This window comes from Cytobacillus sp. ABV4_503 (assembly GCF_056158445.1).
The window spans coordinates 57,672-115,342 of the sequence record NZ_JBSWTH010000001.1; the positions used below are offsets into that span (position 1 = coordinate 57,672).

Annotated in this window: 51 protein-coding genes, 2 rRNA genes and 1 riboswitch (1 of these 54 only partly in view); of the genes, 42 read left to right on the forward strand and 11 right to left on the reverse strand. The window is 43.7% G+C overall.

Features of this window, described 5'->3' with window-relative positions; genetic code table 11:
• The 16 genes from ACXAD1_RS00265 to purD all read left to right on the forward strand — a co-directional run.
• Positions 1-1,304, forward strand: a 23S ribosomal RNA gene (locus ACXAD1_RS00265) (it extends 1,632 nt beyond the left edge of the window).
• Between the two features lie 202 nt (positions 1,305-1,506).
• Positions 1,507-1,623 (forward strand): 5S ribosomal RNA (gene rrf, locus ACXAD1_RS00270).
• Between the two features lie 600 nt (positions 1,624-2,223).
• Positions 2,224-2,766, forward strand: a complete 543-nt coding sequence (locus tag ACXAD1_RS00275; protein WP_053433027.1) for a DUF2179 domain-containing protein — start codon at positions 2,224-2,226, stop codon at positions 2,764-2,766.
• Positions 2,763-2,969 carry an NETI motif-containing protein gene (locus ACXAD1_RS00280; protein ID WP_206846142.1) on the forward strand — a complete coding sequence of 69 codons (207 nt, stop codon included), beginning with the start codon at positions 2,763-2,765 and terminating at the stop codon, positions 2,967-2,969. The genes ACXAD1_RS00275 and ACXAD1_RS00280 overlap by 4 nt, the downstream gene beginning before the upstream one ends.
• 88 nt (positions 2,970-3,057) lie before the next feature.
• Positions 3,058-3,159, forward strand: a riboswitch (purine riboswitch).
• Positions 3,160-3,298: 139 nt separating this feature from the next.
• Positions 3,299-3,787, forward strand: coding sequence for a 5-(carboxyamino)imidazole ribonucleotide mutase (gene purE, locus ACXAD1_RS00285; protein ID WP_206846136.1), 489 nt, complete (start codon positions 3,299-3,301; stop codon positions 3,785-3,787).
• On the forward strand, positions 3,774-4,928 hold the full coding sequence (gene purK / locus ACXAD1_RS00290) for a 5-(carboxyamino)imidazole ribonucleotide synthase (RefSeq protein ID WP_206846146.1): 1,155 nt from the start codon (positions 3,774-3,776) through the stop codon (positions 4,926-4,928). The genes purE and purK overlap by 14 nt, the downstream gene beginning before the upstream one ends.
• 3 nt (positions 4,929-4,931) lie before the next feature.
• Positions 4,932-6,224, forward strand: coding sequence for an adenylosuccinate lyase (purB, locus tag ACXAD1_RS00295; protein ID WP_248349436.1), 1,293 nt, complete (start codon positions 4,932-4,934; stop codon positions 6,222-6,224).
• A 115-nt stretch (positions 6,225-6,339) separates the two neighbouring features.
• Positions 6,340-7,065, forward strand: a complete 726-nt coding sequence (gene purC, locus ACXAD1_RS00300) for a phosphoribosylaminoimidazolesuccinocarboxamide synthase (protein WP_206846130.1) — start codon at positions 6,340-6,342, stop codon at positions 7,063-7,065.
• Entirely contained in the window at positions 7,053-7,307 is a 255-nt protein-coding gene (gene purS / locus ACXAD1_RS00305; protein WP_009336741.1) for a phosphoribosylformylglycinamidine synthase subunit PurS, read from the forward strand. Before purC ends, purS begins: the two co-directional genes overlap by 13 nt.
• Positions 7,304-7,990 (forward strand): phosphoribosylformylglycinamidine synthase subunit PurQ, encoded by a 687-nt coding sequence (purQ, locus tag ACXAD1_RS00310; protein ID WP_206846128.1) that lies wholly within the window; start codon positions 7,304-7,306, stop codon positions 7,988-7,990. Before purS ends, purQ begins: the two co-directional genes overlap by 4 nt.
• Positions 7,974-10,190, forward strand: coding sequence for a phosphoribosylformylglycinamidine synthase subunit PurL (gene purL, locus ACXAD1_RS00315; RefSeq protein ID WP_370224006.1), 2,217 nt, complete (start codon positions 7,974-7,976; stop codon positions 10,188-10,190). The genes purQ and purL overlap by 17 nt, the downstream gene beginning before the upstream one ends.
• The gene (gene purF / locus ACXAD1_RS00320; protein ID WP_206846124.1) at positions 10,175-11,572 is read left to right on the forward strand and encodes an amidophosphoribosyltransferase; all 1,398 of its coding nucleotides are present in this window, start codon (positions 10,175-10,177) and stop codon (positions 11,570-11,572) included. Before purL ends, purF begins: the two co-directional genes overlap by 16 nt.
• 237 nt (positions 11,573-11,809) lie before the next feature.
• The gene (gene purM, locus ACXAD1_RS00325) at positions 11,810-12,835 is read left to right on the forward strand and encodes a phosphoribosylformylglycinamidine cyclo-ligase (protein WP_206846123.1); all 1,026 of its coding nucleotides are present in this window, start codon (positions 11,810-11,812) and stop codon (positions 12,833-12,835) included.
• A 13-nt stretch (positions 12,836-12,848) separates the two neighbouring features.
• The gene (gene purN, locus ACXAD1_RS00330; RefSeq protein ID WP_370224004.1) at positions 12,849-13,430 is read left to right on the forward strand and encodes a phosphoribosylglycinamide formyltransferase; all 582 of its coding nucleotides are present in this window, start codon (positions 12,849-12,851) and stop codon (positions 13,428-13,430) included.
• A gap of 34 nt (positions 13,431-13,464) precedes the next feature.
• Positions 13,465-15,000, forward strand: a complete 1,536-nt coding sequence (gene purH, locus ACXAD1_RS00335; RefSeq protein WP_474909156.1) for a bifunctional phosphoribosylaminoimidazolecarboxamide formyltransferase/IMP cyclohydrolase — start codon at positions 13,465-13,467, stop codon at positions 14,998-15,000.
• A 194-nt stretch (positions 15,001-15,194) separates the two neighbouring features.
• The gene (gene purD / locus ACXAD1_RS00340; protein WP_474909157.1) at positions 15,195-16,463 is read left to right on the forward strand and encodes a phosphoribosylamine--glycine ligase; all 1,269 of its coding nucleotides are present in this window, start codon (positions 15,195-15,197) and stop codon (positions 16,461-16,463) included.
• On the opposite strand, the gene ACXAD1_RS00345 is transcribed toward purD, so the two are convergent.
• Positions 16,441-16,587 (reverse strand): EYxxD motif small membrane protein, encoded by a 147-nt coding sequence (locus ACXAD1_RS00345; protein WP_342025880.1) that lies wholly within the window; start codon positions 16,585-16,587, stop codon positions 16,441-16,443. The two genes, purD and ACXAD1_RS00345, sit on opposite strands and share 23 nt — an antisense overlap.
• A 27-nt stretch (positions 16,588-16,614) precedes the next feature.
• Positions 16,615-16,905, reverse strand: coding sequence for a YgaP family membrane protein (locus tag ACXAD1_RS00350; RefSeq protein WP_206846118.1), 291 nt, complete (start codon positions 16,903-16,905; stop codon positions 16,615-16,617).
• 194 nt (positions 16,906-17,099) lie between these two features.
• Between ACXAD1_RS00350 and ACXAD1_RS00355 the strand changes: the two genes are divergently transcribed.
• The 9 genes from ACXAD1_RS00355 (at position 17,100) to ACXAD1_RS00395 (ending at position 29,656) form a co-directional block, all read left to right on the forward strand.
• Complete coding sequence (locus tag ACXAD1_RS00355; RefSeq protein WP_474911265.1) at positions 17,100-18,842, forward strand: adenine deaminase C-terminal domain-containing protein; 1,743 nt, start codon at positions 17,100-17,102, stop codon at positions 18,840-18,842.
• Between the two features lie 92 nt (positions 18,843-18,934).
• Positions 18,935-19,993 (forward strand): DUF3048 domain-containing protein, encoded by a 1,059-nt coding sequence (locus tag ACXAD1_RS00360; RefSeq protein ID WP_206846117.1) that lies wholly within the window; start codon positions 18,935-18,937, stop codon positions 19,991-19,993.
• Positions 19,994-20,081: 88 nt separating this feature from the next.
• A complete protein-coding gene (locus tag ACXAD1_RS00365) occupies positions 20,082-20,390 on the forward strand; it encodes a YerC/YecD family TrpR-related protein (protein ID WP_206846115.1) in 309 nt (102 codons plus the stop codon).
• Between the two features lie 162 nt (positions 20,391-20,552).
• Entirely contained in the window at positions 20,553-21,239 is a 687-nt protein-coding gene (gene pcrB / locus ACXAD1_RS00370) for a heptaprenylglyceryl phosphate synthase (RefSeq protein WP_474909158.1), read from the forward strand.
• Positions 21,240-21,316: 77 nt separating this feature from the next.
• On the forward strand, positions 21,317-23,548 hold the full coding sequence (gene pcrA, locus ACXAD1_RS00375) for a DNA helicase PcrA (RefSeq protein ID WP_370224000.1): 2,232 nt from the start codon (positions 21,317-21,319) through the stop codon (positions 23,546-23,548).
• Between the two features lie 55 nt (positions 23,549-23,603).
• On the forward strand, positions 23,604-25,610 hold the full coding sequence (gene ligA / locus ACXAD1_RS00380; protein WP_474909159.1) for an NAD-dependent DNA ligase LigA: 2,007 nt from the start codon (positions 23,604-23,606) through the stop codon (positions 25,608-25,610).
• A gap of 15 nt (positions 25,611-25,625) precedes the next feature.
• A complete protein-coding gene (locus ACXAD1_RS00385) occupies positions 25,626-26,795 on the forward strand; it encodes a CamS family sex pheromone protein (protein ID WP_206846106.1) in 1,170 nt (389 codons plus the stop codon).
• 648 nt (positions 26,796-27,443) lie between these two features.
• Entirely contained in the window at positions 27,444-28,991 is a 1,548-nt protein-coding gene (gene pruA / locus ACXAD1_RS00390; RefSeq protein ID WP_474909160.1) for an L-glutamate gamma-semialdehyde dehydrogenase, read from the forward strand.
• Positions 28,992-29,104: 113 nt separating this feature from the next.
• A complete protein-coding gene (locus tag ACXAD1_RS00395) occupies positions 29,105-29,656 on the forward strand; it encodes a cysteine hydrolase family protein (protein WP_206845418.1) in 552 nt (183 codons plus the stop codon).
• Between the two features lie 86 nt (positions 29,657-29,742).
• Here the strand turns inward: ACXAD1_RS00395 and putP are convergent, their stop codons facing one another.
• Positions 29,743-31,212: a sodium/proline symporter PutP gene (gene putP / locus ACXAD1_RS00400; protein ID WP_211202710.1), complete on the reverse strand. Its 1,470-nt coding sequence runs from the start codon at positions 31,210-31,212 to the stop codon at positions 29,743-29,745.
• Between the two features lie 635 nt (positions 31,213-31,847).
• On the opposite strand from putP, the gene aceA reads away from it, so the two are divergent.
• Together aceA and ACXAD1_RS00410 are read left to right on the forward strand one after the other, a co-directional pair.
• Positions 31,848-33,137 carry an isocitrate lyase gene (aceA, locus tag ACXAD1_RS00405; RefSeq protein WP_474909161.1) on the forward strand — a complete coding sequence of 430 codons (1,290 nt, stop codon included), beginning with the start codon at positions 31,848-31,850 and terminating at the stop codon, positions 33,135-33,137.
• 208 nt (positions 33,138-33,345) lie between these two features.
• Entirely contained in the window at positions 33,346-33,780 is a 435-nt protein-coding gene (locus ACXAD1_RS00410; protein WP_474909162.1) for a YueI family protein, read from the forward strand.
• 177 nt (positions 33,781-33,957) lie between these two features.
• Here the strand turns inward: ACXAD1_RS00410 and ACXAD1_RS00415 are convergent, their stop codons facing one another.
• On the reverse strand, positions 33,958-34,314 hold the full coding sequence (locus tag ACXAD1_RS00415) for a cupin (protein ID WP_474909163.1): 357 nt from the start codon (positions 34,312-34,314) through the stop codon (positions 33,958-33,960).
• 220 nt (positions 34,315-34,534) lie between these two features.
• Here ACXAD1_RS00415 and gatC point away from each other — a divergent pair, with 220 nt between their 5' ends.
• From gatC to ACXAD1_RS00440, 5 genes are all read left to right on the forward strand, one after another.
• Complete coding sequence (gene gatC / locus ACXAD1_RS00420) at positions 34,535-34,825, forward strand: Asp-tRNA(Asn)/Glu-tRNA(Gln) amidotransferase subunit GatC (protein WP_009335962.1); 291 nt, start codon at positions 34,535-34,537, stop codon at positions 34,823-34,825.
• Between the two features lie 13 nt (positions 34,826-34,838).
• Positions 34,839-36,296 (forward strand): Asp-tRNA(Asn)/Glu-tRNA(Gln) amidotransferase subunit GatA, encoded by a 1,458-nt coding sequence (gene gatA / locus ACXAD1_RS00425; protein ID WP_206845425.1) that lies wholly within the window; start codon positions 34,839-34,841, stop codon positions 36,294-36,296.
• Between the two features lie 12 nt (positions 36,297-36,308).
• The gene (gene gatB, locus ACXAD1_RS00430) at positions 36,309-37,736 is read left to right on the forward strand and encodes an Asp-tRNA(Asn)/Glu-tRNA(Gln) amidotransferase subunit GatB (protein WP_474909164.1); all 1,428 of its coding nucleotides are present in this window, start codon (positions 36,309-36,311) and stop codon (positions 37,734-37,736) included.
• Positions 37,737-37,900: 164 nt separating this feature from the next.
• Entirely contained in the window at positions 37,901-38,452 is a 552-nt protein-coding gene (locus ACXAD1_RS00435) for a thioredoxin family protein (RefSeq protein ID WP_474909165.1), read from the forward strand.
• A gap of 28 nt (positions 38,453-38,480) precedes the next feature.
• Positions 38,481-39,548, forward strand: coding sequence for an NAD(P)H-dependent flavin oxidoreductase (locus tag ACXAD1_RS00440; RefSeq protein ID WP_206845406.1), 1,068 nt, complete (start codon positions 38,481-38,483; stop codon positions 39,546-39,548).
• A gap of 32 nt (positions 39,549-39,580) precedes the next feature.
• On the opposite strand, the gene ACXAD1_RS00445 is transcribed toward ACXAD1_RS00440, so the two are convergent.
• Positions 39,581-40,513, reverse strand: coding sequence for a manganese-dependent inorganic pyrophosphatase (locus tag ACXAD1_RS00445; RefSeq protein WP_474909166.1), 933 nt, complete (start codon positions 40,511-40,513; stop codon positions 39,581-39,583).
• 168 nt (positions 40,514-40,681) lie between these two features.
• Here ACXAD1_RS00445 and ACXAD1_RS00450 point away from each other — a divergent pair, with 168 nt between their 5' ends.
• Positions 40,682-41,434, forward strand: a complete 753-nt coding sequence (locus tag ACXAD1_RS00450) for a metallophosphoesterase family protein (protein ID WP_474909167.1) — start codon at positions 40,682-40,684, stop codon at positions 41,432-41,434.
• Between the two features lie 204 nt (positions 41,435-41,638).
• Here the strand turns inward: ACXAD1_RS00450 and ACXAD1_RS00455 are convergent, their stop codons facing one another.
• The 3 genes from ACXAD1_RS00455 to plsY all read right to left on the reverse strand — a co-directional run bounded on the left by ACXAD1_RS00455 (position 41,639) and on the right by plsY (position 44,162).
• Positions 41,639-42,664, reverse strand: a complete 1,026-nt coding sequence (locus ACXAD1_RS00455; protein ID WP_206845403.1) for an STAS domain-containing protein — start codon at positions 42,662-42,664, stop codon at positions 41,639-41,641.
• A gap of 108 nt (positions 42,665-42,772) precedes the next feature.
• Positions 42,773-43,432 carry a DUF421 domain-containing protein gene (locus ACXAD1_RS00460; RefSeq protein WP_206845402.1) on the reverse strand — a complete coding sequence of 220 codons (660 nt, stop codon included), beginning with the start codon at positions 43,430-43,432 and terminating at the stop codon, positions 42,773-42,775.
• A gap of 103 nt (positions 43,433-43,535) precedes the next feature.
• Complete coding sequence (gene plsY / locus ACXAD1_RS00465; protein WP_206845400.1) at positions 43,536-44,162, reverse strand: glycerol-3-phosphate 1-O-acyltransferase PlsY; 627 nt, start codon at positions 44,160-44,162, stop codon at positions 43,536-43,538.
• Between the two features lie 401 nt (positions 44,163-44,563).
• Between plsY and ACXAD1_RS00470 the strand changes: the two genes are divergently transcribed.
• From ACXAD1_RS00470 to ACXAD1_RS00495, 6 genes are all read left to right on the forward strand, one after another.
• Positions 44,564-44,923, forward strand: coding sequence for an anti-sigma factor (locus ACXAD1_RS00470; protein ID WP_206845423.1), 360 nt, complete (start codon positions 44,564-44,566; stop codon positions 44,921-44,923).
• Positions 44,924-45,049: 126 nt separating this feature from the next.
• Positions 45,050-45,307 carry a hypothetical protein gene (locus ACXAD1_RS00475; RefSeq protein ID WP_206845398.1) on the forward strand — a complete coding sequence of 86 codons (258 nt, stop codon included), beginning with the start codon at positions 45,050-45,052 and terminating at the stop codon, positions 45,305-45,307.
• 66 nt (positions 45,308-45,373) lie between these two features.
• Positions 45,374-45,991, forward strand: a complete 618-nt coding sequence (locus ACXAD1_RS00480; protein WP_206845395.1) for a TetR/AcrR family transcriptional regulator — start codon at positions 45,374-45,376, stop codon at positions 45,989-45,991.
• Between the two features lie 257 nt (positions 45,992-46,248).
• Complete coding sequence (locus ACXAD1_RS00485) at positions 46,249-47,184, forward strand: diacylglycerol kinase (protein ID WP_206845392.1); 936 nt, start codon at positions 46,249-46,251, stop codon at positions 47,182-47,184.
• A 298-nt stretch (positions 47,185-47,482) separates the two neighbouring features.
• The gene (gene rlmD / locus ACXAD1_RS00490; RefSeq protein WP_370221565.1) at positions 47,483-48,862 is read left to right on the forward strand and encodes a 23S rRNA (uracil(1939)-C(5))-methyltransferase RlmD; all 1,380 of its coding nucleotides are present in this window, start codon (positions 47,483-47,485) and stop codon (positions 48,860-48,862) included.
• 105 nt (positions 48,863-48,967) lie between these two features.
• A complete protein-coding gene (locus tag ACXAD1_RS00495) occupies positions 48,968-50,431 on the forward strand; it encodes a PAS domain-containing sensor histidine kinase (protein WP_370221566.1) in 1,464 nt (487 codons plus the stop codon).
• An 84-nt stretch (positions 50,432-50,515) separates the two neighbouring features.
• On the opposite strand, the gene ACXAD1_RS00500 is transcribed toward ACXAD1_RS00495, so the two are convergent.
• Positions 50,516-52,432, reverse strand: coding sequence for an alkaline phosphatase family protein (locus ACXAD1_RS00500; protein ID WP_370221567.1), 1,917 nt, complete (start codon positions 52,430-52,432; stop codon positions 50,516-50,518).
• A gap of 287 nt (positions 52,433-52,719) precedes the next feature.
• On the opposite strand from ACXAD1_RS00500, the gene ACXAD1_RS00505 reads away from it, so the two are divergent.
• The 3 genes from ACXAD1_RS00505 to ACXAD1_RS00515 all read left to right on the forward strand — a co-directional run bounded on the left by ACXAD1_RS00505 (position 52,720) and on the right by ACXAD1_RS00515 (position 55,901).
• Positions 52,720-53,823: an SH3 domain-containing protein gene (locus ACXAD1_RS00505; protein WP_206845383.1), complete on the forward strand. Its 1,104-nt coding sequence runs from the start codon at positions 52,720-52,722 to the stop codon at positions 53,821-53,823.
• A 258-nt stretch (positions 53,824-54,081) separates the two neighbouring features.
• The gene (locus ACXAD1_RS00510) at positions 54,082-54,738 is read left to right on the forward strand and encodes a 5-bromo-4-chloroindolyl phosphate hydrolysis family protein (protein ID WP_206845382.1); all 657 of its coding nucleotides are present in this window, start codon (positions 54,082-54,084) and stop codon (positions 54,736-54,738) included.
• Positions 54,735-55,901: a toxic anion resistance protein gene (locus ACXAD1_RS00515; protein WP_206845381.1), complete on the forward strand. Its 1,167-nt coding sequence runs from the start codon at positions 54,735-54,737 to the stop codon at positions 55,899-55,901. The genes ACXAD1_RS00510 and ACXAD1_RS00515 overlap by 4 nt, the downstream gene beginning before the upstream one ends.
• A 58-nt stretch (positions 55,902-55,959) precedes the next feature.
• Here ACXAD1_RS00515 and ACXAD1_RS00520 read toward each other — a convergent pair whose 3' ends face one another.
• Both ACXAD1_RS00520 and ACXAD1_RS00525 read right to left on the reverse strand, forming a co-directional pair.
• On the reverse strand, positions 55,960-56,481 hold the full coding sequence (locus ACXAD1_RS00520) for an ATP-binding protein (RefSeq protein WP_474909168.1): 522 nt from the start codon (positions 56,479-56,481) through the stop codon (positions 55,960-55,962).
• Positions 56,402-57,619, reverse strand: a complete 1,218-nt coding sequence (locus ACXAD1_RS00525) for a PAS domain S-box protein (RefSeq protein WP_474909169.1) — start codon at positions 57,617-57,619, stop codon at positions 56,402-56,404. Before ACXAD1_RS00525 ends, ACXAD1_RS00520 begins: the two co-directional genes overlap by 80 nt.
• Positions 57,620-57,671: the final 52 nt, after the last annotated feature.

The following is a 57,671-nucleotide window of genomic DNA, read 5'->3' on the forward strand; positions in this document are numbered from 1 at the left end:
TAGCGAGGGAAAAGGTGCCCGTACCGCAAACCGACACAGGTAGGCGAGGAGAGAATCCTAAGGTGAGCGAGAGAACTCTCGTTAAGGAACTCGGCAAAATGACCCCGTAACTTCGGGAGAAGGGGTGCTCATTAGGGTGCATAGCCCTGATGAGCCGCAGTGAATAGGCCCAGGCGACTGTTTAGCAAAAACACAGGTCTCTGCGAAGCCGCAAGGCGAAGTATAGGGGCTGACGCCTGCCCGGTGCTGGAAGGTTAAGAGGAGAGGTTAGCGCAAGCGAAGCTTTGAATCGAAGCCCCAGTAAACGGCGGCCGTAACTATAACGGTCCTAAGGTAGCGAAATTCCTTGTCGGGTAAGTTCCGACCCGCACGAAAGGCGTAACGATCTGGGCACTGTCTCAACGAGAGACTCGGTGAAATTATAGTACCTGTGAAGATGCAGGTTACCCGCGACAGGACGGAAAGACCCCGTGGAGCTTTACTGTAGCCTGATATTGAATTTTGGTACAGCTTGTACAGGATAGGTAGGAGCCTGAGAAGCCGGAGCGCCAGCTTCGGTGGAGGCGTCGGTGGGATACTACCCTGGCTGTATTGAAATTCTAACCCGCGCCCCTGATCGGGGCGGGAGACAGTGTCAGGTGGGCAGTTTGACTGGGGCGGTCGCCTCCTAAAAAGTAACGGAGGCGCCCAAAGGTTCCCTCAGAATGGTTGGAAATCATTCGCAGAGTGTAAAGGCACAAGGGAGCTTGACTGCGAGACCTACAAGTCGAGCAGGGACGAAAGTCGGGCTTAGTGATCCGGTGGTTCCGCATGGAAGGGCCATCGCTCAACGGATAAAAGCTACCCCGGGGATAACAGGCTTATCTCCCCCAAGAGTCCACATCGACGGGGAGGTTTGGCACCTCGATGTCGGCTCATCGCATCCTGGGGCTGTAGTCGGTCCCAAGGGTTGGGCTGTTCGCCCATTAAAGCGGTACGCGAGCTGGGTTCAGAACGTCGTGAGACAGTTCGGTCCCTATCCGTCGTGGGCGCAGGAAATTTGAGAGGAGCTGTCCTTAGTACGAGAGGACCGGGATGGACGCACCGCTGGTGTACCAGTTGTCTTGCCAAAGGCATCGCTGGGTAGCTATGTGCGGAAGGGATAAGTGCTGAAAGCATCTAAGCATGAAGCCCCCCTCGAGATGAGATTTCCCATAGCGTCAAGCTAGTAAGATCCCTGAAAGATGATCAGGTTGATAGGTCAGAGGTGGAAGCGTGGCGACATGTGGAGCTGACTGATACTAATCGATCGAGGACTTAACCAAAACGAAAAGCGGAGGCGACTGTTCAACTTCGAAAGACGTTGGAGAGCCGGCCATTCAAATCCTGGTTTTGGGATTTGGAGGGACGGATCGAAACGGCCGAGAAGTTAGGAGCCGAAGCTAGACAAGTCATTGGTGAATACTCGGCAATACTTCTTCATGCATTATCTAGTTTTGAGGGAACGAAGTTTCTTCAATCAAATAGTCCGGTGGCGATAGCGAGAAGGTCACACCCGTTCCCATACCGAACACGGAAGTTAAGCTTCTCAGCGCCGATGGTAGTTGGGGGCTGTCCCCCTGTGAGAGTAGGACGCTGCCGGGCATATGAAAGAGCACCTGATGGGTGCTCTTTTTTGTGTGCTTGGATGAGTTACGGTACCCAATATCTTATTTGGATTCTTCTTTTTAATGGGAAAATAGATATATGCTCACATCGGTCAACAAATGCGCCACTTTTTCATGTTATGCTTCACTTTGGCACATATATGCGTCACTTTCACACGTATATAAGCCTAAATCGAATTATTTGTGCCACTCCCTTATATCACCGTCTGTTTTAATAGTCAAATCTATTCTCTCCAAATATAAATTGCGCCAAATGTAAATAAACTCCGAAACATGCTAGATAAAAGTGAAAACCTGATAGATAAACTTCTAGACATGTTAGATAAAACCCAATACATACTAGATAAACTTCAAAACCTGCTTGATATATATTTTTAGAACCTCACTCCTTCATTTAGCTTCAACGAATTCAGGCATAATTCAGCCGTTTCATCCCACTCAAAAAAGGATAACCTATTCATAAAGAATCCAATTTTCGAAAAAAGGTTATCAAAAGCCCATTTCTTTTGTACAATAGGGACTTAATGGGGAGAGGACACCCATGGGCCTTTTAATTCCCCGTAAAGGAGGACTTGCATTGCTGGAGAACAGTTTTATAATGGTCGCCATTATTTTGATCATTAATATTGTATATGTATCATTTTTCACCATCAGGATGATTCTGACGCTTAAGGGACAAAGGTACCTTGCAGCTTTTATAAGTACAATTGAAGTTGTCATTTATGTAATTGGACTGGGGCTGGTTCTGGATAACCTAAATGAAATACAAAATCTGATTGCTTATGCAGTCGGTTATGGAATTGGCGTTATTGTCGGCATGAAAATTGAAGAGAAGCTTGCTCTTGGCTATATTACGGTAAATGTAATTACAAAGGAATATGACAGGGATCTTCCAAAGGCTTTAAGAGATAAAGGCTATGGTGTCACAAACTGGGCAGCTAACGGACTTGAAGGCGATCGGATGGCACTGCAGATCCTGACACCGAGAAAATATGAATTAAAGCTTTATCAGACGATTAAAGAACTGGATCCTAAGGCCTTCATCATCGCTTATGAGCCAAAAACAATTCATGGAGGCTTCTGGGTGAAATCTGTTAAGAGAGGAAAGTTATCTCAATGAGCAAAGCCAAGAACAAAATGGTGTTTGAGGTCCAGGAAAACGAAACGATTGACCAGTGCCTGGACAGGATACAAAAGGCAGGATATATACCTGTTAGAAGGACTGAGAAGCCTATATTTAAAGAAGTTAAGACAGGCGGTAAAGTCGAATATGAACCGGCTGGAAGGCAGATAGTTTTTGAAGCAAAACTAATCGATAATTAAAACACGAACATTAATTGTCTGACTTTTAGTATTGTTCGATTTTTCGATTGACAGAGTATCAGGTATGTTGTTAATATGGTGGTAGTTAATAAAACGTGAATAAACCCCTCGTATAATAATGGGAATAAGGCCCATAAGTTTCTACCCGGCAACCGTAAATTGCTGGACTATGAGGGAAAGCTGATATGCCCGGCATGTAGAAGGAATGGTCCCTGCCGTTTGCAGGTGTCTTCCTTACGGTTCTTTTTAGCCCGGACAGATTACTTTCTCTCATTTTAAGAGAAGGGTCTGTGCGGGTTTTTTATATTGGAAGATTTGGAGGAGAAGGAATGAGCGCACAAGCAGCAGTCATAATGGGAAGTAAATCAGATTGGGAGACGATGAAGCACGCTTGCGGAATTCTGGAAGAGCTTGAAATCCCTTTTGAAAAAAAGGTTGTTTCAGCTCATCGGACTCCAGATCTTATGTTTGAATATGCTGAGCAGGCAAGAGAAAGAGGAATCAAGGTAATTATTGCCGGTGCTGGAGGAGCGGCACACCTGCCAGGTATGGTAGCGGCGAAAACGACACTTCCTGTCATTGGAGTACCAGTGCAATCAAAAGCTCTTAACGGACTGGATTCATTGCTGTCCATCGTTCAGATGCCCGGCGGCGTCCCTGTTGCAACGGTTGCGATTGGAAAAGCAGGAGCTACTAACGCAGGGTTGCTGGCAGCACAAATTCTTGGCGCTTTTGATGCAGCCATTGCAGAACGTCTTCAGTCAAAAAGAGATAAAACAAAACAGGAAGTACTAGAAAGCAGTGATGAACTTGTCTAATAAAACGATTTTACCTGGACAAACAATTGGAATTATTGGCGGGGGACAGCTCGGGAGAATGATGGCACTGGCAGCAAAAGCAAATGGCTTCAGGATTGCCGTTTTGGATCCAGATGAAGACTCTCCATGCGGACAGGTTGCGGATATTAAAATCATTGGCGAATACGGTCATTTAGATTCTATAAAAGAGTTAGCTGACGTCAGTGACGTTGTGACATATGAATTTGAAAATATCAGTGCGGAAGCTCTTGAGTGGCTGTGTGCAAATGCGTATGTCCCGCAGGGGAGCGAGGTGCTGGAGATCACCCAGGACCGGACAAAGGAAAAAGCAGCCATCCAAAGAGCTGGCTGCGAGGTAGCGCCATATGCGGTCATTACTACTGAAAAAGACATTTATGATAATATAGAAAAGCTTGGCTATCCAGCAGTATTAAAGACATCGAGAGGCGGATATGACGGAAAAGGGCAAGTTGTGATAAAGAGAGGGCAGGATATTAAGAAAGCTGCACAGCTTCTTGGGAATGGCGTGTGCGTCCTTGAAAAATGGATAGCTTTCGAAAAGGAAATATCGGTTATTATCTGCCGGAATATTTCGGGAGAAAAAGCGGTATTCCCTGTCGGGGAAAATGTCCATAAAGAAAACATTCTGCACCAGACAATTGTGCCGGCCATGATCACAGCTGATGCTGAGGAACGGGCAGTAAATGCAGCAAACCAGCTGGCAGAAGCTTTAAGTCTTGTCGGTACATTGGCTGTCGAAATGTTTTTGACAAAAGACGGACAGATTTACATTAACGAGCTTGCGCCTCGTCCGCATAACTCAGGCCATTATTCAATTGAAGCTTGCGAAACCTCCCAGTTTGAACAGCACATTCGTGCGGTTTGCAATTGGCCCCTTGGCAGCACGGAGCTATTAAAACCGGCGGTTATGGTAAACATACTAGGAGAGCACCAGGAGCCTTTAATTAAGAAAATACCTGAATTGGATGACTGGAAGATACACTTGTACGGAAAAAAGGATGCCAAATATAAACGCAAGATGGGCCATGTCACGCTTTTGCGGAACTCAGCCGAAGAGGCAATCGAAGAAGCAGAAAAAAGCGGCATTTGGACCCCTGTGAAGGAAAAGATCGGAGGATAAAACATGATTGAACGTTATACGAGACCGGAAATGGGAGCTATCTGGACAGAAGAGAACCGCTTTCAGGCTTGGCTTGAGGTAGAAATTCTTGCTTGTGAAGCTTGGGCAGAATTAGGAGATATTCCGAAAGAAGATGTTCAGAAAATCCGTGAGAATGCTTCTTTTAATATTGACCGCATAAAAGAAATCGAAGAGGAAACACGACATGATGTGGTCGCTTTTACTCGCGCGGTATCTGAATCCCTTGGCGAGGAGCGCAAATGGGTTCATTACGGGCTTACTTCAACAGATGTGGTTGATACGGCGCTTTCTTACTTAATCAAGCAGGCGAATGATATCCTTCTAAAAGATATTGAACGCTTTGTGGAAATCCTGAAAAACAAAGCAAAGGAACACAAGCATACAGTGATGATGGGCCGTACGCACGGGGTGCATGCTGAGCCAACTACATTCGGTTTAAAGCTTGCATTATGGTATGAAGAAATGAAGCGTAATCTTGACCGCTTTAAAGAAGCAGCTGCTGGTGTGGAATTCGGTAAAATCTCTGGTGCAGTTGGAACATATGCAAACATCGATCCGTTCGTTGAAAAATATGTGTGTGAAAAGCTGGGCATCCAGCCAGCGCCAATTTCAACGCAAACACTTCAGCGTGACCGTCATGCACATTATATGGGTGCGCTTGCGCTGGTGGCCACTTCAATAGAAAAATTTGCTACGGAGATCCGCGGTCTGCAAAAAAGCGAAACGCGTGAAGTGGAAGAGTTTTTCGCGAAAGGCCAAAAGGGATCTTCAGCGATGCCGCATAAACGCAATCCAATTGGTTCAGAAAATATGACTGGTATGGCAAGAGTGATCCGCGGCTATATGATGACTGCGTATGAAAATGTGGCATTATGGCATGAGCGGGATATTTCCCACTCATCAGCTGAAAGAATCATCCTGCCTGACGCTACAATTGCACTGAACTATATGCTGAACCGCTTTGGGAATATCGTAAAGAACTTAACAGTTTTCCCTGAAAACATGAAACGCAATATGGACCGTACGTTAGGGCTGATTTACTCTCAGCGTGTTCTGCTAGCCTTGATTGACAAGGGCATGACTCGCGAAGAGGCATATGACACTGTTCAGCCGCGGGCCATGGAAGCATGGGAAAAGCAGGTACAATTCCGCAGCTTGATCGAGCAGGATGAAACGATAACTTCCAAGCTTTCTGAAGCAGAAATTGATGACTGCTTTGACTATAACTACCACATTAAGCATGTGGATACCATTTTTGACCGTCTAGGATTATAAAAAAATAAAGAGGTAAAGAGCAGTCTTTACCTCTTTATTATCGGGAAAATTCCCAATCTTCTTAATAATAACGTCTAGCAGACATGCGCTATTCATATAAGGGAGGCTCTCCGCTATGGAAAAAGGAGAATTGTTATACGAAGGCAAAGCCAAAAAGGTTTATCAGACAAACGATGGAAATACCGTCTGGATTGAATACAAAGATTCTGCAACAGCCTTTAATGGTGAGAAAAAGGCAAGCATCAGCGGCAAGGGCCGTTTGAATAATGAGATTACGAGTTTGCTTTTTTCAAAGCTTCATGACCTGGGAATAGAATCTCACTTTATTGAAAAACTTTCAGAGACAGAGCAGCTTGTGAAAAAGGTGGATATCATTCCGCTCGAAACAGTGGTCCGCAATGTTGCGGCGGGGAGCTTTTCTAAGAGATTGGGAGTTGTAGAAGGAAAAGAATTATCGAGACCGATTGTTGAGTTCTACTACAAAGATGATGAGCTCGGTGATCCGCTGCTGACAGAAGATCATATTGAAGTACTTCAGCTGGCTGATAAGCAGGAAGTAGCCCTACTACAGGAAAAGGCACTTCAGGTTAATGACATTTTAAGAGATTTTTTCAATGGCCTTGGCATTAAATTAGTAGATTTTAAGCTGGAGTTTGGTAAAGATGAATCAGGCCAAATTCTGCTGGCTGATGAGATTTCGCCGGATACTTGCAGGCTTTGGGATATTGAAACAAATGAAAAGCTGGATAAAGATGTTTTCCGCAGAGACCTTGGAAATTTAACAGATGCATATGAAAATATTTTAGCGCGACTGGGAGGCCAAACAGTATGTACAAAGTAAAAGTTTTCGTCACATTAAGAGAAAGTGTTCTAGATCCTCAAGGAACAGTTGTAAAAAATTCTCTGCATTCCATGAATTACAGCGAAGTGTCTGATGTGCGCATTGGAAAATACATGGAACTGACAGTGGAAAAAAGCGACCGTCCTGTTGAAGAAGCTGTGAAGGAAATGTGTGAGCGCTTATTAGCTAATGTAGTGATTGAAGATTACCGCTTTGAAATTGAGGAGGCTGTTGCTCAGTGAAGTTTGCTGTGATCGTATTTCCAGGATCCAATTGTGACATCGATATGTACCATGCTGTAAAGGATGAGCTCGGAGCGGAAGCCGAATATGTCTGGCATGACGCGGAAAGCTTAGACGAATATGACGGAATTCTTCTTCCCGGCGGTTTCTCTTACGGAGATTATCTTCGTTCGGGTGCTGTCGCACGCTTCAGTAATGTCATGAAAGAAGTTGTGAAAGCGGCTGAAGCAGGAAAGCCAATCCTGGGCGTCTGCAACGGATTCCAAATTTTATTGGAAGCGGGTCTTTTGCCAGGGGCGATGAGAAGAAATGACAGCCTGAAATTCATCTGCCGCACGGTTGAGTTGAAGGTTGAAAACAATGAAACTATGTTTTCATCTGCATACGGAAAAGGCGAAGTAATTAATATTCCGATCGCCCATGGTGAAGGAAACTATTATTGTGATGAAGCTGTTCTAGCTGAATTGAAGAAAAATAACCAAATCGTTTTTACTTACAATGGAACGAATCCAAATGGCAGCCTGGAAAACATCGCAGGCATTGTCAATGAAAAAGGAAATGTACTCGGCATGATGCCGCACCCTGAAAGAGCCGTTGATGAGCTTTTAGGGGGAGCAGATGGCCTGAAACTTTTTCAATCAATCGTAAAACAATGGAGGGAAGCACATGTCGTTAATGCTTGAGCCAAGTCCGGAACAGTTAAAGGCACAGAAGGTATACAAAGAAATGGGTTTGTCTGATGACGAATTTGCGATGATTGAAAAGATTATCGGGCGTCTGCCAAATTACACAGAAATCGGTTTGTTTTCGGTTATGTGGTCAGAGCATTGCAGCTATAAAAACTCAAAGCCCGTGTTAAGCAAATTTCCAACAACAGGAGAGAAAGTGCTTCAGGGACCAGGGGAAGGAGCTGGAATTGTTGATATCGGCGACGGGCAAGCAGTTGTTTTTAAAATTGAAAGCCATAACCATCCGTCTGCAATCGAGCCTTACCAGGGGGCAGCAACAGGTGTCGGCGGGATTATCCGCGATGTATTTTCAATGGGCGCAAGACCGGTCGCACTCCTCAACTCTTTACGCTTTGGAGAATTGGATTCTCCTCGTGTACGGTACCTTTTTAAAGAAGTAGTCGCAGGCATTGCGGGCTACGGAAACTGCATCGGCATTCCAACAGTTGGGGGAGAAGTTCAGTTTGATTCTTCCTATGAAGGAAATCCGCTTGTAAACGCTATGTGTGTCGGCTTAATCGACCATAAGGATATTAAAAAAGGCCAGGCCCACGGAGTAGGCAACACAGTCATGTATGTTGGTGCAAAAACTGGCCGTGACGGTATCCATGGGGCTACTTTTGCATCTGAAGAATTAACAGACCAATCAGAAACAAAGCGCCCGGCTGTCCAGGTTGGGGATCCATTCATGGAAAAGCTTCTGCTGGAAGCATGTCTTGAGCTGGTCCAGTCTGACGCACTTGTCGGCATTCAGGATATGGGAGCTGCCGGTTTGACAAGCTCTTCTGCTGAAATGGCGAGTAAAGCGGGATCCGGAATTGAAATGAATCTTGACTTTGTTCCTCAAAGGGAAACAGGCATGACTGCATATGAGATGATGCTTTCCGAGTCTCAGGAGAGAATGCTGATTGTCGTGAAAAAAGGACGCGAGCAGGAGATCGTAGATTTATTTTCCAAATATGGCCTGGAAGCAGTTTCTGTTGGAAAGGTAACAGATGATAAAATGCTCCGCCTGACGCATCAGGGAGAAGTGGTAGCTGAGCTGCCGGTGGATGCGCTAGCAGAGGATGCACCAGTTTATCATAAGCCATCAAGCGAGCCGGAATATTACCGTGAATTCCAGTCAATGGAAAATGAAATTCCTGGGGTTGAAGATTATAAAGAAACATTGGTAAAGCTCCTCCAGCAGCCGACAATCGCCAGCAAGGAATGGGTTTATGACCAGTACGATTATATGGTCCGCACAAATACAGTAGTGGCACCTGGATCAGATGCTGCAGTCATTCGCATCCGCGGCACCCGCAAAGGATTGGCCATGACGACAGACTGTAATTCGCGTTATATGTATCTTGATCCTGAAACAGGCGGAAAAATTGCTGTGGCTGAAGCAGCAAGAAATATCATTTGCTCTGGCGGTCAGCCTTTGGCAATCACAGATAATCTGAACTTCGGAAATCCGGAGAAGCCTGAAATCTTCTGGCAGATCGAAAAAGCGGCAGACGGAATCAGTGAAGCATGCCGCACATTAAATACGCCAGTTATCGGCGGAAACGTCTCTTTATATAACGAAACAAACGGAACAGCTATTTACCCAACGCCTGTCATTGGAATGGTCGGGCTTGTAGATGACATTGATCATGTGACAACACAATCCTTTAAAGCATCTGGTGATCTTATTTATCTGGTTGGCGAAACAAAGGATGAGTTCGGCGGCAGTGAGCTGCAGAAGTTAACATATGGCAAGATTTTCGGAAAAGCGCCTGAGCTTGATCTCGAAAAAGAAGAAAAGGCGCAGGAACAAATTTTAAAAGCCATTCGTTCGGGACTTGTAGCATCTGCCCATGATGTGGCAGAAGGCGGTTTAGCAGTAGCAGCTGCGGAAAGCCTGATCGGTTCAAAAGGTCTGGGAGCGGATATGAAGGTAACAGGAAATGCGACTTCAGCTCTATTCAGTGAATCACAATCCCGTTTCTTGCTATCTGTAAAAAAAGAAAACCAGGAAGCGTTTGAAAGTTTAGTAGATGCGAAACTAATCGGTGAAGTAACAGAAGCACCTATACTTTATATCTCCAATGAAGAGGGCCTATTGCTTGCCGAACAAGTTGACGTTCTAAAGCAGGCCTGGAAAGGAGCTATCCCATGCTTGCTGAAATAAGAGGACTGAATGAAGAGTGCGGTGTTTTTGGAGTCTGGGGGCATCAGGATGCTTCCCAGATCACGTATTACGGACTTCATAGTCTGCAGCACCGCGGCCAGGAAGGCACAGGAATGGTTGTTACCGATGGCAAAAAGCTGAAAGGCATTAAAGGTGAGGGGCTTGTAACGGAAATTTTCACAGCAGATGCCATGAAGGAACTGGAAGGAAAAGCAGCAATCGGACATGTACGCTATGCGACTGCCGGCGGGGGCGGATATGAAAATGTCCAGCCTCTGCTATTCAACTCACAAAGCGGCAGTCTTGCACTTTGCCATAACGGAAACCTGGTGAATGCGACTGCATTGAAGCATCAGCTTGAAGGACAGGGAAGCATTTTTCAAACGAGCTCGGATACAGAGGTGCTGGCGCACTTAATTAAGCGTGCAGGCTTCTCTTCCCTAAAGGACCGAGTGAAAAATGCGCTATCCATGATTAAAGGAGCATATGCTTTTCTGATCATGACCGAAACAGAGCTGATGGTGGCGCTGGACCCGAACGGCATGAGGCCGCTCTCGCTTGGCAAAATTGGCGATGCTTATGCGGTTGCTTCTGAAACATGTGCTTTTGATGTTGTCGGTGCAGAGTATATCCGCGATATCCTGCCAGGAGAACTGCTGATTATTGACGACAATGGATTCCGTTCTGAAATGTTTGCAATGGCCTCTAATATTGCAATGTGCACAATGGAATATGTTTATTTTTCCCGTCCGGACAGTAATATCAACGGGATCAACGTTCATACAGCCCGGAAAAACCTTGGAAAGCAGCTTGCCTTTGAGGCGCCAGTTGAAGGGGACGTCGTTACGGGCGTACCTGACTCAAGCATCTCTGTCGCGATTGGCTATGCTGAAGCTACAGGCATTCCATATGAGATGGGCTTGATAAAAAACCGCTATGTGGGCCGGACTTTTATCCAGCCATCGCAGTCGCTTCGTGAGCAAGGCGTAAAAATGAAGCTGTCTCCGGTACGCGGAGTTGTAGAAGGCAAGAGAGTCATTATGGTGGATGATTCAATCGTCCGCGGAACAACAAGCAGACGGATCGTCACAATGCTGAAAGAAGCGGGAGCTACAGAAGTGCATGTGCTTATCAGCTCACCGCCAATTAAAAATCCATGCTTCTATGGAATCGATACATCCACAAAGGAAGAACTGATTGCAGGCAATCACTCTGTTGAGGAAATAAGAGAAATCATTGGTGCGGACACACTTACCTTCTTAAGTACAGAGGGCATGGTTAAAGCAATCGGCCGAAAAGATGGACAATGCCTGGCATGCTTTACAGGCCAGTACCCGACGGAGATTTATCCGAGCACTTTGCATCCATATGAAAAAGTATAAATATGAAACTTGGCCGGTATTTTGCTCTTTTTGGCCGGTAAATATAAAGAATTGGCCGGTAAATCATCATTTTTGACCGGTAAAAGCACAATGTTGGCCGATAAAATACAAAATCGGCCTTTATTGATTAAAAAAGTAACTTTGAATAACGATAATTGTCTAGCTCCAGCGCCTGCCCCCTCGAGGTGTCGGGGGTGAGCAAGACGCTTGCGCTTTTCAAATATGAGGTGAAAAGGAATGGCAAATGCATACAAACAGGCCGGAGTAGATATTGAAGCTGGCTATGAAGCAGTTTCCCGCATGAAAAAGCATGTACAGAAGACGATTCGTCCTGGTGTGCTTGGCGGTTTGGGCGGATTTGGCGGCATGTTCGATCTATCTGAACTTAATCTGAAGGAACCGGTTTTAGTATCAGGTACAGATGGTGTCGGCACGAAGCTGATGCTGGCTTTTATGATGGATAAACATGACACTATTGGGATTGATGCGGTCGCCATGTGTGTAAATGATATTGTCGTTCAGGGAGCGGAACCTCTTTATTTCTTGGATTATATCGCCTGCGGAAAAGCGGCGCCTGAACGGATTGAAGCGATTGTGAAAGGTATTGCGGATGGATGCGAACAGGCTGGATGTGCACTCGTAGGCGGTGAAACAGCCGAAATGCCTGGCATGTACAGTGAAGAAGAATATGACCTTGCCGGCTTTGCGGTCGGTGCCTGTGAAAAATCCAGCCTGATTAATGGTTCCGAAATTAAAGCTGGAGATGTACTGATTGGTCTTGCATCCAGCGGAATTCACAGTAATGGCTACTCACTTGTCAGAAAGCTGTTTTTTGAAAAGGCGAATTTGTCCCTAACAGATCATGTAGAAGAATTAGGCTGCACTTTAGGGGAAGAGCTGCTTCGCCCTACAAAAATTTATGTAAAGCCGCTTCTATCAGCTATGAAGCAGTTCCAGCTGAAGGGCATGGCACATATTACCGGCGGCGGATTTATTGAAAATATCCCCCGCATGCTGCCTGAAGGTCTTGGTGCCCAACTTAGTGAAAGCAATTGGGAGGTGCCCCCTGTGTTCACGATTATGGAGAAGATCGGCGGACTGGAACGCAAAGAAATGTATAACATTTTTAATATGGGAACAGGCATGGTGATTGCAGCGGATAAAGATAATGCTGATGAACTGATCGCCTATTTTAATGAAATTGGAGAAAAAGCCTATCTAATGGGGACAGTAACAGATCAGGAAGGAATTGAAATTCTGTAACTTGGAGGAAGTCATGAAAAAAATCGCAGTGTTTGCTTCCGGAAGCGGAACGAACTTTCAGGCCATTGCCGATGCTGTAAAAAAAGGTGAGTTGCAGGCTGAGATTGTCTTGTTTGTCTGTGATCGGCCAGGTGCATACAGCATTGAACGTGCACAAAACGAACAAGTTCCGCAGTTTGTTTTTTCAGCTAAAGACTATGCTGGCAAAGCAGAGTATGAAAGAGCGATTTTGCAAAGGCTGAAGGAGAACGGAGCCGAGTATATTATTCTCGCAGGCTATATGAGACTAATTGGCCCGACGCTTTTGAAAGAGTTTGAAGGCAGGATTATTAATATTCATCCTTCTCTTCTTCCCGCTTTTCCAGGTAAGGATGCAATTGGCCAGGCGTTGTCTGCCAATGTGAAGGTAAGCGGTGTGACGGTTCATTTTGTCGATGAAGGTATGGATACTGGGCCGATTATTGCTCAAGCGCCAGTTGATATAAATGCGGGTGAAACGCTGGAAAGCCTTCAAAAGAAGATACATGAAGTCGAGCACAGACTTTATCCGCAGGTTTTGCAAAATCTTTTCTATGCTAAAATGGTAGAGTGTTAAAGTATATCATTCAACAGAGTCAGGGGGAGCGAACATGAAGAAACGTGCATTAATCAGTGTTTCCGACAAAAATGGCATAACAGAATTTGCCCAGCAGTTAAGCGAACTGGGGTTTGAAATTATCTCAACAGGCGGTACAAAAAAAGCGCTGGAAGAGAGTGGAGTCCCCGTTATCGGAGTAAGTGATGTGACAGGCTTTCCGGAAATTTTGGAAGGGCGTGTGAAAACTTTAAATCCAATGATTCATGGCGGGCTGCTGGCTAAGCATGGCGAGCCAGGCCACAAACAGCAGCTTGAGGAGCATGGAATCCAGCCTATCCAGGTTGTGTGCGTGAATTTGTATCCGTTCCAGCAAACCATCGCTAAGCCAGATGTGACAGTAGAAGATGCAATTGAGAATATTGATATCGGCGGCCCGGCAATGCTTCGTGCTTCCGCCAAGAACCATGACTATGTAACAGTTGTGGTGGATCCGGCCGATTATGAAACAGTTCTTTCACAGCTAAAAGAAACCGGAGAGGTTCAAAAGGAAACCCGCCGCAGACTTGCTGCAAAGGTTTTCCGCCATACTGCTGCCTATGATGCGATGATCGCTGAATATATGACAGATTTGGCAAATGAAGAAACACCTGAAAAATTAACGGTTACGTATGAACTGAAGCAAACATTGAGATACGGGGAGAATCCGCATCAAAAGGCAGCTTTTTACCGTAAGCCGCTTGGATCTGAATTTTCGATTGCTAACGCTGAACAGTTTCACGGCAAGGAATTATCCTACAACAATATCAATGATGCAGATGCAGCTCTCCAAATTGTAAAAGAATTCTCAGAGCCTGCAGCAGTTGCTGTTAAGCATATGAATCCTTGCGGAGTGGGGACTGGGGAAAATGTATTCGAAGCTTTTTCAAAAGCTTTCGAGGCGGATCCTGTATCTATCTTCGGCGGCATTATTGCCCTGAACAGGGAAGTAGATGCTGAAACAGCGAAAAAGCTATATGAAATCTTCCTTGAAATCATCATTGCACCTTCCTTCTCAAATGAAGCACTTGAGATTTTAAAAGGGAAAAAGAACCTGCGCCTGCTGACTATTCCTTTTGAAGGCAAAAAGAAAGCGGAGATGAGATTGTCCGCTATTGAAGGCGGCTTGCTGACGCAGGAATATGATCTATTCACCCTTGATAATGCAGATGTAAAAGTTGCGACCAAGAGAGAGCCGACGGAAGAAGAGTGGAAAGCACTGAAGCTGGGCTGGAAAGTTGTCAAACATGTGAAGTCCAATGCCATTGTCGTAAATGATGCAAACATGACACTTGGAGTCGGTGCCGGGCAGATGAACCGTGTAGGCTCTGCCAAAATTGCACTTGAACAAGCCGGTGAAAAAGCGAACGGAGCAGTAATGGCATCCGATGCCTTTTTCCCAATGAACGATACGGTTGAAGCGGCAGCCAAAGCAGGCATCACAGCCATCATCCAGCCGGGAGGCTCAATCCGTGATGAGGATTCCATCAAAATGGCTGATGAGTACGGCATTGCAATGGTCTTTACAGGCGTACGTCATTTTAAACATTAAACGAAAAGCGGAAGCGCCTCGATCAGGGGCGACAAGCATAAGACGAGCTGTCGGAAAGGTGGCCCTTTACCTTTTTGGCAGGTTGGCTTATGACCTCGAGCCCCTAGGCGCTGGAGCTGGACAATACGAAAAGCGGAAGCGCCTCGATCAGAGGCCTTGCTATTATAGCTGACATTTTTACGGAGGTGGGCGTAATGAAGGTATTGGTTATAGGAAGAGGCGGCCGAGAGCATGCAATTTGCTGGAAGATGAATCAAAGCCCTTCAGTGAAACAGGTTTTTGCGGCTCCAGGAAATCCGGGAATGGAAGATTCAGCTCAGCTGATTGCCATCCAGGAACATGAACAGGAAAAACTTGTGCAGTTTGCTCAGGATAATAAAATAGAATTGACTGTGATCGGGCCGGAAGTACCGCTGCTTGAGGGACTGGCTGACCGTTTTGAAGAAGCAGGGTTAAAGGTATTTGGACCGAAAAAAGCAGCAGCCGAAATTGAAGGAAGCAAGTCCTTTGCCAAAGAGCTTATGAAGAAATATGCTATCCCTACTGCAGAATATGGAGTATTCAGCAGCTATGATGAAGCGAAAGCCTATATTGAAGCAAAAGGCGCTCCCATTGTTCTGAAAGCAGATGGACTTGCAGCCGGAAAAGGCGTAATAGTAGCCATGACTATGCAGGAAGCCTTGTCCGGGATTAAGGAGCTATTATTAAATGAAAAGTTTGGCCAAGCATCTTCAACGGTCGTAATTGAAGAATTTCTTGAAGGCGAAGAATTTTCCCTAATGGCCTTTGTGAACGGAGAAACAGTGATTCCGCTTGAAATTGCCCAGGATCACAAACGAGCATACGATGGAGACCAGGGACCGAATACAGGCGGAATGGGGGCTTATTCACCGGTACCGCATATTGGTGATGAAACAGTTGCAGCAGGTGTGGAAAAAGTTTTGAAGCCGGCAGCAAAAGCAATGGTTCAGGAAGGCAGAAGTTTTACCGGTATTCTGTATGCAGGTCTAATCAAAACAGCAGCAGGCCCGAAGGTAATTGAATTTAATGCCCGTTTTGGAGATCCTGAAACACAGGTGATTTTGCCCCGCATGAAGTCGGATCTGGCGGGAGTAATGCTGGCAGTCCTAAATGGGGAACAGCCTGAAATCGATTGGGATAAGGAAGCAATCGTCGGAGTGGTTGCTGCGTCTAAAGGCTACCCTGAAGCTTATGAAAAAGGAGCTGTCCTGAATGGGCTTCAATCACTTACAAATGTCTCCGTATTCCATGCCGGGACTGATAGAAACAGCTCAGGTGAATATGTGACAAATGGAGGCCGCGTGCTGCTGGCAGGCGCTAAAGCTCCTACTCTGAAAGAAGCACAGCAAAAGGTATATTCCGAGCTTGAAAATCTTCAGTGTGAAGGTGTATTCTTCCGCAAAGATATTGCCGATAAAGCTATCGCGCACGTCCTTTCTTAGTCTTCCGGATATACACAAACAGGAGTGCTACAATGCTTCCAATTATTGCTGCGAGGACGAATGTCATATCCATTACGTATTCCCAAAACATATTGTCAGCTCCTTTCAATTTTCCAGCCCCCATATAGGGAGCTGGATTTTTTAAAGAAATCTAAGATGGATTATATGGCAGAATTTCCTCAACCGCCTCATCATTATTGTGATTGCCTTCCTGCTTTTTCATTTCCTGAACCCTGTCCTGGCCTTTTTCAAAAAGAGCTGTCAAAGGGCAAAAGCGGACAATTCCCTCTGCCACCTTCATGCCTCCCAGCATGGCCATCATGAGGTAAGAGTCCCGCCAAGGTCTTTTCACAAGCTTTGAAGTGCTCCAGGCTAAGACAGTTAATCCGACTGTTATGCGTACTAGGGCATTTACAATGCCGATATTTGGTTTAACATTCATAGTTCTCACTACTTTCACAAAATTTTTACAATCTTTTACTGATTCTTTAATGCGTTAAACAGTGAAATATGTTACTATAGTAAAACAGGAGAAATGAAAGGGCTTTCTTTATTGGTTTAAAGCCATTTCACTCATTGATTTTATTCTAAAAACAGAGTCTTTTATATATAGATATCAACAAGGGAGGGAGTATGGTGCTGGAACAGCGTTACCGTTGGAAAAACAGGCACTTGCGTGAACACGTTTCCGTATTGGACGGAAAACTGTCACCGACGATATTACTAAAGAACGCTCGTTATCTGAATCAGGCACTTCGCAAATGGATAACAGCAAATATATGGATTTATGGCGACCGTATTGTTTATGTGGGCGAAAAACTGCCGGAAAAAATAGTACAGTGTGAAGTCGTTGATTGTACGGGGCTCACGCTGGTTCCTGGATATATTGAACCGCATGCCCATCCATTTCAATTATATAATCCCCATTCCCTGGCGAGCTATGCATCGCAGTTTGGTACAACAACCTTGATTAATGACAATATGGTGCTTGCTTTACAGCAGGATAAAAAGAAAGCGTTTTCTTTCCTGAAGGAAATGAGAAACATGCCTGCAACAACCTATTGGTGGTGCCGATTTGATGCCCAAACGGAAATCCAGCATGAAGAATCCGTATTTTCGCACGGGAATGTTAAATCATGGCTTGAGCATGATGCTGTGCTTCAGGGAGGAGAGCTCACTGGCTGGCCAAAGCTTTTGGATGGCGACGATATGATGCTTCATTGGATTCAGGAGACAAAGCGGATGAGGAAAAAGATTGAAGGCCATTTTCCGGGGGCATCTGAAAAAACGCTGGCAAAGCTCATGCTGCTTGGTGCTGATTGCGACCATGAGTCAATGACGGGAACAGACGTTTATAATCGTCTTTTACAGGGATATACCGTATCTCTCAGATATTCTTCCATCCGTCCCGATCTGCCGGTTTTGTTGGACGAGATGCATGAAATCGGCATTGATCAATACGATCGGATGATCTTCACAACAGACGGTTCCTTTTCCTCCTTTTATGAACAGGGAATTATTGACCATATGATCCGCATTGCCATGGATAAAGGAGTGCCGGTTATCGATGCTTATAATATGGCCAGCATAAATGTGGCCCGCCATTATGGAATCGATTATTTGCATGGCTCCATTGCGACAGGAAGGGTGGCCAATATTAATTTCCTGTCTTGTGAAAAAGAACCAACTCCATTATCTGTTATTGCTAAAGGGGAGTGGGTGAAAAGAGACGGTGAAAACCTGCACGCCTATAAACCTGTAGAATGGGGAGAATACGGCTTTGAACCGCTGGATATTGAATGGGAGCTGACTGCTGATGATATGCAATTCTCCATGCCTTTCGGGATAAAACTTGAGAATGCAGTTATTACTAAGCCATATTCAATCACGATTGATGTATCATCCGAAGAACTGGAGAAAGACCATGATGAATGTTTCTTCATGCTTGTTGACCGGAATGGATACTGGCGCATAAATACGGTACTAAAAGGGTTCTCGAAGAGCCTGGATGGAATGGCAAGTTCTTTTTCCAATACCGGTGACATTATCTTAATTGGAAAAAGCAAACAGGAAATGCTTAATGCTTTTAACCGGCTGAAAGAAATTGGCGGGGGCATTGTCATATCAGAAGGGGGAAGTATTGTCCAGGAGATGGAACTCCGCTTAAAGGGTGTGATGTCGCATAAAAATGTGGAGGAATTAATGGAGGAAGAAAAACAGCTTGTTCATTGTCTGCGTGATCATGGCTATAGACATGAAGATCCAATGTATACGCTGCTCTTTTTCTCTTCAACGCATCTCCCTTATATCAGGATTACTCAGCAGGGAATGTATGATGTAATGAATAAAACGGTACTCTTTCCAACGATAATGCGTTAAAATATAAAAGTGATGCTATATAATAGATATAAAAACTGCTCAGTGGAGCTAACATAGAAACTGCATCAAAGCAAAAAACACAGGGGTGCTAAATGCTAAAAAGATGGATAGCTGTATCAGCAGCGGCAATTCTTTTAGTTTCTGGCTGCAGTAAAGAAGAAAAAGCTGAAGAGCCTGAAAAGCAGGATACGGAAAAAGCGGAAGAGGCCACAAAAGGGATCAATTCTGAAAAAGAACTTCCATTTCATTATCCTCTCACAGGCTTAGGGTCAGAGGCCGAGGTGGATGGAAGGGCTGTAGCGGTGATGATCAATAATCATCCGAAAGCCCGTCCTCAATCCGGGATTAACCAGGCTGATGTCGTCTATGAAATGCTGGCAGAAGGGGATGTGACCCGTTTCCTTGCTATTTTTCAAAGCGAGCAGCCTGAAATGATAGGGCCGGTCAGAAGTTCAAGGGATTATTATATTGAGCTGGCTAAAGGCTATGATGGCCTCTATATTGCCCACGGCTATAGTCCGGAAGCTAAAGAATTGCTGGATCAGGGCTATATTGATAATCTGAATGGAATGCAGTATGACGGTACATTGTTTAAAAGGGAAAGCTTCCGCCAGGCTCCTCACAACTCCTATATTTCATTCGAAAATGTGCTGAAGGGTGCAAAAGAAAAAAATTATGCGATGGAAGACGAACCTGAATCTCTGGAATTTCTGTCGAAGGATGAAGCAAAGGCTATTCAGGGCGTGGATGCTGACTCTGCCATGATCTCCTACTTGGACAATGAATTATTCAATGTCATCTATGAGTATGACGCGGGACTGGAGAAATACAAAAGGTATTCCAATGGCGAACTTACAGCTGATTACAAATCCGGCGAACCTGCATTGCTTGATAACATCTTCATTGCAGAAGCAGACCATAAAGTGGTTGACAGCGCGGGCCGCCGTGATATTAACTTAACTTCTGGGGGAAAAGGGTATCTCCTGCAAAAAGGGAAAGTAACAGAAGTAGATTGGAAAAATATAGACGGGCGAATTCTGCCTATATTGAATAGTAAACAGGCTGGCCTAGTGCCAGGAAAGACCTGGATCAATATCGTGCCATCAAGCCCGGGCCTTGAGCAAACGGTTTCCTTTGAAAATAAAAATTAAAAATCTGTTGTTATATTTAAATCAACGGGCAGAATTCATGCAGCAAAATTTAATAAAAAATTATGACAATAAAGGGGTATGCAAATATATGCAAATTGATAAGCTAAGAGGCAAAGAACTGGATCAGTTATTTAAGTCTGTTTTATCTTTAAATGACCTGGAAGAGTGCTATCGCTTCTTTGATGACTTATGCACAGTAAATGAAATACAGTCTCTGGCTCAGCGTCTGGAAGTAGCACGCATGCTTCGTGAAGGCAAAACATATCATAAAATCGAAACAGAAACGGGCGCAAGCACGGCAACCATTTCCCGAGTGAAAAGATGCCTCAACTATGGAAATGATGCTTATGAAATGGCACTGGAAAGAATAAAAGAAGAAGAAGCTGAAAAAGCGTAAATATTCCTTTTGCTTAAACCGATGGGGCTGTTCCCGCGGTTTTTTTCTTTGTCTTCCCTATTAATTTTTTCCACCTCATAAAGACTTCCTGCTTTTCTTTTTTATTCCCAATCTTAAATGATATAATGATGAAATGGAATGATAGAATGGAGGCAATTTTGCATGTATGATGTTCGCGAATGGAGCCACGTTTTTAAGCTCGATCCGGATAAAAATATATCAGATGAAAACCTGGAAATGATTTGTGAGTCTGGAACAGACGCGATTATTGTGGGCGGGACGGACGGAGTCACACTGGAAAAGGTGCTGGATTTAATGGCCCGCATCCGCCGATATACAGTCCCTTGTGTGCTGGAGGTTTCGACCATTGATTCAATTACCCCGGGCTTTGACTTATATTTTATCCCGACAGTCCTTAACAGCCGGGACGTAAAGTGGATTACAGGACTTCATCAGGAGGCTGTAAAAGAATATGGGGATATCATGAATTGGGAAGAAATTTTAGTTCAGGGTTATTGCATCCTGAATGAAGAATGTAAAGCGGCACACGTCACCAATTCACGGACAGATTTATCATTGGATGAGGTAAGGGCATATGCCATGATGGCTGAAAAGATGTTCAGCCTGCCAATCTTCTATCTGGAATACAGCGGAAAGTATGGAGACGCTGAAGTGGTCGCAGCGGTGAAAAATACGCTGGAAGAAACCGTATTATTTTACGGCGGCGGCATCGTCAATGCAGAGCAGGCAAGTCAAATGGCAGCGCACGCGGACGTCATTGTGGTCGGAAATGTTATTTATGATGATCTGCAGGCTGCATTGGCCACAGTCCAAGCCGCTCGTGCTTAATATAGGTTGCTGATGGTTAGCAAACAAGATAAAATAGAATTTAAGAACATATGTTTCTATGGTGGTGAAGAGAAGAAATGCAATTTTTAACGGATAAATTATTGAACGGACTGAATCCGCAGCAGCAAAATGCAGTAAAAACAACCGATGGACCACTTCTTATAATGGCAGGAGCGGGAAGCGGAAAGACAAGAGTGCTTACTCATAGGATTGCTTACTTAATGGTAGAAAAGGGTGTTAACCCTTATAATATTCTGGCAATTACCTTTACAAACAAAGCAGCCCGTGAAATGCGTGACCGTATTCATAACATGATGGGCGGAGCAGCAGATGAAATCTGGATTTCGACGTTCCACTCCATGTGCGTGCGTATCTTAAGAAGAGATATTGACCGTATTGGCTATAACCGCAATTTCACGATTCTGGATTCAACAGATCAGCAATCGGTGATTAAATCAATCCTAAAGGATAAAAACCTGGATCCAAAGAAATTTGATCCGCGTGCTATCCTGGGTTCCATCAGCTCGGCAAAAAATGAATTGATCACCCCTGAAGAGTATGCGAAAACAGCAGGTGATTATATTCAGCAGGTTGCAAGTGATGTATATACAGAGTACCAAAAGAGGCTAAGACGCAACCAGGCGCTTGATTTTGATGATCTTATTATGATTGCGATTCAGCTGTTCCAGAGAGTGCCGGAAGTGCTTGAATATTATCAGCGCAAATTCCAGTATATTCATGTGGATGAGTACCAGGATACGAACAGAGCGCAGTACATGCTGGTCAAGCTTTTGGCAAGCCGTTTTAAGAATCTGTGTGTGGTCGGTGATTCTGATCAGTCTATCTATAAATGGCGCGGTGCGGACATAGCCAACATCCTTTCATTTGAAAAGGATTATCCGAATGCACAGACTATTATGCTTGAACAAAATTACCGTTCAACAAAAAGGATTCTGCTGGCAGCGAACGAAGTCATCAGCAAGAACCTCAATAGAAAGCCAAAAAACCTCTGGACCGAAAACGCAGAAGGCAATAAGATCTTCTATTATCGTGCCGACAGCGAGCAGGGAGAAGCCCAGTTTGTTGCAGGCAAAATTAAAGAATACATCAGCAGCGGCAAGCGAAGCTTTTCGGATATTGCTATCTTGTACCGCACAAACGCACAGTCCCGTGTAATGGAGGAAGTACTGCTTAAGTCGAACATTGAATACTCTATCGTCGGGGGCATCAAGTTCTACGACCGCAAAGAAATTAAGGATATCCTTGCCTACCTGCGTCTGATTGCAAATCCGGATGATGATATCAGCCTTCAGCGTGTTATCAATGTGCCAAAACGCGGAATCGGCTCCGGTTCGGTTGATAAAATCGCCAACTTTGCACAGCTTCACGAGATGAGCATGTTTGAAGCCCTGGAGTCTATTGAACTGATTGGGCTGAGCCCGAAAATTACAAAAGGGGCCATTGAATTCAGGGATTTGGTTAAAAACTATACACAAATGCAGGAATACTTATCTGTGACAGAACTTGTGGAAGAGCTCCTGGAGAAATCAGGCTACCGCGATATGCTTATTGCCGAGAAGTCCATTGAAGCACAGAGCCGTCTGGAAAACATTGATGAATTCCTGTCTGTTACGAAAAACTTTGAAGAAGCCAGCGAAGATAAATCGCTTATCGCATTTTTGACTGATCTGGCTCTTGTGGCTGACATTGATAAATTGGATGATGATGGGGAAAAAACTGAATCAGTTGTTCTTATGACCCTTCACTCAGCAAAAGGGCTTGAGTTCCCTGTTGTCTTTTTACTAGGTCTTGAAGAAGGTGTATTTCCTCACAGCCGTTCTCTAATGGAAGAATCTGAAATGGAAGAAGAGCGCCGTCTTGCTTATGTGGGAATCACGCGGGCAGAAGAAGAGCTTTTCATTACGAATGCACAAATGCGTACTTTATTTGGACGCACGAATATGAATCCGCCATCCCGTTTTATCAAAGAAATTCCTGCTGATTTGCTGGATGGGCTTGAACCTGCTAAAAAGCCGTCTCCATTCGGATCATCCCCGTTTGGATCTCCTTCTGCTTCAAGGGGAGCGCAGCCTCAGCGGAAAGCTGTGGTTCGTCCATCTGCATCGAATACAGGCGGAGATGAAATTGACTGGAAAGTCGGCGACAAAGCCCAGCACGGAAAATGGGGTACAGGTACAGTTGTCAGTGTAAAAGGGTCCGGCGAAGGAACAGAGCTGGATATTGCGTTCCCGAAACCGGTTGGCATAAAACGTCTGCTGGCCAAATTTGCACCGATTACAAAGGCCTAGCCTTGAGAGCAGCCTGCCAGGCATCTTTTAAAGGATTATAGAAAGGGTTGAATGTATGGACCTTCAATTGGCAGAAAAAAAGGTGAAAGATCTGCACAACCTTTTGAATCAGTATAATTATGAGTATCATGTTCTTGATCAGCCGTCTGTTCCAGATGCTGAATACGATAGGCTGATGAGAGACCTTATTGAGCTTGAAGAGCAATTTCCCGAGCTGAAAACAGAAGATTCTCCAACACAGCGGGTTGGAGGGGAAATCCTGGATATGTTTGAAAAGGTGGAGCATCAGTCACAGATGCTCAGTTTGGGAAATGCCTTCAGCGAGCAGGACCTAAGAGACTTTGACCGCCGTGTCCGACAGGGTGCAGGTGAAAATGTTTCTTATGTATGCGAATTGAAAATCGATGGACTGGCTGTCTCCCTCCGCTATGAGGACGGGCTTTTTATTCTCGGCGCCACACGCGGAGACGGATCAATCGGTGAAAATATCACAGCGAATTTAAAGACTATTCGCTCCATCCCTCTCCGGCTGAAAGAGAGTGTTACAATGGAAGTTCGCGGGGAGGCATTTATGCCAAGGCGTTCTTTTGAGAAGCTGAATAAAGTGAAAGAGGAAAATGGGGAAGAGGCTTTTGCAAATCCAAGGAATGCCGCAGCGGGTTCATTAAGACAGCTCGATCCGCGTCTGGCGGCAAAGCGTAATCTCGATATTTTTGTCTACGGCATAGCGAATGCAGGGGATACAAGCGTGGTATCCCATAGCGAAGGCCTGGATTATCTGGATAGCCTTGGATTTAAAACGAATAAAGAACGCAAAGGATGCGAAAGCATTGAGGAAGTCATTGAATATGTACAGGGATGGACTGACAAACGTCCAAATCTGCCTTATGATATTGATGGCATCGTTATTAAAGTCGATTCACTGGAATCACAGGAGCAGCTCGGCACTACGGCAAAAAGCCCACGCTGGGCCATTGCTTATAAATTCCCTGCAGAAGAGGTTGTTACCACATTAAGGGATATTGAATTAAGTGTGGGGCGAACTGGCGTAGTTACGCCAACTGCACTTCTGGAGCCTGTCCGTGTTGCCGGAACGACTGTCCAAAGGGCGTCCCTGCACAACGAAGATTTAATTCGCGAAAAAGATATTAAGATTGGCGATCAGGTCGTTGTGAAAAAAGCAGGAGATATTATCCCTGAAGTTGTAAATGTACTGGCTGACAGGAGAACGGGTGAGGAGCAGGATTTTAGCATGCCGACACATTGCCCTGAGTGCGAAAGCGAGCTGGTCCGCCTTGATGGTGAAGTGGCATTGCGCTGCATTAATCCAAAGTGCCCGGCCCAGATCAGGGAAGGCCTTATTCACTTTGTTTCCCGTAACGCCATGAACATTGATGGCCTAGGTGAAAAGGTAATCAGCCAATTATTTGCCGAAAATCTGATTAAAGATGTGGCAGATATCTATAAATTAACGTATGAACAGCTCATCCAGCTTGAGCGGATGGGTGAAAAGTCAGTAAATAACCTCATTCAGGCTATTGAAAACTCCAAGGGCAACTCGTTGGAAAAGCTTCTATTTGGTCTGGGAATCCGCCATGTTGGCGCGAAGGCAGCCAAAACGCTGGCCCAGGAGTTTGGCCAGATGGAAGCACTTGAAAAAGCATCCCGGGACAATTTAACAGCAATCAATGAAATTGGTGAAAAAATGGCTGATTCCATCGTATCTTTCTTTGAACAGGAAGAAGCCCATGAACTGATTGCGGAGCTGAAAGCAGCTGGGGTCAACATGGCTTATAATGGACCAAAACCTGTTACAGCCGAAATCTCTGATAGCTTTTTTGCAGGAAAAACAGTGGTTCTGACAGGAAAGCTTGAAATAATGAGCCGAAATGAAGCAAAAGAAAAAATAGAGGCGCTTGGCGGCAAAGTATCCGGAAGCGTCAGCAAGAAAACAGATGTTGTAATCGCCGGAGAAGACGCTGGATCCAAACTGACGAAGGCCCAGGAGCTTGGAGTAGAGGTTTGGAACGAGGAGAGACTGGTTGAAGAATTAAATAAGTAAGAGGGTGTAAGCTCCGTGAAAAAACTAATGATGTTTGCTTTATCCCTAACCCTTCTGCTAGCAGGCTGTGCGCCTAATTTTAATAAGCAGGAGGAAGTGGTTCAGGAGGACAAGAACGAAGAGGATAAGGCAATCATTCCGAACTATAAAATTTCTGACAAGTATTATCGAACACTGCTGCCTTTTGAACCAAGTGAATCCAGAGGTCTCGTGGTCAATAATGTAAGCACCAAATATGATATCAATGAATTTGAGACAGGACTTATGCGAGTTGCGCAAAACACGTTTGATCCTGATAAATACTTATTCCAGGAAGGACAGTTTCTAAAAAGAGGCACTGTCCAGGCCTGGCTAAACCGCAAATACACCGAGGATCAGCTGAAGGAACGCAAGATGAAGGCAGAAGACAATATCGGCTTAAATCCAATGATTGCCGATGGTGGAGATATTGATAAAAACAATGAAAAAAGCCCGATCTACCTTGCCCATATTCTTGAACACAACTATTTGCTGAAAAATGATGATGGGAAAGTGGGGCTCGGCGGTGTTGTCATTGGCCTTGCCATGAACTCTGTCCATTATTACCAAAAGGAACAATATGGTGCCACTTTCGAATCAAAGATTGACCAAGATGTCATTGAACGAGAAGGCAAAAAGCTAGCTGAAGAAGTATTGCAGAGAGTACGGCAAATCAAGGGCCTGAAGGATGTGCCGGTAACCATTGCTTTGTTTGAACAGCAAGCAAGAACTTCGGTTGTGCCTGGAAGCTTCTTTGCATACGCTACGGCAGACAAAGGAAGCACCAAGCTTGACGGATGGGAAAATGTCAGCGAGAAATATGTCCTTTTTCCTTCAAACACGGCTGAAAAAAACCATCGTGATGATTTAACGGCTTTTCTTAACTTTAAACAGGATGTAGAAACCTACTTCCCGAACTTTAATGGAGTTATCGGGAAAGCTTTCTACGCTCAGGACCAATTGCAGGAAGTTAATATTGATATCCCAATCCAATTCTATGGAAAAGCAGAAGCGATTGGATTTACGCAATATGTAACAGGGCTTGTCGTGAAACACTTCCCTGAATACATTTCAGTCCAGGTGAATATCTCATCTGTTAACGGACCGGAAGCGCTGGTAGTCCGGAAAGCGGATCAAAGCGAACCTTTTGTCCATATCTATCAATAGAACCAGGGTACCCAGAAGTGCAGAAGATGCATCTTCTGGGTTTTTTAATTTCAGGAAAGAGGAGTGTGAACATGACGACGAAGTTTGAAGCGGTTTGAGAAAATTGGTCGTCATAGAGGGTTCATGAAGACGAAAATGGAAGAGTCACAAGGGAAATGGTCGTCATAGAGGCTTCATGAAGACGAAAAGGGAAGAGTCACAAGGAAAATGGTCGTCATGGAGGGCTCATGAAGACGAAAAAGGAAGAGTCTCGAGGAAAATGGTCGTCATAGAGGCAATGCCGACACAATAGGATGTGGTACAAGAATAAGGCCTCCATAAAAAGTTCATTGCTGTAAAAATGATAAAATATATCCCCTTCTAAAGAATAAGAATAACAGCAATAGATATTTTTATATAACAGTTTTATCCAAAACCTTTTCTAAGGAACTTTAACCCCTTATCCTTCTAAGTGAAACCGCAATTTCTCTCAATGAATGTTAATATATAACATCCGCGGAGAATGTTTGAAGAATATGTTATTTTCGTGTTAATATAGTGTTTGGATGAAAACGTTTTAAGAGAATAGCAGGCCTTGTTCCAGCATGTTTATAGAACGGGACGCTACGATCTGGCGTTTGATATTTGTACACACAGGAGGCGGTAAAAATGGTACAACCTTATAAGCATGAGCCATTCACGAATTTTAAAGAAGAGGAAAATCGTGACGCATATTTAAAGGGTTTACAAACTGTAGAAAGCTATTTGGGCCAGGATTATGATCTTTTAATTGGCGGAGAGCGCATTTCTACTGAAGATAAAATTGTATCAATCAATCCTTCTAATAAAGAAGAAGTAGTTGGCCGTGTTTCAAAGGCAAACCGCGAGCTTGCGGAAAAAGCGATGCAGGCTGCTGTTGAAGCATTCAAAACATGGAGAAAAGTGAAGCCGGAAACACGCGCAGATGTTTTATTCAAAGCTGCTGCGATTATCCGCCGCCGCAAGCATGAGTTTTCTGCTCTTTTAACAAAGGAAGCAGGAAAGCCTTGGAACGAGGCAGATGCTGATACTGCGGAAGCCATTGACTTCCTTGAGTACTATGCACGTCAAATCTTAACAATCAAAGACGGTGTTCCAGTCAACAGCCGTCCGAACGAATATAACCGTTATGACTATATTCCATTGGGAGTGGGGATCATCATTTCTCCTTGGAACTTCCCGCTTGCGATCATGGCCGGTACAACTGTTGCAGCGATCGTGGCTGGAAACACAGTTCTATTAAAACCAGCTTCTACAACACCTGTTGTGGCTGCGAAATTTGTTGAAGTGATGGAAGAAGCAGGCCTTCCGAAGGGCGTTCTGAATTTCGTGCCGGGAAGCGGTGCAGAAGTGGGCGACTACTTGGTTGACCATAAAGACACACGCTTCATCTCCTTCACTGGCTCACGTGACGTAGGTCTTCGCATCAACGAGCGCGCTTCTAAATTGAACGAAGGCCAAATCTGGCTGAAGCGTGTCATCGCTGAAATGGGCGGTAAGGACACAATCGTTGTGGACAAAGAAGCAGACCTTGAATTGGCGGCTACTTCAATCGTTGCTTCTGCTTTCGGATTCTCCGGCCAGAAGTGCTCGGCATGTTCACGTGCGGTTGTAGTAGAAGATGTATACGATCAAGTATTAAACCGTGTTGTCGAGTTAACGAATGAGTTAACACAGGGCAACCCTGAAGACCAAAGCAACTACATGGGTCCTGTAATCGACCAGGGCGCTTTTGACAAGATCATGAGCTACATCGAAATCGGCAAAGAAGAAGGCAAGCTGATGACAGGCGGAGAGGGAGACAGCTCGAAAGGCTTCTTCATCAAGCCGACTGTATTTGCTGACCTTGCTCCGGATGCACGCTTAATGCAGGAAGAAATCTTTGGGCCAGTTGTTGGCTTCACAAAGGCAAAAGATTTCGACCATGCGCTTGAAATCGCCAACAACACGGAGTACGGCTTAACAGGAGCTGTGATCACGCAGAACCGTGAGCACATCCAAAAAGCGCGCGAAGATTTCCATGTTGGGAACTTATACTTCAACCGCGGCTGTACAGGAGCGATCGTTGGATACCAGCCATTCGGTGGATTCAACATGTCAGGAACAGACTCCAAAGCGGGCGGGCCTGATTACATTCTTCTGCACATGCAGGCAAAGACTACTTCTGAAATGTATTAATAAATCTCCGATTGGAGTCGGGAACAGCAACTTGGTTGCTGTTCCTTTTTTATTGGATATTCAGCACTTTGAAGTATATGATGAAAATAGATTTTAGATTGGAGTGATGTAAAATGCCAAACAAAGCCTTGATTAATATCGATTACACAAATGACTTTGTAGCTGAGGACGGTGCTCTGACATGCGGTAAGCCTGGACAGCTGCTGGAAAAGAAAATCTCAGAGCTCACACAAGAGTTTATCGCAAATGGGCATTTCACTGTTTTTGCTATTGATGTTCATGATGAAGGAGACATCCATCACCCAGAAACGAATTTATTCCCGCCGCATAATATCAGGAACACGGAAGGAAGAAATCTTTACGGTTTACTGCAGCAGATTTATGAAACAAACAAGGAAGCTAAAAATGTGTATTTCATGGACAAAACAAGATATTCCGCATTTGCAGGAACCGATCTCGAGATAAAACTAAGGGAACGCGGTGTAGAGGAAGTGCACCTGGTCGGTGTATGTACGGATATCTGTGTACTACATACGGCAGTCGATGCTTATAATAAAGGGTTTAAAATAGTGATTCATAAAGATGCTGTTGCATCATTTGACCAGGACGGCCATGAGTGGGCCTTAAGGCATTTTGCAAAGACGCTTGGAGCAGAAGTAATTTAATGATTGCCAGCTGAAGGCTGTAACTTTTTTGAGAAACGGGTTTACATACAAAAAACCCTCTCCACATAGGAAGAGGGTTTCTGCAATTAATTTTTAAGGACAGACTTATATTGATTGTACTGCTCCTGAACTTCTTTTGAAGGAGCCTTATCCATAAGGCTGACGATGATGATCGCTAGACCTGCAAATAGGAAGCCAGGCGCTAATTCATACAAATCAAACAGTCCGCCGGTAAGCTGTGCCCAAACAATTACTGTTACAGCACCAATAATAATACCGGCAAGGGCGCCATTTCGTGTCATGCGTTTCCAGAACAGGCTCAGAATGATAACTGGCCCAAAGGCTGCACCAAATCCGGCCCAAGCATAACTGACAAGTTCCAATACCTTGCTTTCGGGGTTATACCCTAAGAAGATGGCAATAATGGCAATGCCCAGTACAGCAATTCTGCCAACAATCATTTCTTCCTTTTTGGAAGCATTTCTTCTGAAGATGGATTTATAGAAATCCTGTGCCAGTGCACTTGAAGAAACGAGCAATTGAGAGTCAACTGTGCTCATGATTGCTGAGAGAATGGCTGCTAATAAGAATCCAGCTACCCATGGATTGAATAGTACTTGAGAAAACATGATAAATACTGTTTCAGAATTGGCAAGAGGTGTATCCGCAAAATATGCGATACCGGCAAAACCTACAAACAGAGCTCCAAATAACGATAGAACCATCCACGTCATACCGATCAAGCGGGCTTTTGGGACGTCGTTTGTTGATTTTAATCCCATAAAGCGAACAAGGATATGCGGCTGCCCAAAGTAGCCAAGCCCCCATGCCAGCAGGGAAACAACGCCAACAAAAGTGGCTCCTGAAGCAACATCCAAATGTGTTGGATCGATTGTGCTGATCTGATTTAATGTTTCATTCCATCCGCCAAGCTCCTGAATCGCTGTAATCGGGATGATAATCAAGGCTAAGAACATTAAAATACCTTGAATAAAGTCTGTCCAGCTGGCTGCCAGGAAGCCGCCAAATAATGTGTATGACAAAATAACAGCAGCTCCTACCCAAAGCGCGAGTGTATAATCCATCCCGAATGAATTTTCTAATAGAATGGCACCGCCGACTAGGCTGGAAGAAGTATAGAAAGTGAAAAAGACTAATATGACGATTGCAGAAACTACCCTTAGCAATTTAGAAGTATCATGGAACCGGTTTTCAAAATACCCGGGAACTGTAATTGAATCGTTTGCTACTTCTGTGTAGACACGCAGTGGCTTAGCAACAAACTGCCAATTCAGATAGGCACCGACTGCCAGACCGATAGGAAGCCATATTTCACCCATACCGCCTAAGTAAACAGCTCCAGGCAATCCCAGCATTAACCATCCGCTCATATCAGAAGCTCCGGCACTTAAGGCTGCAACCCCAGCTCCAAGCCCTCGTCCGCCTAAAACATAATCAGATAAATCTTTAGTCATTCTGGCTGCAAGCACGCCAATCAGCAGCATGCCGACCAGATAAACAATAATGGCAATTAACGTTGGTATATTTATATCCATACTTATTTATCCTCTCCTTTCAGCAAAATATGAGATGCCTGATAGTATGATCAATAATGGCATAGGAATAAGAAGCCAAAGCCATGTTGCCATAGTGAAATCCATATGTTCACCTCCGCTACTCTATTAGTGTCCCCATTAATACATACGTGGAAAAAGTTCCTTTTATACAGTAACATACAGTTTTGTGTTTGTGGAAAAATCAGTTTGGGGAATGGTCCACTTTGGAAAGACGTTTATTATCATAACATAATAAAGGTTGAGGGACAAAAAATCTAAAAACCTATCAAGTTATAAATGTATAAAAATACGTTATTTCGCATTAATTTGCTGTTATATCACATATATCAACATATCTATTCATCTGAATTTATAAAATTAAGTTGGCAACAAGAGCAGTTTTATTGGGTAGATTAGAGAATTAGCGGTAAATTTTGAAAATTTTTTTAAAAAGGGGTTCCCATTACGAATTTGCTGTTATATAATACAAAACATAGATATTTAATTGTTTTATAACAACTTAGATTTATGTCATAACAGTTAATGATTTTATATCTGTTATGATACAGAACTGGAATACAACTGAGATTTTGCTCAAATGATGATTTTCTAAATTAAAAGGAGGATTTAATCAAATGGCAGATGAAAGAGTGCGTCAGTTACAGGAAAGCTGGGAAATGGATGAACGCTGGAATGGAGTCGAAAGACCGTATACGGCTGAGGAAGTTATTAAATTAAGAGGGTCGATTGATATTGAACATACATTGGCGCGCCGTGGTGCAGAGAAGCTGTGGAAGCTTGTGAATGAAGAAGATTTCGTCAATGCATTAGGGGCGTTAACAGGAAACCAGGCTGTCCAGCAGGTTAAGGCTGGGCTGAAGGCCATATACTTAAGCGGCTGGCAGGTTGCTGCAGATGCAAACCTGTCCGGAAATATGTATCCGGACCAAAGCCTATATCCGGCCAACAGTGTTCCGAGTGTTGTAAAAAGAATTAATCAGGCCCTTCAGCGAGCTGACCAGATTCATCATATGGAGGGGGATCATTCCATTGACTGGTTCGCGCCGATTGTGGCAGATGCGGAAGCAGGATTCGGCGGCCAGCTTAATGTATTTGAACTTATGAAAGGCATGATTGAATCGGGTGCCGGCGGAGTACACTTTGAGGACCAGCTATCTTCTGAGAAGAAATGCGGTCACCTTGGCGGAAAGGTTTTGCTGCCAACCCAGACTGCTGTTAAGAATTTAATTTCTGCGAGATTGGCAGCAGACGTAATGGGCGTGCCGACTGTCATTGTCGCACGGACTGATGCCAATGCTGCAGATTTAATTACCAGCGATGTGGACCCTTATGATGCACCTTTCATTACCGGGGAACGTACACCTGAAGGTTTCTTCCGTACAAAGGCTGGGCTCGACCAAGCGATCGCTCGGGGATTGGCGTATGCGCCTTATGCAGACCTGGTATGGTGTGAAACATCTGAACCGGATCTCGATGAAGCGAGACGCTTTGCCGAAGCAATCCATGAGAAATTCCCTGGCAAGCTGTTAGCGTATAATTGCTCTCCTTCATTCAATTGGAAGAAAAAGCTCGATGACGAAACGATTGCAAAGTTCCAGGTTGAGCTCGGAAAAATGGGCTACAAGTTCCAGTTTGTTACTTTGGCAGGATTTCATGCGCTAAACCATAGCATGTTTGAATTGGCTCGCGGCTATAAAGACCACGGAATGGCTGCGTACTCTGAACTTCAGCAGGCCGAGTTTGCCAGCGAAACACATGGCTACACCGCGACAAGACATCAGCGTGAAGTGGGCACCGGCTATTTTGACCAGGTTTCCATGGTTATTACTGGTGGTACTTCCTCGACAACTGCTTTAAAGGGATCCACTGAGGAAGAACAGTTCACTGAAAAGCAGGAAGCTTAATTTTTACCCGTATGTAACTTGATTTTTTTACCATTATATTCTCCTGTTTTGAACCTCTCTTCCATTGAAGGGAGGTATTTTTTTGCTTTGATAGCAAGCACAGTACATGCTGCAAAAACATACATAATATATAGGCAAAATTTGAAATAGGGCGTAATACTGAATACAATGAAAGCATTGAGGACATATATGGATGGAGGGTGTACTATTGGCTGAAAATATAGATGATTATCTTCAACAGGGAATTCATGGACAAAAACAGACCAAGCCTGATGAGCGCCGCAAGTTTCTTGGATCGCTTCGAGAGAGGGTGGTCATTGCCTTGAAGCAGCCGCAGATGAGGGAAGATGGAATCTATCCGCAGGTGGAAGAGGCACTTAAAGCCAACAGCAAAGCTCATCTTTATCTGAATGGCAATATGAGTTACTCCTATTTATCAAAATATATAAAATTGGCTTCTGTCTATAAGGTAGAATATACAATCGTCACCAATAAAGAACATAATTCAGAGATCGGGCTGGTTCTAGCCTATGACTATGCGATTGATAAACCGGAAATTTTCGTGGAGAGGAAAACGGTCAAAGCAGAAGCAAAAAAAGAAAAAAAGGGCGGCCTATTTGCCAAACTATTCAAGCGAAAATGAGCAGCGTCTGCAGCGCTGCTCTATTTTTAGAGGGAAAGCATCACAATACCGGCCCAGTTTACATTTTAACGGCAGAAATGGAGATTTTACGGGCCAAATTTAAAAATTACCGGCCGAAATACGGGATTTACCGGCCAAATCTTAAAAATACCGGCCGATGCCAGGTGTTCCGCTGTCTTATTCCAAAGGCTTCAGGTACAGATGCGGATCCAAATCAGGACCTTCAACCACAATTGCAGTCATGCCAAGGTAAGAGCCTGATTCATGATCCTCACTTTCAGACCAATAAACAGCGGTTCCTTTTTGGACTGCAATTTGTTTACCGCCAGCAGTTTTAACCCATCCTTCCCCGTCAACGATGAGAAATAGCTGGGGACAAGCTGCCGGATGCATGCCTAAAACACTATTATCTTTCAGGTGGATACACCCAACTGTAGCTGTTTTGTTCCGGATAATCGGGGTGATGCTGGCATTGTGGCTGCTGAATTGGGCAATTTCCCTGCTGACATCCAAATCAAATCGGAAAAATTCCATAATCGCACCTCCTGTCCTTATTTACATCCCCAGTTATTCGGTGTCGCTTTTCATTTATCCTCTAAAAAGAGAAGCAAACACACAATTCGCTGAACTCATGGTAAAATAAGCAGAAGATTGCTATGCCAGCTGGTGTACGCGTATTGCTTTAACGCGCGAAAGTTTGGTATGATCATAATAATTGTGCATTGACAGTATTCAATTTTTGGAGGTGGCATTAATGTCGAGAATTTCAATAGATCAGGTTAAGCATGTTGCACACTTGGCGCGACTTGCAATGACTGAGGAAGAAGCTGTTGCTTATACCGAACAGCTGGACAAGATGATTTCATTTGCAGAGCTGCTGAATGAGCTTGATACAGATCATGTTGAACCAACATCCCATGTTCTTGATATGAAGAATGTATTGAGAGAAGATAAGGCGAATAAGGGGCTTCCACAGGAAGAAGTTCTGAAAAATGCGCCGGAACATCAGGATGGCTATATAAAAGTGCCGTCTATTATTGAATAGGGAGGGGAAAATGGTGAGTTTATTTGACCATAAGGTATCGGAGCTTCATCAGCTTTTACATAAGAAAGAAATCACGGTTACCGACCTTGTCAGCGAATCGTACAAGCGAATCGGTGAAGTTGAAGATAAAGTACAGGCTTTCTTGACGTTTGATGAAGAAAGAGCTCGTGAAGCAGCTAAAAGAATGGATGGTAAAATTGGAACAGACGAGGCAAAAGGCCTTTTGTTCGGTATGCCAATCGGCGTGAAGGATAACATCGTAACGAAGGGGCTGCGCACCACCAGTGCGAGTAAAATTCTTGAAAACTTTGATCCTATTTATGATGCTACTGCTGCATCCAAATTACATAATGCTGAAACGATTACAATCGGTAAACTGAATATGGATGAATTTGCAATGGGATCATCCAATGAAAACTCAGGCTTTCAAGTAACCCGAAATCCATGGAATCTTGAAAGAGTTCCCGGGGGATCTTCCGGCGGTTCTGCTGCTTCTGTTGCAGCCGGTGAAGTTTTATTTTCTCTTGGATCAGACACTGGTGGCTCAATCAGACAGCCTGCTTCTTATTGCGGAGTAGTTGGGTTAAAGCCTACATATGGAAGAGTTTCAAGGTTCGGACTGATCGCGTTTGCCTCATCTCTGGATCAAATCGGGCCAATTACACGGACCGTTGAAGATAACGCCTACCTGCTTCAGGCAATTTCAGGTGTGGATCCCATGGACTCTACTTCAGCAAATGTTGAGGTCCCAAGCTACGCGGAAAGCTTGACTGGGGATGTAAAGGGGCTAAGAATTGCCGTACCGAAAGAGTATTTGGCTGAAGGTGTAAATGAAGAGGTGCGCCAGTCAGTACTGGACGCCCTGAAAGTGTTAGAAAAACTTGGGGCAACATGGGAGGAAGTTTCCCTGCCGCATTCGAAATATGCACTGGCAACGTATTATCTGCTGTCCTCCTCTGAGGCATCGGCGAACCTGGCGCGCTTTGATGGCGTACGCTATGGCTATAGAACAGCAGATCCTGAGAATTTAATCGATTTATACAAAAAGACCCGTGCAGAAGGCTTCGGTGATGAAGTGAAGCGCCGCATAATGCTCGGAACATTCGCCTTAAGTTCAGGCTATTATGATGCCTACTATAAAAAGGCACAAAAGGTGCGTACACTGATTAAACAAGACTTTGAAAATGTTTTTGAAAAATTTGATGTCATTATTGGACCGACAGCACCAACTCCTGCCTTTAAGATTGGAGAAAATACGTCTGATCCGCTCACTATGTACGCAAATGATATTCTGACTATTCCAGTAAACCTTGCCGGGGTGCCTGGAATCAGCGTACCTTGCGGATTCGCGGATGGATTGCCGCTTGGCCTTCAGATTATCGGAAAGCATTTTGATGAAAGCACTGTTTACCGCGTAGCGCATGCTTTTGAGCAGGCTACAGAATTCCATAAGCAAAAACCGGGACTGTAAGGGGGGAAATTCATGAAATACGAAACGGTTATCGGACTTGAAGTACATGTTGAGCTAAAAACAGATTCAAAAATATTCTCGGCAAGCCCAAACCATTTTGGGGCAGAGCCCAACTCCAATACAACGGTCGTCGACCTGGGCTACCCTGGAGTTCTTCCTGTCATTAATAAAAAGGCAGTTGAATTCGGAATGAAGGCTGCGATGGCACTGAATTGTGAAATCGCACCTGTTACAAAGTTTGATCGGAAGAATTATTTTTACCCGGATAACCCAAAAGCCTACCAGATTTCACAATTCGATAAGCCAATAGGTGAGCATGGGTGGATTGAGATCGAAGTCGACGGCTATAAGAAAAAAATCGGCATTACGCGGATCCATCTTGAAGAAGATGCAGGAAAACTGTCTCATGCTAAAGGATATTCTCTTGTAGACTATAACCGCCAAGGTACACCGCTGATCGAGATTGTTTCTGAGCCGGATATCCGCACGCCAAATGAAGCATACGCATATTTGGAGAAGCTGAAGTCCATCATCCAGTATACTGGCGTTTCTGACTGTAAAATGGAAGAGGGTTCACTTCGCTGTGATGCGAATATCTCCCTTCGTCCTGTCGGCCAGGAGGAATTTGGCACAAAGACAGAGCTTAAGAACCTGAACTCCTTTAACTTTGTCCGCAAAGGGCTGGAGTACGAGGAGAAGAGACAGGAAGAGGTTTTAAGTTCAGGCGGTACAATCCAGCAGGAAACATTGCGCTATGATGAAGCAACCAATAAAACCATACTAATGAGGGTAAAAGAAGGTTCTGATGATTATCGTTATTTCCCTGAGCCTGATTTGCTTGATATCCATATTGATGAGGAGTGGAAACAGCGAATTCGTGCTGAAATTCCTGAGCTTCCGGACCAAAGAAAGAACCGCTATATTGAAGAACTTGGGCTGCCGGCTTATGATGCAGCTGTCCTGACAGTCACAAAGGAAACTTCTGATTTCTTTGAAGCAGCTGTCAATAAAGGAGCAGACGCCAAACAGGCTTCCAACTGGGTAATGGGTGAACTGTCAGCTTACTTGAATGCTGAACAAAAAGAGCTGACAGATATAGCTCTGACACCAGAGGGACTTGCCGGCATGATTAAACTGATTGAAAACGGTACGATCTCTTCCAAAATTGCTAAAACAGTCTTCAAAGAACTGGTTGAAAATGGCGGGGATCCAGAAACAATCGTAAAAGAAAAAGACCTGGTTCAGATTTCGGACGAAGGTGCACTTCTTAAGATTATCGGAGAAACGCTTGATGCGAATCCGCAATCGATCGATGATTTCAAAAATGGAAAACAAAAAGCGATCGGCTTCCTTGTCGGCCAGATCATGAAAGCCACAAAAGGACAGGCCAACCCGCCGCTTGTTAACAAATTATTGCAAGAAGAAATTAAAAAGAGATAAAAGGAAGCTGATGGGACCCCATCAGCTTTTTCTATATTCGACAAATTTAAGGTCTATTTCCCAGGAAAAGATCTGGTTTTACAAAGTGTTACAGCAAATGCAGGAATGAAAGCTGATGATAAAGAATAGAAACTATACAGGAATCGAAAAAAGGAGCGGGTTGCATGAAATTAATGGATTGGTTTGCGAAGGGACTAAGTCTGCAAGATTACATAGGGGAAATGAAAGTAAATAAAGATGAAATGATGGGCATTTACGATCGTTTCTCTTTATCAGATAAAGAGAAAGCAAGATTGGCAGAATTTAAGGACACTGGCATGAAAGTGATTGTACTCACTGAAGATTGGTGCGGAGATGCGATGCTGAATAATCCGATTCTGCTGAAAATCGCAGAGGAAGCAGGGATGGAAGTCCGTTTTATTTTAAGGGATCAGAATCTTGAGCTGATGGATCAATATTTGACTAACGGAACATCCAGAGCAATACCCATTTATATTTTTATAGATAAAGAGGGGAAGGAAAAAGCTGTTTGGGGACCTCGTGCCAAACAGGTTCAGGAAATGGTTGATGATGGAAGAAGTAAGCTCCCCGCACAGAATGCGGAAGACTTTAAGGACAAACAAATGAGCATGTACAGGAGACTAACTGCTTCCTATCAGGAGGATTCTAAGATCTGGCATTTTGTTGCTGATAGTATAGTAGATGCTATTGTTTAGGGGAAATAAAGGCGGAAGGATGTTTTAAATGGGCTGGAACCAGAATTCCATAACAGCGATGCTGGATATAAAATACCCTATTTTCCAGGCTCCCATGGCCGGAGGGATGACAACGCCGGAATTAATCAGCGAGGTATCCAATTGCGGGGGACTTGGAAATATGGGCGCAGGCTATATGAGTTCAGATGAAATAAGGAGTAATATAATACGGATTCGGAAGCTGACAGATAAGCCATTTGGCATTAATCTCTTTGTTCCGGATCGTGAGGCTTCGGCGGATGCAGAGGAAATCAGCAGTATGGTGGATGTACTTGCCAGATACAGCAGTGAGCTTGGCATGAAGGAAAAACCTTCTCTGCCAGAAAAGGATTATGCTGCTTTATACAGAAAACAGCTTGATGTTTTAATGGAGGAACAGGTGCCTGTTTGCAGCTTTACATTTGGTATTCCTGAATCTTCCATTATTTCTGAATTAAAGAAACAGGGTACGATTATTATTGGAACCGCAACCAATGTAAAAGAAGCAGTGGAATGGGAAGAGGCTGGTGCAGATGTGATTATTGCTCAGGGGGTCGAAGCCGGGGGGCACCGTGGAACTTTCGGCAGCGAAGAAAGCGGGCTTATCGGTTCCATGGCTCTAATACCACAGGCGGCAGATGCGGTCAGCTGTCCTGTAGCTGCTGCAGGGGGAATAATGGATTCCCGCGGTATTGCGGCTGCTATAATGCTTGGCGCAGCAGGAGCCCAGCTGGGAACAGCTTTTCTTACATGCAGGGAAAGCGGGGCTCACTCACTGTACAAACAGGCATTATTAAATGCAAGGGAAGATCAGACAGCTGTAACGAAAGCATTTTCCGGAAAGCTTGCAAGAGGGATTCGCAACAGGTTCATGGAAGAGATGAATGGTCTGCAGACATTGCCTTATCCATTGCAGAATGATATGACAGCTCCAATCCGAAAACAGGCAGCCAAAATGGAGAAGCCGGAGTTTATGTCATTATGGGCCGGACAGGGAGTGAGGCTGGCTGAAGAAGTAACAGTGAAGGAACTAATGATAAAACTTGTTAAGGGGACAGAAACTTTATTGGATAAGTAAAAAGCAGTGCCAGGTGCGGCACTGCTTCTGTCTTATTTGCCAGCCAATACGTTTGTAAGAGGCGGTACGATTTGCTTTTTGCGTGAAACAACGCCCTTTAATACGGCACTGTTGTTTTCAAGTGTTACATCATAAGCTTTTTCAACTGCTGCAGCTTCTTTGCCAAGAGAGATGGCAACTGAGTCGTTGTTAAGGATGTCAGTTAAAACAAAAACAAAAAGATCAAGCTCTTTGTTTTTGATGTTTTCAGTAATGACAGCTTCCAATTCTTCCTGTCGGCTTAATACGTCATTTAGGTCCACAGCATTAACCTGAGCGATTTCTGTTTTATAGCTTCCCATTTGGAATTCCTTTGCGTCAAGGGAGATTAGCTCTTTCACGCTCTTCTTGCTTAAGTCTGCTCCTGCTTTAAGCATTTCCAGACCATACTCTTCAGCATTTACTCCCGCGATTTCAGCAAGCTCGCGTGCTGCTGCAACGTCCTGATCTGTGCATGTTGGAGATTTGAACAGCAAAGAATCGGAAATGATGGCCGAAAGCATTAAGCCAGCTGTTTCCTTGCTGATTTCTACTCCGTTTTCCTTGTACAATTTGTTCAGAATAGTTGTTGTGCAGCCAACAGGCTCTGCGCGGTAGTATAGCGGATCGCTTGTTTCAAAGTTCGCTATGCGGTGATGGTCTATAACCTCAAGGATTTTTACATCTCTGATATCATCAGCGCTTTGCTGGAATTCGTTGTGGTCCACAAGAATCACTTCGCTTGCTTCTTTGGATACTGACTCAACAAGACGGGGAGCTTCAGCTTTAAAATAATTTAAAGCATATTGTGTTTCCTCATTTACCTGGCCCAGACGGATTGGCTCTGCATCAACGCCTAATTTGTTTTTTAATTCTGCATAAGCAAGTGCTGAACAGATTGAGTCAGTGTCTGGGTTTTTGTGTCCAAATACAAATACTTTTGACATAAATCCTACTCCTTCTATATGTAATGTTGGTTTTGGCATGCTGTTATTTTACCATATTTCTAATGTAATGGCGGTACAGGGAAAAATCAAATTTTGTTTTATCCAATTGTTAGAGGATGCTTGGATGATTTGGAGAAATAAATTAAGGATAGTAAGGAGGAGACATACATGGGGAAAGTAGCCATAATTTCTGATATTCATGGAAATATCACAGCTCTGGAGGCTGTGCTGGACAATATCCGCGAACGAGGTATAGAGATTATTTTTTGCCTGGGTGATTTAATAGGAAAAGGGCCCAACTCCCGTAAAGCAGTTGAACGGATAAAAGAAACCTGTGAAGTAGTCCTACTTGGAAACTGGGATGACTTCATGCAGAAGCCGCTGGACTTTGAAGAAGGTCAATGGCATCAGAAACAGCTGGGGGAAGAGGCGTTAGCCTATTTAGGAACACTGCCGTTTCATCATGATTTTTATATGAGCGGCAAATATTGCAGGCTCTACCATGCTTCCGCCAAAAGCATTTATCATCGGGTTGTGCCAATGCGGGATTCTTATGAAGAAAAGCTTGCTATGTTTGAGAATACAGAAAATATTATTGCCGGAGAGAAGGGACTAATTCCGGATGTTGTTGGTTACGGGGATATTCATGCAGCTTTGATTGAACCGGTTCATCCGCAAAGGACGCTATTCAATGCAGGAAGCGTTGGGAATTCACTGGATATTCCTCAGGCAACCTATGCCGTTTTGCATGGGGAATACGAATCCAAAGAACCTGCTCCGTTTTCCATCGAGATCGTCCGTGTCCCTTATGATATTGAAAAAGAAATCAGCATTGCCAAAGAAATGGGAATGCCGAATCTTGAAGCCTACGCGCTCGAGCTGCGTGAAGCGAAATATAGGGGCGCGCCTAAGAAGGTATAATCACAGATTAGAAAGACTAAAATAGCCTGTACGCACATAAATAAAATTATATGCACATAAAACAAAACCAAGCGCACATAAAAATTTTTATCTGCACATATATCCTGTTTATTCCCATATAAATTACTGCTACAGTCTGTTTTTTTCACATTTAACTAAAAAAAGCTGACTTCCCGCCCAATGCGAAGTCAGCTATTTCCGTTATTAAAAGATTTTCCTGCCTTTTTTGGACAAAGCATAATAGATGCCGTGCTGCAGGTTCGTGAAGCAGTTAAATTTAGAAAGATTGAAATTAGTTTCTGTAATCTTTGTGCCAAGTTCTGGTGAAATGCCAACCAAAATGGTTTCGGTGCCAATCAGGTTAGCTGCTGCTGCCAATTTGCTTAAAAATTCCACAGTATAGGCACTGATGGATTGATTCAGCCCGGTTAAGTCCAGGATTAGGCAATCTGCCTGGTGCTTCGGCAGGCTGTGGAGAGTTTTATCCACGAGTTCTTCAGAGCGGAATTCATCGTATCTTCCCAATAGAGGGACAACAACGATTCCATCCAGGACAGGGATAACCGGTGAAGAGATTTCTTTAACAAGCTGCTTTAATTCAATCGTCCGTTCTTCCACTAATTTTTCAAGCTCGGTGATTTTTTTTGATTCTTCGCGCCTCGCCAAAGCGTGTATATTTTCCTCAACAGTAACGGTTGAGGGGAAATAATCAAGCTCGGTGTAATCATGCCCTGCCAATTGATCAGCCGATTTTTTATACCAGAGGCTGGTTCCGAACAAAGCAGAAAATATTCCTGCAAAGTGTCCCGGCAGAAATGTTCCAGACTCATTTTTTTCTTGTTCTTTGTTAATCTTGTATTCCCAGCTGTCAATTGCTCTGACCCTGGCGGTTTTCGCAGCGGGATCTAAATCAGTGATGATGAATTTTCCCCAGCCGGCAGAAGCATATATTCTGGGTATGATATTAGCCACTTCATCTATGGGAAGATTTAAATCTTTGAAGAACTTTCCTACCACCATTCCCTGCCTGAAGCCGGTGGTCTCAAGTACAAGGCTGGAAGTTTCTTTTCCTGAAATCTCTTCAATTGTATCGAAGAAGCTTCTCATGGCGGATTTTATCCAAAATAGGACCGCATCATCACCTTCAAAATTAAACAGACCTTTTTCCAGGTCCCAATTAAAATCAAACCCATCAATTTTTGTTTCAAGCACCAGGCTTTCTTCTGTCATACCATTACCCCCTGATATTGATATGTCTAGTTAAGTTATCTTTATTTGTCTCGTATGTAACCAATGTTATATACCCTCAACTTCAAACCATAAACCTATTCCAGAAAATTATCTGCGTCTGTTTATATTCAATTTTTTCGACTTTTCATTTACATAAGCGTACATTATCTCCTTCTCATTTAAATTGTTTTGCCGCAGCTGCTCTAAAAGCCAATCTTTAGTCTGTCCCAGCAGCTCGAGATTACGCGCCTGAATCCTGCCATCCACAATAACCGCAATAGGAAGACCCTCATCCTGTATGGAGATGTTTAAATGTTCGACTGTTACGGGCGTATTGGCCACTTTAGGTATGATGCTCACTTCACCGATAGGCTCAAGAATGGCGTAATCCACATCTGCAATTTTGGGATAGCCTTTGCTTCTTAAGATAGACAGCAGCTGAGTCATGGATAAGTGAGATTTTTCCAGATTATCTTCTAAAATTTCCCCATTTTTAATCAGCATCGTCGGTTCCCCAAGAAAAAATCGGTTGCCAATTTGGTTTAAAGTCAAATAAGAGAAGAGAATATGAAGGCCTACAAGAATGGCCAATGCTGCTAATGTCGGCCAGAATTCAGTGCTAATGAGAGGCTCAGAGGCAACTGTGCCAACAATAATGATGGCGACAAGGTCATAAGGAGTCATCTGGATAATTGTCGATTTGCCCATCAGTCTCATAATCATGATTGTGATTAAGTAAAGACTTAATATTTTTAAGATCAAGAACATATGCAAGCTCCTTTGACTGCACTTTTATTCAAAGGATTTGCTTAATGAGCGGGTTTCATGTGAAAAATAATAAAAAAGCCCGGATTCAGCATTCGGGCTTCAATTATGCTCGTTTTTTATGATCTCTTGGAGGGATGCGGTCATCCTTCAAGCGCTTATCATTGATTTTAGGCTCATTTTTATCAATGAAGTTATTAATGTTCGAACGGTGAAGGAAAATCAAAAATAATAGGAAAATAGAAAAGATAAGTTCATGTTCAGTGCCTTCGGTAAATAAGGAATAGATCAGTAAAGATGCCCCCACCGATAAAGAGCCGAAAAATACATACTTCGTTGCGTAAATGACTGCGACAAAAGAAATGTAGGCGATTAAAAACATCCAAATATTTGCTGCAAGCAATACTCCAGCTGTGGTTGCGATGGCTTTTCCTCCGCGGAATCCTGCAAAGATCGGGAAGCAGTGGCCGGCTACTGCAACCATCCCGGCCATTAACGGATCGGGCTCAGCGTTCAGGATGACAGGCATTGCTGCAGCAGCTGCTCCCTTGCCCACATCCACCAGCAGAACTACGATAGCTGCTTTTTTGCCAAGTACCCTTAGTGTATTAGTCGCACCAGGATTATTGCTGCCATGATCACGGATGTCGATCCCAAAGGCATATTTGCCGATCAATAAGGCTGTAGGAATTGATCCTATCAGGTACGCTGCCAAGTAAATAAGAAATGTCATCGTTCGTATCCATCCTTTTTCATCAATATATTCAATAATGGTTTAGAGTTGTCCATTATTAAAAAATATTTTCACTGCCCTCCTCTTTACGTAGTCATCGTTTACAGTTTACCATATAATGGTTTTGTTCGAAGCGGGAAATTAATCATTATTTTAATATTAAGAGATGAAAAAATATGGAAATAAAAGCTTTTTGGGGAGATTTTTTTATAAAAAAAAGTATTGAATTATTCGATTCTCTCGATTATGATTGTTTCGGCACTCAAAAAGAAAGAATGTAATCCGAATAGATATAAGGGAAGCTGATATATTCCAGGGTATATTTGATCAGCAAAATACCCAGCAGGATATTCATGTCCAGAACACTCTGCTGTCAGGAACATTGGAAGGAGATGATTTTCATGGAGCACTTTTCAAGGGAAGAATGGCGGAAATATGTGAAAAATGAGCTGTCAGAACCAGAGCGTGAACTCTATGAAGATCATCTCTATATATGTGATCAATGTCTGGAAGTATACCTCGAAGCAATGGACGAGGAGGAGGATTCCTTCCCGGAAATGCCGGAAGAAGATGAGTTTACCAATCTTGTTATGGCTCAAATTTCAGGAGGAATTCCGGAAGAAGCTGTCAAGGAACACAAAGAACTTCCCAATAAAGAATCCTGGTTTGAGCGCTGGTTTCCCATTGCATTTGCCTGCTTTATGCTGGTTGGGGGATTAGTAACTATGTACCGGGATAAAAACCAAATAGATCAGGATTAACTCTTAACGGACAGTTAGGAGTTTTTTTAGTACAAAAAGTTTGAAAATTCATTTAAAAATAATTACAATAAAAAGACTAATCAGTTTATTTTATAAGATAAGAATATGCCCTGGGGAGTGAGAAATATGGGAAGAAGGCAGGTTCCGCGGGAAATGCAAAAAAAGAGCAAGAGCATCCATCTTGAGCAATGGATCTGGGACTTGGCAGCGCAAATGCAGCCGTGCCGTTCAGCAGCTATCAGAGATTTATTTCTCGCAAAAGTAAAAGAAGACTTGGTAATGGCGGGATTGGCGGAGGAAAATACTGAAATCACGAGTGAACATGCCAGCCTGTATATAGAAGAAATACTGAAAAGAAGTGACATCAGCCAAAAGTGCTGCTGACATTAAATACGCAGGAATAACTGGAATTTTCTCAGAGAAAAAACCAAATACAATGGAGGGACAGACTTGTCGCCTATCGTATCAGAGGAATATAAACGGAAGAAAAAGAAAGAGATCCTGGCGGGCGCACTGGCCTGTTTTGCCAAAAAGGGATTTCAGGCAGCGACCATTGATGACATTGTCGCTAATTCAGGAATCAGCAAGGGCGCCATCTATAATTATTTTAAAAGCAAGGAAGAAATCTATCTGGAGCTTTTGAATGAGCAGACAGAATCAGCTAATGCAAGACTTGCAGAGAGAATATCCATGTTCTCTTCGGCGGAAAAGAAACTGGAATATCTTTTTGATTTGTATAGGGATATGAGCCCATTCAGCCAGGAACGAAAAGATAGAATTACTGTACAGCTGGAATTTACGCTGCATTCCTCCAGAGATGAGAACTTGAATCGAATTCTGAACGAGCGGGGAAAGAAGTTCTTTTTAAAATTGATAACAGATATTATGGAAGAAGGACAGACTGCCGGGGAATTCCGGCCGGATGCAGATCCAAACCATGTAGCGGGGTTATTCTGGACTTTTATGGACGGGGCAATGCTTCATGGGGTAATTAATGAAGAATATCCATATAAAACCATTATTAACTATGTTAAGAGCCTTGTGTTCCAGGACCTGAAACAGGAATAATGCTCAACTGCATCCTGCTTAATGCTGATGTTAGATTACCTATCAAAGAAATATCACTTAATTACGATACTTTTTTGCCTAATGAGGGTATAATTCATTTGTGCATCTGACCACTTGTGAAAATAGCGGGAAGTGAATAGAATAGAAACGGATGGAAGTGAATAATTGCTAAGCCGTGGACTATTCGCTATGATGTAAAAAGATGGAATGATATATACGGATTAAGTTTAGATATTTCAATAATAGGATGATGGGCTATGAAAAGAGCAAGAATTATTTATAATCCGACTTCAGGCCGGGAAATTTTTAAAAGACATTTAGCAGAGGTTTTGCAAAAGCTGGAGAGCGCAGGATATGAAACCTCATGCCATGCCACCACAGGTGAAGGGGATGCGATTAAAGCTGCAAGGGCAGCTGTTGAGCGGCGCTTCGACTTAGTCATTGCTGCAGGCGGCGACGGTACGATTAACGAGGTTGTAAACGGACTCGCTGAACAGGATTACCGTCCGCGCCTCGGCATTATCCCAACGGGCACAACCAATGATTTTGCACGTGCTCTCCATATCCCAAGAGATGTGGAAGCGGCTGCTGAAATCATTGTAAAAGGAGATACCATTCCTGTCGATATTGGCCGTATAAATGAAAAATATTTTATTAATATTGCTGGGGGCGGAAGGCTGACAGAGCTGACTTACGAGGTGCCAAGCAAGCTTAAAACCATGATTGGCCAGCTTGCCTATTACCTTAAGGGAATTGAAATGCTGCCTTCCTTCCGTTCAACCGAAGTAAGCATCGAGTTTGACGGAAAAATCTTTGAAGGTGAAGCTATGCTTTTTCTTGTCGGTCTGACAAATTCAGTCGGCGGGTTTGAAAAGCTGGCGCCGGATTCCTGTATAAATGACGGGCTGTTTTCCCTGCTGATATTAAAGAAAACTAATCTTGCTGATTTTATCCGGATCGCGACAATGGCTGTCCGGGGCGAGCATGTAAAAGATCCGAACGTTATCTATACGCAGGCAAACCGCATTAAAGTACAATCCAAAGAGAAAGTCCAGCTCAATCTTGACGGTGAATTTGGCGGGCTGCTTCCTGCTGAATTCGTAAACCTGTACAGGCATTTGGAAGTGTTTGTCCCGATTGACCAGATTCGTGAAGAAGACCGCCCGACCGATTGGGAAAGTTCCCACGAATAATAGGAAGTCCGCTCTATAACAGGGCGGGCTTTTATTTTGCAAAAACACATGAAGTTGTGATCGTTGCAAATAGAAAAGTATTCCTGCAAATAGAAGAGTGAAAGAGCAAATATATAGGGAAACTTTGCAAATAGACCGGGGAATATGCAAATAAAGGGTTAGATTCTGCAAATAAACATGCTGTAAGGTATGCAGGTCCTGAATCTGAAAGATATCCATTTCGTATTTACCCCTTTTTTGTGATACAATCTGTCTGGTCAAAAAAGGTCACGGAATTAAGCTGAAAAGGAAGAAAAAGATGAGCAGAACATTACCGGTTCAAAAAAATGATTATATAGATGTTACATTTGAGGATTTGACCCATGAAGGGGCAGGAGTTGCAAAGGTGGATGGTTATCCTCTATTTGTTCCGGATGGTCTTCCCGGTGAGAAAGCAAAGGTAAAAGTGATCAAGGTGAATAAGGGATATGGATTTGGGCGCCTGATCGAGACATATGAAAGAAGCCCATATCGAGTAGAAGCACCCTGCCCGATTTATAAGGAGTGCGGCGGATGTCAGCTGCAGCACCTGAGCTATGAAGGCCAGCTTCTCGCCAAGGAAAAACAGGTCAGAGATGTTCTGGAAAGAATCGGGAGACTTGAGGGAGTCAAGGTGCATCCGGTTCTCGGCATGAAAGATCCTTGGCGCTACAGAAATAAAGCGCAGGTTCCGATTGGCGAGCAGGAAGGCGGACTGATCGGCGGATTTTATCAGCAGCGCACCCACCAGATCATTGATATGAAGGAATGCCTCATCCAGCAGGAAAAAAATGATGAGGTTGTACAAAAGGTAAAGGAAATTTGCGGCCGCTATGGTGTCCGCGCTTATGATGAAGGCAGGCATAAAGGCGAGCTTCGCCACGTGATGGCGCGCTATGGGCTTGTGACAGGCGAAGTGATGATTGTCCTTGTCACAAGGACAAATGAGCTTCCGCATAAGCAAAAGATTGTGGCAGAGATTGCATCAAGCATTGAAGGTGTTAAATCTATCGTCCATAATGTGAATTCCAGGAAGACGAATGTGATCATGGGAGATGTCACAAGAGTCCTTTGGGGCGAAGAGGTGATCTATGATTTTATTGGAGATATCAAATTTGCTATTTCCGCCCGCTCCTTTTATCAGGTGAACCCGGAGCAAACGAAAGTTTTATATGATAAAGCCCTGGAATATGCGAATCTGAGCGGAGAAGAAAAGGTTATCGATGCGTACTGCGGAATTGGCACCATTTCTCTTTTCCTGGCACAGAAAGCAAAAGAAGTATTCGGCGTTGAAATCGTGCCGGAAGCCATTGAGGATGCGAAGAGAAACGCTGACCTAAACGGTATGACAAATGCTTCATTTGCAGTCGGGAAAGCAGAAGAAGTAATACCTGAATGGTATAAAAAGGGGAACACCGCAGATGTGCTAGTCGTTGACCCGCCGCGAAAAGGCTGTGATGAAGCTCTGCTGAAAACCATTTTAAGCATGAAGCCAAAGAAAGTCGTCTATGTATCCTGCAATCCGGGAACATTGGCAAGGGATCTGCGTATTTTGGAGGACGGCGGATATAGGACCATCGAAGTGCAGCCGGTGGATATGTTCCCTCAGACTATGCATTGTGAAGCAGTCGCGGGATTAGAATGGAGAGAGGGCTGCTGACCTATAGGGAAGCTGCTTTTTTCGGTCTTCTAAAGAATCCTCATGCTTTTTTTCTTATAATTCTGTAAAATGTAGTTTATAGAGTTATAAAATGGGGTGAGCTAATTGGTTAATGATTTCCCGATACTTGGAAATGACGGTGAATCGATTTATTCCAATCCTGATGAATTGCTCGATTTGTTCCTGAATTGCACGGCAGATGGGGTTGCCATCATTGATATGAAGAACCGTTTTATAAGGGTAAATCATATGTATACGGTGATTTTTGGCTATACCGAAGAGCAAGTTATTGGCAGGAAGTTTACCGATTTTCAGAACCCGGAAGAAGTGAAGGATATTATAAAACTGGTCAAACTGGGGAAAGTTTACAGCAATGTGATCACACAGCGCTATCATCAGGATGGTTCGGTTCTGGATATATCGGTTTCGTATTCTCCTTTCAGAAATTCAAAGGGTAAAATTATAGCCGTACTGGCTATATTCCGGGATATGACAGAGTTTAAAAGCATGGAGAGGGAATTAAGAAAAACCAGGGAACTGTACGATTTGATAACGGAGAATACGACAGATATGATCAAAGTCTTCACAAAGGACCAAACGGTGATTTATGCATCCCCATCTCATGAGAAAGCTTTGGGATATTCGCCGGTGCAGCTTGTTGGGAAGACCTGCGGCACTGTCATCTATTCCGAGGAGGAGAGAGAAAAGTTTAACATGGTATGTCAAAAGCTGCTGGAAACAGGAGAGCCTCAGATCCTTGAAACGAAGATGGATACGATTAATGGCGAAATCGTTTTCGTAGAGACAAGCATTTCTCCTATAATAAACGATAGAGGCGAGATTGAATTATTTGTGGCAGTAGGCAGAAACATAACAGACAGAGTTAATAATGATGCGGCTTTGCGTAACTTGGACCGCCTGTCCATTATCGGACAGCTCGCAGCAGGGGTTGCACATGAGATCAGGAACCCGCTGACTTCATTAAAAGGTTTTTCAAAACTGCTCCAATCCAGCGTTATTCAGGAAAAACAGGATGATTATTTATCCATTATCATGGAAGAGCTTGATCGAATTGATATCATTGTCAATGAGTTCATGTCCCTGGCAAAACCCCAGGCAATCGAGTTTGAGAAAGGGAGCTTAATGTCCATTCTTGAAAGTACGATTAACGTACTTCATCCGCAGGCACTGCTTCACAATGTTCAAATTCATCTCAATCATCGTGAGAATGATGTCATGCTTTTATGTTCACCTCCCCAGCTGAAGCAAGTGTTTGTGAACTTTTTAAAAAATGCGATTGAAGCGATGCCGAATGGCGGAAATGTATATATCAGTGCCGAAAGAATAGAGAACAGGCGTGTAAGGATTGCTTTTGCAGATGAAGGAGCAGGTATTGATAGTGAAATGCTGAAGTATCTTGGGACCCCTTTTTATACGACAAAAGATAAAGGAATCGGTTTGGGGCTCACAGTCAGCAATAAGATTATTCAGGAGCATCAAGGTTTGATGGCCATCGAAAGTCTTATAGGTGAAGGCACTAGGGTGATTGTGGAATTGGATTGTATATAGCGTGTACAGCTCATCTCTATAGGGGTGGGTTTTTTATTTTCAAAAATGAAATACTGCCTTGCAGCGCATAGCAAGGCAGTGTTGTTAACGTAAAGCATCTTTTAGAACTTCACCCTCCAAAAAGTCCGGAGCAGGTATGTCCAGCAGCTTATAGACAGTTGGGGCAATATCGAGTGTAGTAATCGAGCCAATCCGGCTGTCCTTTTTAAAAGAAGGACCATGTGCAAAGAAGACTGCCCTGAGTTCTTTCCGATCAGGATTGCCGCCGTGGCTGCCGAGTTCAATTGCCGGCATATGGGGACTTGTTAGGCTGCTTCCCATCATATAGCCCCTTCCGCCAAGCAGCAAAATGTCTCCCTGGTTAGGGTGCTTATTCTCTTTATTATTTCCGTAGGCAATCTGATAAGGTTGTTCTTCCTTTCTAAAAAGGTGACGGAAAAACTGCTTAGCAGTTTGATTAAAATGGCTGAACTGCCCTTGCTTAATGGAATCACCAGCTTCACCAAAATAGCCCTTTAGGATTTTTGTCTGAAATTCCGGCTTGATTTTATACTCGCTAAAAAGTTTCTCTACTTGGTCTGCCGCCTTTTCCTTCTCTTTTTTAGTGAGGTTTTCATTCAGATAAATTTGTGCAGCTGACCCGCTGGCTACAGCCATTGCTTTGGAGTTCTCCTCATCCACTTTGCCTTTTTTATCTGTCGCTAAAAGGCCTGCTTCTTTCAAAAGAGTGTTTGGAGCAAGGATGGTATGAACTGGTTCCATGCCGTGGTCGGATACAACAAGAAGGTGGTCTATTTCGCTAAGGCTATCCACCGTCTGTCCAACGACATCATCGGAAAGCTTGTATGCCCATTCAATGTATTTCCTATGTTTTTGTGAATTTTCCTCGGAATATCCAGGCTGACGTGGATCTGACAGCAGAAAGCGGTGTGATTCATGATCAATTTGAGGTGTATAAAACATCAGCAAATCAGGCTGGTATTCCTCTTTAATATAAAGAGACACATCAGTTGCCCAGCTGACAAAACGTGAACTGATTTCTTCGTACTCTTTTCTGGTAATCCACTTTTTTTCAAAGGCCTTTGTATCATCCTGGACGGGGAAAAAGCCGAATTCTGAAAGCAGCTCCTCTTCAAATCCGTCGGGGCCTTCAATGAGGGCTGATGTAACGGCCGTCCGGTAAATGCTTGCTTTCTCAAGGCCAGGGTCAATTTTCAGCTTAAACCAGAATCCTGCAGATTCGCCATCGACTTCAACAGGAATTGCCCCCCATTCATTGGCATTGACAGTGACATCTTTGAGGTCTGCTGAACGGTTTTCCGAAAAAATGAAACGATTATAATTGGTCTTCCCATCATCTGAAGTGTCTAAAGCTAATATATAAAGTTCTTTGTTCTTTGCTTTTTTTATTGGCAGCTCCAATATAGCTTCCTTTATAGGGCTAAAGCTGCTTTCGGTGTGCTTCCAGCTCTCTGCTTTCTTGAACTGAAGCTGATCCAGAGAACTCTCAGCCCAGGTTTCGCCATAATAGACTGCGTAATCAGCCTGTGTTCCTGCATCAGGATTTGATCCGGGAAACAGCACTGTGGCAGTTGTTTTGCCGTTTTTTTTGGCTTCTGCCCAAAGCGGGCTTTTATCGAGCGGCTGATGAAAGGCGCTTTCCCCATTTGCCAATTCCTTATGGGGATCCTGCCACTTATTGCTGACCATGCCGGTCTCCGGCGGGGCTGCACCAGAAGCTATTGCAGCATGAGATGGGGCGGTCAGCGATGGGGTTACGGTTTTGGAATCCCTGGCCGATACGCCATTCTTCATAAGTTTTTTTATGTGGGGAAGTTTGCCTTCCTTTACATACTCTTTTGTAAGGTCATTTCTCATCCCATCAAAGGAAATCAGCACAACCTTGTTTTCCTGTCCATCCCGATCCTCTGCATATCCTGAGGATGGAAATACACTCAATCCTATTAATAAAATAACGATATAAAAATAGTGCTTAATCATTATGTTTCCTCCAAGGTGTAAGTAAATTGGTACAAGAGGTTATTCCCTGTATTTCTTATAAATAAACAAATAATCGACTTTTTACCGGCTAGAGCCACTCAATTGTTTTTATGAAGAAGGAAGATATACAGAGGACAATTATCCCGAATCAGTTAAATAAAGTGATGCAATAGATTCAATAAAATTTTTCCAGTCCCAAAAAGGTAGACTGAAAGTTTCCGAATCTATATTTTTAGAGTAGTCTGCAAAATTCGACAGAAAAAGATGAGGGATATGGAGGAAAATATATGGCAATGTTAAAAGGTTCATATGGAAACAGAGCTCTATTAAAAGGGACTGTTGCTGCAGCTATATTTGCAGGAGGAGTCATGGCACCGTCAATTCCGAACTTTTCAAGTGAGATATCGGCAGAAGCGGCATCATATACTTATACGGTAGATGCGACCAGCCTGAATGTCCGTTCCGGACCGGGGACAAATTATAGCAGGATCGGCAGTCTGGCCCAAGGCAGCAGTATACAGGCAATCGAACGCCTTGCCAGCGGCTGGTACAAAATTAGCTATAATGGAAAAACAGGCTATGTCAGCGGCCAATACGTCAAAACAAATGAAAAACTTTACCGGGTGGATGCTACATCCTTAAATGTCCGAACAGGTCCGGGGTTAAATTACAGCAGTGTCGGCCTCTTAAAAAACGGATCAGTGTTAAGTGTCATACATAAGGAAAGCAACGGCTGGTTTAAAATTTCCTACAACGGCGGCACTGGTTACGTCAGCGGTGATTATGTAACAGCCGGTGATCCCCGTCAGGCCAGGATCAATGTACCGCTCATTGCCCAGCGTCCGGAGCTGCCAAGCGGATGTGAAGTGACTTCCCTTGCCATGGCACTGAAGTATTATGGAGTGAATGTCAGCAAAACAACACTTGCAAATGAAATGCCATACGACTCCACAAAGCTGGTGAGAAATGCGGACGGTTCTATTAAAACCTGGGGTGACCCTGATGTCGGGTTCGTCGGAACACCTTTTGGCAATGGGCACACGATAAATCCGGGGCCGCTGAAAAAGCTGCTTGACCAATATCGTCCTGGTGGAGTAAATCTGACCGGAAAAGAATTTTCGGAAATAGAAAAGGCTGTTTCAGAGGGTAACCCTGTGTTGGCATGGTTTACAATCAGCCATGAAATGCCGAATAAAAGAAGCTGGAAAACACCTGCCGGCAAAACGATCAGTGCACCGACGCCACTGCACTGCATTGTCGTAACCGGTGTGGATGCAGATTATGTTTACTTTAATGACAGTGAAGCAATTAAGAAAGATGTGAAAATGCCTAAGGAGAAATTCATTAAGATCTACAATGCCATGGGCAAGCGTGCATTGGCTGTAAAATAGCCAGAAAGCATCTGCGGAAAACTTCCGCAGGTGCTTTTTTTGCATATAAATATACGTCTCAGGTCTTAGCAAGGATTACTTTTGTGGTCTATGGCGGGCAATCGTGATATTTAGTATCGTATAACTTGAGAAGTTTTTTAAAAGTGTTTTAATAGAATTAAGGATATACGGATTTTTTGCTGAAAATGAATGTGGATGAAACTTTAGGTTTATAAAAAACGTATAAATAAGTAGGACTATGAGTAGGAGTCGATAAATATGAATTCCTTTTTAGCATTTGCTTTTCGTTTGCTGACGGCTGTTCCTTTGTCTGTCAGTGTTTGGCTGGCAAGTTACTTTGCATTCGGGCAAACTTTCATTTTGTCAGGGATATATGGAGCTGGAGCCGGGTTTCTTACTTATTGGGCCGGGGGATTGATTCAGCGCCGCCGCTTTTTGAAAAAGCATGGATTGACGAAAAGGGAATACCAATATATAAAGCGAAATCTTGATGAGGCGCGCCGCAAGATAACCCGCTTGCACAAAGCGATGTTCTCAATTCGGCATTTCCCTACGCTGAAGCAGCGCATGGAATTCATGAGGGTAACGAGAAGAATTTACAGACTGACCAGAAGTGAGCCGAAACGTTTTTATCAGGCCGAGCAGTTTTATTTTTCCCATTTGGATTCCGCGGTGGAGTTGGCGGAAAAGTATGTCTTTCTGTCTTCCCAGCCGAGAAAATCGCGTGAACTGGATCAGTCCCTCCAGGAGACCAGACGTACACTTGATACACTTACCCATCATGTGGAGGAAGATCTTCACAGGGTTATAGCTGAAGATATTGATCAGCTTCATCTTGAAATTGATGTTGCCAGGAATTCGATTGAGAAGATAAAGGATTCAAGAATTCATGATGAAAGCAGGAGATTAAAATGACCGAAGAAAAACCGTCCCTGTTAAAAAACACCAATCTATTGGATGATCTAATGGCAGATCCTTTTGGGGAAAAGCAGGAGGAAGCTTCCTCGTCCTTGCAATCGGAAAAGCGGACAAGGCTGATCGATGTGATTCCGGAAGAAAACCGGGAAAAAGCCTATCAGCTTGCAAAGCAAATCGATCCTGCCAATCACCAGGCAATGATCTCATACGGAACACCGGCTCAATCAAAGCTGTTATCGTTTTCTCATACAATGCTCGAGCATGTTCAGAAAAAGGACGTTGGTGAAGTGGGAACGATCATCAATGATCTGATGAAGAAATTCAATGATGTGAATCCGGATGAGCTGAAGCCGGAGAAATCATCCTTTTTTGCTCGTATGTTTGGAAAGATATCCGGTTCTGTTCAGGAAGTCCTATCCAAATACCAGAAAACGGGTGCTCAAATCGACCGCATCAGCGTCAAACTGGAAAGGAGCAAGAATGCACTTCTTTCCGACATTGTCATGTTAGATAAGCTTTACGAAAATAATAAAGAGTATTTTCATGCTTTAAATGTATATATTGCAGCAGGTGAACTGAAGCTTGAAGAGCTTCATGAAAAGACGATTCCCCAGATGAAGAAGAAGGCAGAAGAGTCGAATGACCAGATGAGGTTCCAGGAAGTGAACGATATGATGCAGTTTGCCGACCGCCTGGATAAACGCCTTTATGACTTGAAGCTGAGCCGTGAAATAACGATTCAAAGCGCACCGCAGATTCGTCTTATTCAGAATACCAATCAGGCATTGGTTGAAAAAATCCAGTCTTCCATCATGACGGCCATCCCGCTTTGGAAGAACCAGGTGGCCATCGCCTTGACATTGCTTCGCCAGCGCCATGCCGTCGAAGCCCAGAAGAAGGTCTCAAAAACAACTAATGATCTTCTTTTGAAAAATGCAGAAATGCTGAAAATGAATACAATTGAAACGGCACGTGAGAATGAACGGGGCCTTGTTGACATTGAAACGTTAAAGAAAACACAGGAGAACCTGATTTCCACTCTTGAAGAAACCCTGAGAATACAGGAGGAGGGCCGCCATAAACGCCGACAGGCAGAACACGACCTGGCCAATATGGAAAATGATTTGAGGCAGAAGCTGCTGGAGATTAAGGGGAATTAGCAGGATTAAAAAAAGAGCGATTTCAATCAAACGTTTGATTGAAATCGCTCTTTGCTGTTTAAACTATTAATCCTGCCTCAGGGGCTGATGTTTGTTTTTTTACTGGCAGCTTAATGACAGCTTCTGTTCCTTTCCCTTTTTCACTATTGAAATAAATGGAACCGCTATGGGATTGGACGATTTTGAAGCTGACTGTAAGTCCGAGGCCGGTGCCTTTTTCTTTGGAAGAATAGAAAGGTTCACCGATCCTGTTAAGGCGTTCTTCCGACATGCCGCAGCCATTATCCTTAACCAGGATAATCAGCTGCTGGTCTTCCTCCTGCAGTGTAACCGTTACTTTACCTCCATCTCTTGATGCTTCAATGGCATTTTTTATGATGTTAATAAAAAGCTGCTTCAGCTGATTTGGTTCACATTCAATCATATACACATCCGATTTTAATAAAAACTCTATCTGGACATTGTGCATGCTGGCTTCTGTTTTCAAAAGCGAAATGACATTAAAAAGGATTTTTTGAACATCCGCTTTTGTAAAACAAATATCCTGAGGCTTGGCAAGGAGCAGCAGCTTCTCCGACAATATGGTTGATCCGGTCCAGCTCCTCCTGCATGATCTGATAATAGAATTGGTGCTTTTCATCTTCCAGCTGCATGAGCTGCACGAAGCCTTTTAAAGAAGTCAGCGGATTTCTGATTTCGTGCGCAACACTGGCAGACAGCTCGCCAACCACAGAAAGCTTTTCAGTGCGGCGCAATCTTTCTTCAGCCTGACGAAGCTTTGTCACATCTTTTCCATAGCCGATGATTCCGGCAATTTGACCGTTTACAATGAGCGGAAGCGCAGTGCATTGAATAGTGAGCTGGCTGCCATTTTTATGATTGAATTCAAATTCACAGGTTTTCGGCTGTTTATCTTCAAGGATGCCTGTAAAGTCTTCAATGGCCTTCATTTTATAAGGAGCTGGTATGATTTCATTTATGCTTTTACCCAATGTCTCATCAGGACTATAGCCTGTCACCGCTTTGAATTGGGGATTTACTTTCGTGATGGTGCCATGAAGGTCAGTCATAAAGACAATTTCAGTATTATATTCAAACAAAGATTTATATTGCTGCTGGCTTTCGGCAAGAAGCTTCTCCACATGCTTTCTTTCTGTAATATCCCGGCCGATAATGACCAGTCCTTTTCGGCTTCCATCGGCATGAAAGAGCGGGACTTTAATCGTATCAAACGTTTTTTCTGTTCCGTCAGGCAAAGGAATGACTTCTTCGATGCGGGTAATTTTACCATTTATCCAGGTTTCTTCATCTGAAGTTTCACAGTAGCGAAGGGCGTCTGCATAAAAATCAGTGTACTCGGCCAGTTCAGAGTCCTTCTTGCCTTTATAATCGACATTTTCAAGATTGAACAGCTTAAGTCCAAATTCATTAGACTCAATCCACCGGCCCTGTCCGTCTTTAAAATTGACAAAGTCAACCATGGAATTGATTAAAGTGGAAAGGCGCTTTTCATCTTCCCTCGAGGCACTGAGCTCATCTCTTTTGCCAATAAAATAATAGAGCAGCCAGCCTGTAACGATAATGTACAGAAACTCTTTTGCTCTAAAAAAGAAACTGACAAGAGAAGAGGGCTCAAGCATATGCAAAAGGTAGTTCGTTCCGAATACCCAAATAAGGCTGATCATTACATATAAGCCCAATACCTTTTTTTTATTCATTAGCTTATATTTCTCCTGTTCTCTATCTGGCTGAAAAAAGAGCTGGAATTCA

Coding starts and splice junctions, on each gene's coding strand:
- pruA (WP_474909160.1), top strand. CDS start 27,444: ATGGTACAACCTTATAAGCATGAGCCATTCACGAATTTTAAAGAAGAG.
- purF (WP_206846124.1), top strand. CDS start 10,175: ATGCTTGCTGAAATAAGAGGACTGAATGAAGAGTGCGGTGTTTTTGGA.
- ACXAD1_RS00515 (WP_206845381.1), top strand. CDS start 54,735: ATGACCGAAGAAAAACCGTCCCTGTTAAAAAACACCAATCTATTGGAT.
- aceA (WP_474909161.1), top strand. CDS start 31,848: ATGGCAGATGAAAGAGTGCGTCAGTTACAGGAAAGCTGGGAAATGGAT.
- ACXAD1_RS00435 (WP_474909165.1), top strand. CDS start 37,901: ATGAAATTAATGGATTGGTTTGCGAAGGGACTAAGTCTGCAAGATTAC.
- putP (WP_211202710.1), bottom strand. CDS start 31,212: ATGGATATAAATATACCAACGTTAATTGCCATTATTGTTTATCTGGTC.
- purD (WP_474909157.1), top strand. CDS start 15,195: ATGAAGGTATTGGTTATAGGAAGAGGCGGCCGAGAGCATGCAATTTGC.
- gatB (WP_474909164.1), top strand. CDS start 36,309: ATGAAATACGAAACGGTTATCGGACTTGAAGTACATGTTGAGCTAAAA.
- ACXAD1_RS00455 (WP_206845403.1), bottom strand. CDS start 42,664: ATGACAGAAGAAAGCCTGGTGCTTGAAACAAAAATTGATGGGTTTGAT.
- ACXAD1_RS00470 (WP_206845423.1), top strand. CDS start 44,564: ATGGAGCACTTTTCAAGGGAAGAATGGCGGAAATATGTGAAAAATGAG.
- ACXAD1_RS00450 (WP_474909167.1), top strand. CDS start 40,682: ATGGGGAAAGTAGCCATAATTTCTGATATTCATGGAAATATCACAGCT.
- ACXAD1_RS00500 (WP_370221567.1), bottom strand. CDS start 52,432: ATGATTAAGCACTATTTTTATATCGTTATTTTATTAATAGGATTGAGT.
- ACXAD1_RS00280 (WP_206846142.1), top strand. CDS start 2,763: ATGAGCAAAGCCAAGAACAAAATGGTGTTTGAGGTCCAGGAAAACGAA.
- ACXAD1_RS00445 (WP_474909166.1), bottom strand. CDS start 40,513: ATGTCAAAAGTATTTGTATTTGGACACAAAAACCCAGACACTGACTCA.
- purS (WP_009336741.1), top strand. CDS start 7,053: ATGTACAAAGTAAAAGTTTTCGTCACATTAAGAGAAAGTGTTCTAGAT.
- purE (WP_206846136.1), top strand. CDS start 3,299: ATGAGCGCACAAGCAGCAGTCATAATGGGAAGTAAATCAGATTGGGAG.
- pcrB (WP_474909158.1), top strand. CDS start 20,553: ATGTATGATGTTCGCGAATGGAGCCACGTTTTTAAGCTCGATCCGGAT.
- ACXAD1_RS00505 (WP_206845383.1), top strand. CDS start 52,720: ATGGCAATGTTAAAAGGTTCATATGGAAACAGAGCTCTATTAAAAGGG.
- ACXAD1_RS00345 (WP_342025880.1), bottom strand. CDS start 16,587: ATGGGGGCTGGAAAATTGAAAGGAGCTGACAATATGTTTTGGGAATAC.
- gatC (WP_009335962.1), top strand. CDS start 34,535: ATGTCGAGAATTTCAATAGATCAGGTTAAGCATGTTGCACACTTGGCG.
- ACXAD1_RS00360 (WP_206846117.1), top strand. CDS start 18,935: ATGCTAAAAAGATGGATAGCTGTATCAGCAGCGGCAATTCTTTTAGTT.
- rlmD (WP_370221565.1), top strand. CDS start 47,483: ATGAGCAGAACATTACCGGTTCAAAAAAATGATTATATAGATGTTACA.
- ACXAD1_RS00475 (WP_206845398.1), top strand. CDS start 45,050: ATGGGAAGAAGGCAGGTTCCGCGGGAAATGCAAAAAAAGAGCAAGAGC.
- plsY (WP_206845400.1), bottom strand. CDS start 44,162: ATGACATTTCTTATTTACTTGGCAGCGTACCTGATAGGATCAATTCCT.
- pcrA (WP_370224000.1), top strand. CDS start 21,317: ATGCAATTTTTAACGGATAAATTATTGAACGGACTGAATCCGCAGCAG.
- ACXAD1_RS00460 (WP_206845402.1), bottom strand. CDS start 43,432: ATGTTCTTGATCTTAAAAATATTAAGTCTTTACTTAATCACAATCATG.
- purL (WP_370224006.1), top strand. CDS start 7,974: ATGTCGTTAATGCTTGAGCCAAGTCCGGAACAGTTAAAGGCACAGAAG.
- ACXAD1_RS00525 (WP_474909169.1), bottom strand. CDS start 57,619: ATGAATAAAAAAAAGGTATTGGGCTTATATGTAATGATCAGCCTTATT.
- ACXAD1_RS00365 (WP_206846115.1), top strand. CDS start 20,082: ATGCAAATTGATAAGCTAAGAGGCAAAGAACTGGATCAGTTATTTAAG.
- purN (WP_370224004.1), top strand. CDS start 12,849: ATGAAAAAAATCGCAGTGTTTGCTTCCGGAAGCGGAACGAACTTTCAG.
- purM (WP_206846123.1), top strand. CDS start 11,810: ATGGCAAATGCATACAAACAGGCCGGAGTAGATATTGAAGCTGGCTAT.
- ACXAD1_RS00350 (WP_206846118.1), bottom strand. CDS start 16,905: ATGAATGTTAAACCAAATATCGGCATTGTAAATGCCCTAGTACGCATA.
- ligA (WP_474909159.1), top strand. CDS start 23,604: ATGGACCTTCAATTGGCAGAAAAAAAGGTGAAAGATCTGCACAACCTT.
- purH (WP_474909156.1), top strand. CDS start 13,465: ATGAAGAAACGTGCATTAATCAGTGTTTCCGACAAAAATGGCATAACA.
- ACXAD1_RS00510 (WP_206845382.1), top strand. CDS start 54,082: ATGAATTCCTTTTTAGCATTTGCTTTTCGTTTGCTGACGGCTGTTCCT.
- ACXAD1_RS00415 (WP_474909163.1), bottom strand. CDS start 34,314: ATGGAATTTTTCCGATTTGATTTGGATGTCAGCAGGGAAATTGCCCAA.
- purB (WP_248349436.1), top strand. CDS start 4,932: ATGATTGAACGTTATACGAGACCGGAAATGGGAGCTATCTGGACAGAA.
- purC (WP_206846130.1), top strand. CDS start 6,340: ATGGAAAAAGGAGAATTGTTATACGAAGGCAAAGCCAAAAAGGTTTAT.
- purK (WP_206846146.1), top strand. CDS start 3,774: ATGAACTTGTCTAATAAAACGATTTTACCTGGACAAACAATTGGAATT.
- ACXAD1_RS00440 (WP_206845406.1), top strand. CDS start 38,481: ATGGGCTGGAACCAGAATTCCATAACAGCGATGCTGGATATAAAATAC.
- ACXAD1_RS00395 (WP_206845418.1), top strand. CDS start 29,105: ATGCCAAACAAAGCCTTGATTAATATCGATTACACAAATGACTTTGTA.
- ACXAD1_RS00485 (WP_206845392.1), top strand. CDS start 46,249: ATGAAAAGAGCAAGAATTATTTATAATCCGACTTCAGGCCGGGAAATT.